This is a genomic window from Mesorhizobium sp. CO1-1-7 (assembly GCF_020164885.1).
In the GTDB taxonomy this organism is placed as follows: Bacteria; Pseudomonadota; Alphaproteobacteria; order Rhizobiales; family Rhizobiaceae; genus Mesorhizobium; species Mesorhizobium australicum.
This window is the reverse complement of sequence record NZ_JAIUHA010000014.1, coordinates 1-55,548: the sequence shown is the minus strand read 5'-3', so window position 1 is coordinate 55,548 and position 55,548 is coordinate 1. Positions and strand designations below refer to the sequence as shown.

Here is a 55,548-nt window from a genome sequence, read left to right as displayed (position 1 = left end):
GCGCATGCCTTCGGGAATGGCGATCGAATCGGTCGACAGCACCGTGACCATGATCTCGTCATTGCCGCCGATCTCGACAAAGGAGACGCCCTTGTCGATCAGCCGCGGGATCATGTCGGTGAACACCTGGTAGCGCCTGGTGACGAAGACGGTACCGTCCGCGCCATAATCGCGTTCCAGCAAGGTGTCGGGCTCGTTGCGGGTGGCTTCGCCGACCGGCCCCCTGGCCCAGACATGGACATCGAGGAAGGCCGGGTCGGAGGTCGCGGCAAGCGCTTTGGTGATCAGGTTGGCATAGCCTTGCTTGATGGTGTCGGCGAGACCGAAGGCAAGCTTGCGTTCGCTGGTGCGGATGGAACTGTCACCAGGCGCCGGCTGCACCGCGAACAGCCCGGCGCGCTTCTCGGCATAAGGGAACTGGTACCACGGCACCTGATCGAGGAAAGAGGCATACTCCGCGGCCACCTTGGCCTGGTAGATGTCGGCCGCCGTGCGCTTGGCTGACGTCGCCTCGGTGATGCGACCGACCGTGTTCTCATAGGCCCATTGCAGGATATGCTCGATCGAATGGCTGGTGCCGATGATGACCAGCATCTGGTGGTTGGCGTAGTTGAACTTGTAGGGAGAACTGGCGCGGATCACCGTGGCATAGTCTTGCCAGAAGCGGCCGACGTAGGACCAATAGGGAAAGCCGCTCGGCTGGTCCTTGGCGACGAAACCGGCATATTCGCGCGCGGCGTAGACGATCGCCCATTCCGGATAGGTGAGGAAGGTCGACTCCTCCGGCCGCTGGTAGCCGGGGATTTCGGCGCGGACCTTGTCGGCCGGTGCCTTGGGCGGCGCGCCGTCGGCAATGCCTGGCAGCGGCGTCCTGTCGAGCGCCGGCGTCGTCAGGAAGCCATAGGCGAGCCCGGCGATCGGGATCAAGATGACGATGACGATCAGCCAGAGGATCGCCTTGACGATGCGCTTTATCAACCGGAACAGGAACATTGGCCGTCAGGCCGTGGCGAAGTGGTCGTAGATGCGCTTCGACAGCCAGAAGCCGATATAGACGGCGATGCCGCCAATGACGATGTGCGGCAGGTTGGCGAAGAAGCGGGCAGGGAATTCGATGTCGTTGAGGGAGCGGAAGCCGTTGATGAAGATACCGGCATCGAGGCAGCCGGAGCCGGTGATCAGCCCGAGCACGCCGTCGAACAGATAGATCGAGCCGAACAGCTTGAAATAGAACACCGCCTGGCGATGCGAGATGAAGGCGGCAGCCAACGCCCAGACGCCGGAGAAGGCGTGCAGCAGGTCGTCGTACCATTGCAATGAGAACAGGCCGAACAGATTGCCGTCTGCATCGTTGAAGGCCGGAATGTAGCCGATGGCCACGACGCCGAAGAACAAGAACGCGTAGGCGACTGCAAGCTTCTGGATCAGCGTCATGAAGTATCCCCCTTCTACGAGCCCATTTGTAAACGCTACTCTGCCAGCCGCCTGACGCGGTTTTCTGCGCTTCCGCGTTCTACTGCACCGCAGTAGAACTGTGCTCACGGACCCAAAGGTCCGCTGTGCTTCGGTTCTCGAAAACCACGCCATCCGACTCGGCAGAGCGCGTTTTCAAACGGGCTCTGACGACGTCGAACGTTAGCTGATTTTGCCGCCGGTTGCAGCCCCAACCGGAAACACCGTAAAAATTGCGTGGGAGAGCCAAAAGACAGTCGGCGCCGGGATTTCTCCCAGCGCCTCCCTGTCAGATCAGGACACGGTCGCGGCAGCAACTTCCGTAAAGTCGTCGCGCCATGCCGGCCTTGATTTTGACGGTCCTGCCAGAAGCCACCCGAGAGCAGCATCCGTTCCAGACCACGCCGGTCTTGGCCCTTGCGGGCCTTTGCCCTGCGTGCCATCGAAGGTCTTTGCCGTCCTTCATGGCAGCATCGGTCCGCCGTCGGCGTTGGCACGCTTTCCGCGGCCCCGTAGGTCTCGGCTTCCGTCCCTTGAACAAGCAAGCCTGCTCTCGTTCCGGGCCGTACGGGCCTCAGGAAATCCGCCTTTCACTTCGCCTTTCGGCTTGATGATCGGTAGCCGCCTGAGATGGGTTCAACTTACGCCGGGTAAGGGGTTTGGGGAATGGCCGCGCCCCTGTGGATAGCGGGATTATCGGGGACCAATGCCAGAAGCCAGGGAAGTTCAAGCGCGAAGGCCTTAGACAGCCTGCCCCGCGCTTTTTGGCATCCATGGCCGAACGCGCCCTTGCTCCGCCGGCCGGTACGAGTTTGAATGCCGGCAAAGGATCGGGCATCCAGGTCCGGCGCCGGGGAGGGCGAAACTTGAAGGTCGGGGTGGTGCTCAATCCGATTGCCGGCGGCGGCCGGCTGAAACGGCATTGGCCTGACGTCGCCGCCGCGCTGAAAAAACACTTCGGCGATTTCGAACTGCGCGAGACGCAGGCCGAAGGCGACGCCGAGCGGCTGGCGCTCGATCTCGCGGCAAACGGCTTCGACCTGGTGATCGCGGCCGGCGGCGACGGCACGGCGAGCGAGGTGGCCGACGGCTTGCTGCAGGTCCGCGAGGAGGGCGGCAGGACGACCGAGCTCGGCCTGCTGCCGTGCGGCACCGGCATCGATTTCGCGCGTGGCCTCGGCCTGCCGAAGGAGATCGGCGCGACGCTGGAACGGATTGCCGGGGCGAAGGCCAGGGCGGTCGATGCCGGCCGCATCTGCTATATCGACGACCATGGCGCGCTGGCCAGCCGCCACTTCATCAACATCGCCAGCCTTGGCCTGTCGGGCGCCACTGATCGCGCCGTCAATGCCGACAAGCGCAAGGGCAGGATGTCGGCCAAGGCGCTGTTCCTGTGGCGCACCGTGGTCGAGTTCATCCGCTACCGCTTCCAGGACGTGCGGATCACCGTCGATGACGGCGACGCGGTCGAGGCGCGCATGGCGCTGGTGGCGGTGGCCAATGGCAAATTCTTCGGCGGCGGCATGATGATCGCGCCCGATGCGGAACTGACCGATGGACAGTTCGACATCGTCATCCTGCGCGCGGCGGGCAAGCTGAAGCTGATCTGGGACATCCGCCTGCTCTATGGTGGGCGGCACCGCAACCATCCAGCGATCACCATCCTGCGCGGCAGGAAAGTGGTTGTCGAACCGCTCGGCGACGTCGAGAAGAATGGCGCGCTGGTCGACATAGACGGCGAGTCACCGGGGCGCATACCCGCCACCTTCGAGATCCTGCCTGGTGCGTTGCTGGTGAGATATTGAATCAAGGCACAGCCCGGCGGTGGAGCGTCTCAACGTCGTCATCCCAGGGCGAAGCAGGAGCGAAGCTCCGTCGCGGAGACACTGGGATCCATGCCGTGATATTGGCCGAAGAGTGCGGCGGAGCCGAAATCAGCACCGTTGCAGCGCCTTGATGTTACGGGATGGATCCTCGGGTCAAGCCCGAGGATGACGAAAGGAAGGGGTGTCTCCCGCCAATCGCCGAGCCATGCAGTCCGATCGACACTCTCGCCCGAGAAACCGGTCGACATGTTGCAGCTCTGATTCAAATTGTTGCCGCTATGATTCTAGATGCTCGCCCAACATCTTGATTTTATTCGCTAGTTCATATTTCCAGCTTGGCCGGAAAGCCCGGCGCGCGCAGGTCGGTGCCGACGGTATCTTCAAGCAATTTGACGATCTGGGTCGACCAGGCATCGCCGCCATAAGCCGCCTTGCCTTGCTCGAAGATCGCGTTGACGCGCGACGCCAGATCGAGCGGCACGCCGGATTGTTCGGCCATGGTCAGCGCAAAGCCAAGGTCCTTCAGCGCAAGGTCCATGGTGAAGCCGATATCGTAGGAGCCGTTCAGCACCAACTGGCTTTCGGTCTCGTGGACGAAGCTGTTGCCTGAAGACGCGACGATGGCGTGGTAGGATTGCGCGAGGTCGAGCCCGCCTTGCTTGGCCAGCATCAGCGCCTCGCCGGCGGCGACCAGATGGATGAAGGCCAGCATGTTGGTGATAACCTTGATCACCGCCGCCGAGCCGATCGGGCCCATCAGGAACGACTTGGCGCACATCGCTTCGATGGCCGGGCGGTGACGCTCGTAGAGGGGGGCGTCGCCGCCGACCAGCGCGGTGATCTTGCCGGCCGCCGCCAGATGCACACCGCCGGTGACCGGGCATTCCAGCGTCTCGATCCCCTTGGCCGAGGCGAGGGCGGCCAGCCGCAAAATCTCGTCGCGGCCGTTGGTCGACATCTCGATCCAGGTGCCGCCCCTGGGCAGACCTTCCAGCAATCCGCCCGGGCCGGCCAGCACCGCCTCGCTGACTTTTGGCGAAGGCAGGCAGGTGATGGCATTGCCGGCCCGCGCCGCGGCTTCGGCCGGACTATTGGCGGCCGTCGCGCCGAGCGCGACAAGGCGCTCGACGGCGGCGGGGTCGCGGTCAACGACGGTGACGGCAAAGCCGTTGCGGATCAGGCTGGCGGCAAGGTTGCCGCCGAGATGGCCAAGACCGATGAATGCGTAGCTTTGGCTCACGGCATCAGCGGCGTCTGCATCATCTGCAGATGCAGGTCCTTGCCGGTGTAGGGATGGGCGTCGCAGACCGCCTCGTTGAGCTCGACGCCGAGGCCCGGCTCCTTCGACGGGATGACATTGCCGTCCTGCCATTCGATCTTCTTCTTCAACAGCGTGGCGTGGAAACCGTCCCACTGCTTCAGCGATTCCAGGATCAGGAAGTTGGGCAGCGTCACCGCGAGCTGGATGTTGGCGGCACCGACGATCGGCCCGCAATAGCAGTGCGGCGCGACCTGGATGTGATAGGCCTCGGCCATGGCCGCGATCTTCTTGGTTTCCAGAATGCCGCCGGAGCGGCCGAGGTCCGGCTGCAGGATGGTGGCGGCACGGTTCTCGATGACACGGGCGAATTCGGATTTGGTCGTCAGCCGCTCGCCGGTGGCGATCGGGATCGAAGTCGCGCGGGCGACCTGTGCCATCACTTCGGGCATGTCGGGCGGCACCGGCTCCTCGAACCACAGCGGATCATAAGGCTCGATGGCGCGCGCCATGCGCAGCGCGCCCGATGCCGTGAATTGGCCGTGCGTGCCGAACAGGATATCGGCGCGGGTGCCGACCGCCTCGCGGATCGCCTTGATCATGCGGGTCGAGACATCGATGTCGACGAGGCGCGGCTGATGGCCGTCGAAGGCGGTGTAGGGGCCGGCCGGGTCGAGCTTGACGGCATTGAACCCCTGCTCGACATATTCGAGCGCGCAAGCCGCCGCCATCTCCGGGTCGTTGTAGACATTCCTGCCATCCGGCGCGTCCTCGGAATGGACGCTGCCGGTGTGCGGATAGAGATAGGTGTAGGAGCGCAGCGTCTCGTGAACTTGGCCGCCAAGGAGCTTGTAGACCGGCTTGTTGGCTTCCTTGCCGACGATGTCCCAACAAGCCATTTCGAGTGCGGAAAAACAGCCCATGCCGGTCACGTCGGGGCGCTGGGTGAAGCCGGAGGAATAGGCGCGGCGGAAGAAGTTCTCGATGTCGTGCGGATCGTGGCCGATCAGATAGCGCTCGGCCATGTCCTCGACGAGCTTGGCCGTGACATGGGCGGAGAAGGTGGCGTTGTAGGCCTCGCCATAGCCGACCACGCCGCCATCGGTGGTGAGCTTGACGAAGATGAAATACTTGCCGCCGATGCCGGGTGGCGGGTTGCCGACAACCCAGGTCTTGACGTCGGTGATCTTCATGTGTGGTCCTCCAGAACCAGTTCGGCGCCCTTCCACCCGGTCATGACAGAGGCGGCGTTGGTGTTGCCGGTGATGTTGTCGGGAAAGATCGAGGCGTCGATGATGCGCAAGCCTTCGAGCCCGTGCACCTTGAGGCGCGGATCGACGACGGAGCGGGAGGGATCGGGTCCCATGCGGCAGGTCGAGACCGGGTGATAGACGGTTCCGGAGCGTTTCCTGAAATCGGTGATCAGGTCGGCGTCGGACCGGATCGACGGACCGGGCAGCACCTCTTCGGCGATGATCTCGGCCATGGCGGGCATCGAGGCGATCTTGCGCACGAATTTCACCGCGTCGAGCATCTCGGTGACGTCCGCATTGGTCGAATAGGCATTGGCGACGATCTTGGGATAGTCGAGCGGATTGCTGGAGCGGATCATGATCTCGCCCCGGCTCGATGGCCGGCAGTTGGACAGCCCGATGGAGAAGCCCGGCCACGGATCCGGCGTCAGGATCGGACGCTCGCCGTTCTTCGGGATGAGGGTCGAGAAGGCCTGGAAATAGAGCTGCATGTTGGGGCGGGAGAAGGCCGGATCGGTGCGGAAGAAGCCGCCGCCATGGTTCATCGACAGCGACAGCGGCCCGGAGCGGGTCAGGATGTACTGCATGCCGACCAAAAGCTTGCCCCACCAGGGACGCAGGATCTGGTTGAGCGTCGGCAGCTTGCCCTTGAAGGTGTAGTTGATGCCGACATGGTCCTGCAGATTGGCGCCGACATTCTCGTTGGCATGCACGACCGGGATGCCCAAGCCTTCAAGCAGCGCCGCCGGGCCGACCCCGGAGAGCTGCATGAGCTGCGGCGAGTTGATCGAACCCGCGGACAGGATGATTTCGCGGCCGGCGCGGGCCGTCTTGGTCTGACCGTTCTGCCGATACTCGACGCCGACGGCGCGCTTGCCTTCGAACAGGACGCGGCTTGCCAGCGCCTTGGTCTCCACGCGCACATTGGCGCGCTTCATCGCCGGGCGCAGGAAGGCACGGGCGGCCGACATGCGGCGGCCGTTCTTGGTCGAGATCTGGTAGATGCCGACGCCTTCCTGGGCAGCACCATTGAAATCGGGGTTGAGCGGCAGGCCGGCCTGCTGGCCTGCGGTGAGATAGCGCTTCGTCAGCGGGTGGACGGCATCGGTGGTGTCGCTGATGTGCAGGGGACCGCCGCTGCCGCGCCATGCGTCGGCGCCGGCTTCATTGTCCTCGAGCGCCTTGAAGGCCGGCAACAGATCGTCATAGCCCCAGCCGGGATTGCCGGCGGCGCGCCAGTCATCGAAGTCTTCGCGGGCGCCGCGGATCCAGACCATGGCGTTGATCGAGCTTGACCCGCCAAGCAGCTTGCCGCGCGGCCAGTGGTCGACATTGCCGCCGAGGCCGGGATCCGGCTCGGTCTTGTAGTTCCAGTTCACCGTGGGATCGAAGAAGGTCTTGCCGTAGCCGAGCGGCATCTGCACGTAGAAGCGCCGGTCGCTGCCGCCGGCTTCCAGCACCAGCACCGAGAAGCGGCCCGAAGCGGATAGTTTGTCGGCCAGAACCGAGCCGGCCGAGCCGGAGCCGACGATGATGAAGTCATAGGTCTGCATGATGAAAATGGCGGCTCCGTAAATCTGGCGCAGCCTAGACGCCATGGGTTCGCCGCGTCGCCGCGCCTTCCGGCATCGGTTGTGAAAAAAGCGACTGGTATACCGGCCGGCTTTCGGGGAATGCCGACAATCGCGCTTGATATGCATGGGGTCGACGGACTATGCGGATAGCATCATTTCGGCATGATTTTTTCCGAAACTTTTCGGAATCATGCCCCTGGCCACTCCGCGCAAAGGCAGGAGAACCCATGCGTGTCCTGTCGGATGCTTTCATTCCCGAACTGCCGGGCTATTACAAAGGCAAGGTCCGGGAGAATTACGACCTGGCCGACGGCAGGCGTATCATCATCGCCACCGACCGTCTCAGCGCCTTCGACATCATCCTGACCTCGATCCCGTTCAAGGGAGAGATCCTCACCCGGACGGCGCGGTACTGGTTCGAGGAAACCGCCGACATCTGCCCGAACCATGTGCTGGAATATCCCGACCCCAACGTCGTCGTCGGCACAAGGCTCGACATACTGCCGGTCGAGATCGTCGTGCGCGGCTATCTGGCGGGGACCACCAGCACCTCGATCCTGACCCGCTACCGACGCGGCGAACGGGACATGTATGGAATGCGCCTGCCAGACGGCCTGCGCGACAATGAGAGGCTGGCCGAGCCGGTCATCACGCCGACCAGCAAGGCGGCCGACGGCGGCCATGACGAGCCGCTGTCCAGGGCCGAGATCCTGGAGCAGGGCCTGCTCACGCAGGAGCAGTGGGACACGGTTTCGGATTATGCCTTGAAGCTGTTCGCCCGCGGCCAGGCGCGCGCAGCCGAACGCGGCCTGATCCTGGCCGACACGAAATACGAATTCGGGACAGACAAGGACGGGGCGGTCATTCTCGCCGACGAAATCCACACGCCCGACAGCAGCCGGTACTGGATCGCGGCGAGCTACCAACAGGCGCTGGCTGATGGCACGCGGCCGGAGAGCTTCGACAAGGATTTCATCCGCTCATGGGTGACCGCGCGCTGCGATCCCTACAAGGACCCGATCCCGAGGATTCCGGACGAGATCGTCGAACAGGCCTCTGGGGTGTATGCCCAGGCTTACGAGGCGATCACCGGCAAGGCATTCGTTCCCGACATTTCCGGGGATACGGTTCTCGACCGCATCCGCGCTAACCTTGCACGTTATTTCTGAGAGGTGCGATCTCCAGGAACCGCGTTCCTCGGCGATTGGAGGAAACCCTCCCTGACACCCGAAGCCGCTGAAAATCAGGCACAACCGGGCGAATGCCAGGCTAGCCTATGGCCTTGGGGCGAGGAAACAGCAGCCGCCGCGCGTTGACCTATTCCCGTAGCGGCGATACGGGATCGATGACCATCACTGCTTGAGGATTCTGCCCATGGTGCAGTACGCGGACGGACGGCCGATCGGAGACCTGACGCTGCGCACCCTGGCCATGCCTTCGGACGCCAATGCCGCCGGCGACATTTTCGGTGGCTGGGTGATGGCGCAGATGGATCTTGCCTGCGGCATCCGCGCCGCCGAGCGCGCCAGGGGCCGCGTGGTGACGGCGGCGGTCAAGGAGATGTCCTTCGCCAAGCCGATGAAGATCGGCGACACGCTGTGCATCTACACCCATGTCGAACGCGTCGGCCGCACCTCGATGACGCTCAAGGTCGAGGCCTGGGCGCAGCGCTACCTTTCCGACCTGATGGAAAAGGTGACGCACGCCGATTTCGTCATGGTGGCGCTCGACGGCGAGGGCAAGCCGAAGGTGGTTCCCGCCGAGAGCTGATTCGACACCGCCAAGCCCGGGCATTTGTAACATCGCCCGAGCGAAGCGATGCGTTCAGCGACATGCTGCCGTTGCCTTCCAAGCGCAATTCTGCGGGGCACCGGAGGAAGACAATGCGTCAACACCTGTTGAACGGCTGGCTTGCGGCGGCTCTCGTGGCCTTGGTCTGCCTGCTCGGCATAACCGCTTACGCCGAAGTCAAACAGGACCTTGGGCGCACTGCCTGCCTGCATGACACCACGGATGCGAAGCAGCGAACAGCGACGTGCACACTCTGCAGCCAGACGCCTTGCTTGGCGCGAAGAGCCTGACTGGCTGCCGTTGGAATGCGGTTATCGTCGAGAGGGGGGCCGGGCGCGTCGGGCCGGCATCGAGCGCCATGGACTATTTCCAAGTCGCCTTCAGTCCAGGAACCGTGACTTCGCTTGGGCAGCTAGTGCCGCTCAGTGCAGGTCCCGGATCCCTTGCCGCGCATGGGCTTCAGGCGTGCATGTCGTCGAATCTGGCGCGTGCCGACTGGACACGCTGGGTGTTCTTGCGTGCCCATTCGCCGAGCGCGCCGACCGGCACTAGCAACTCGTGACCGAGCTCGGTCAGCTCGTAATCGACGCGCGGCGGAATGGTCGGAAACACCTTGCGGGTGACGAAGCCGTCACGCTCCAGGCCGCGCAAGGTGGTGGTCAGCATCTTCTGGGAGATGCCGCCGACGGCGGCGCGCAATTCGTTGAAACGCAGCGGTCCGCCGCCCAGCTTGCCGACCACGAGCACGGTCCATTTGTCGCCGACGCGCTGCAGGATTTCCGATACGGCGCGGCAGTCCTCGGTGTTATGCGGGTGCCTCAGTAACAAAAACGTGCCTCCTTGCGCATCAAATTGTCAGTATCACATATAGCGCCGGTATCCAAACGATACCAAAAATTCCCGCAAGGAGAGCCCCTTATGTCCAAGCCCAAAATCGCCATTGTCATCGGTTCGACGCGCGCCGCCCGCTTCGCCGACGTGCCGACGCAGTGGATCGCCAAGATCGCCAAGGCACATGCCGACATTGATGTCGAAATTGTCGATCTGCGCGACTTTCCGCTGCCCTTCTTCGATGAGGTCGCGTCCTCCGCCTGGGCGCCGTCGCAGAACGAAGTCGCACAGCGCTGGCAGAAGAAGGTCGCCGGATTCGATGGCTTCATCTTCACCGCCGCCGAATACAATCACGGCCCGACGGCCGTGCTGAAGAATGCGATCGACTACGCCGCCAACGAGTGGAACAAGAAGCCGGCCGGCTTTGTCGGCTATGGCAGCGTCGGTGGCGCCCGCGCCGTCGAACAGCTTCGTCTCCACGCCGTCGAATTGCAGATGGCGCCGGTCAAGTCCGCAGTCCATATCGCCTGGGGCGATTTCCTCGCCGTGCGCCAGGGCGAGAAGAAGCTCGAAGATCTCGAGCACCTGAACCAGGCCGCCACCGCGCTGGTCAACGACGTCGCCTGGTGGGCCAAGGTGCTGAAGGCCGCCCGCGCCGCCGACGCCATCGCCGGAGAAGCCCAGGCGGCCTGATCCGCCGGATCGGATTGTCCTCCCAAGGGATATGGGGCGGCGCTTGCGTCGCCCTTTTTTCGCGTTCCTGCAAGGAGTTGCGGCTGCGCGAAAGATCTGCATGCAACGCCGCGCCGCCCCTCAGCGCCTCGCAAGCAGGTGAGGGTGCCGCAGACACAGCGCTCTTGCGAAGGCGCCCGTCCCGGGAGCCACGTGCTCGTCCTTTGCCCGAAGAGGGCGGCTCGACCGGCAAGGTCGTGCTGATGCCTTAGTTCCCGAAGCTGCTCGTCGGCAGACTGCCACCTCAAAGGGCGGTCGTCGGTCCAGGTCGGGTCGGCTCCGAATATCGAACGGCTCAAATACCCGCGATCGCGAAAAGCCAGGCCAGGATGTCGAACAACAGAAGGACCAGCGCAATCTGCAATGCCACCCGAAGCCGCTGGATAATGCGCCAGTTGCTGACCATGTCCGCCTTGATGCGAAGGGCGAGCGCGCGCTGCATGGCCGACATGTTTGCCGGCCTGTCGCCGTCGACATATTGATGGAGCAGCTCTTCTGGGTCGAAGCGGAACGTGTATTTGTGGTAGGGCCAAAGCAAGAAGACGATCAGCCCGCCGATGGCGAACAGCAGAACCACCGCGATCCAGTCCCAAAGCCCAAGCCCGTCGGAAAGCGCCCTTCCGCCAAGCAGCGAGTTGGCGAACGCAGTGGCGAAGATGAGGCTGCCGGCGCGGGCGTTCATGTTCTCGACGAGGTTCTGCTGGTGATTGAGGCCTCTCACTGCCTCCTGATAAATGAAGGCAAGGCGGGGATCGCCGTGGGCAAGGTCGCTCGCGACTGCTGTGTTGCTGTCTGCTCTACTGGCAGATTCGTTCATAAGGGTGCTCTATAACGCGCCAGTGCTGCGTCATCCTAACTCAAATCTCTTGCCACCAAAACGTTGGCCGTACAGGACAGCTCCTCGACTCTTCCACCGGCCTCCATTTATGGGCCGACTGTTTTTGACGGCACTCTGGCGGAGATCTTTGATCTCCAGGATCAGATCGCCTCAAACGTAGTCGGCGCAATCACGCCGAAGGTCGAGGAGGCTGAAATCGAAGGTGCCAAGCGTAAACCGAGATCTTTGCGCTCGCAGCCGAACTACGCGAGCGCGATGCGTGTCGCGATGGCAAGTCATGCCTTGGCGGGACAGCTTTCTGAAGCGGAGAAGATGCGCGCCTGCGCGAACTCGATCCCACATTGCGGCTTTCGGACCTCGCGGAGGTGCTGCCCCGTTTCAACGGGTGGAAGACCGCGACAACTATATCGAGGGCCTTCGGAAGGCGGACTTGCCAGAATAGCGCAAAAGCCGGTCCGTCATGCCATGGCCGAAACTCGATGCTCAGATATCCGCTTTCGCGGTCACGCGCCGCTAGACAAGCCGGCAATGGTTGGCGGGCTCGCTGCGAGCTTTCCCAGCCATTCCACAAGTCGCCATGGTTGGACCGCCATATCGGCGGGGCTGCCATCTGGCTCCGCCGGTCCGCCCTGATATATCCGGCTGCGATCCGTCACATGAGGGGCCTCGTGAAGTCATCCAGCCTGGCAGGCGCCGTTTCTCCCATGATCCCGGTGCTTGTCTGCGCGCTTGGCATCTTCCTGCTGTCGGGGATGGACGCGGCGATGAAGGTCCTGGTCCTTGCCGTCGGCGTCTACAACACGGTGCTGTGGCGCAGCATGCTCGCGACCGTGGTTGCCGGCGCCGGCTGGTCGGCGGGACCGCGCACGCTGCCCACGCCTTCCGTGCTCAGGCTGCATGCGCTGCGTGCCGCGGTCGTCGGCTTTGTCCTGCTGTCCTTCTTCTGGGGGCTTGCCCGGCTGCCGCTGGCGGAGGCGATCGGGCTCAGTTTCGTGGCGCCGCTGTTCGCCCTGCTGCTGGCGGCGTTGCTGCTCGGCGAACGCATACAGCGTCAGGCGATCTGGGCTTCGCTGGCCGGCATTGCGGGCGTCGCAATCATCGTCGGTGGACAGTTCGGGCAGACAAGCCATGCCAGGGATGCCTTGCTCGGCACGGCGGCGGTGCTGGTGTCGACGGTGTTCTATGCCTACAATCTGATCCTTGCGCGGCAGCAGGCGCTGGTGGCCAAGCCGATCGAGATCATGCTGTTCCAGAACCTTTGCGTGGCGGTCTTCCTTGGTCTCGCGTCACCCTGGCTGGCCATTACCCTGCCGCGCGAGCTCTGGCTTCCGCTCGCCGGCGTGACGGCGCTGTCGCTCGCCGGCCAATTCCTGATGAGCTGGGCCTATGCGCGGGCGGAAGCGCAGTATCTGATCCCGACGGAATACTCCGCCTTCATCTGGGCGATCGCACTTGGCTTCCTCTTCTTCGACGAGGCGGTGACCTGGACCACGCTGGCGGGAGCGGGTCTCATCGTCACCAGTTGCCTGATCGCGGCACGCTCAAATCCCAGGCTTGCCGAGCCGATCGAAGCCGCTCTCTGATGGCCTAAGCTTCCCGCCCACCATGCGCCGAGGAGGGAGGCTGATGGGCTCGGAGGGGTAGCCGTCATCTAAGTAGATCATTCATCTAAGTAGATCCTTTGCAATTTCTAGTTTATACACCATTTTACTAAATATCTTTGCTTAGGCGCCGCTCTTTTCCCGGACAATAAGTATATGTCTTCCGAAAGATCGATGTTATGGTGGGTTGTGTAATGATTCCCCGGAACGAAATCGTTCCTTTCAGCATTGATCCGACGTGGCCATCCGGAAGTCCGTAAGCGAACGGTTCGAGGCGGCCATGCCTCACGAGGAGGATGTATCCGATGAGCTTCTTCGTCAATGCCGTGGGTGTTCCTCTTCCCTATAGCGGTACGTCCAACCACTGGTTCTCGGCGCCTGGGGCCGGGCCCGACTTGTATGGCAGCGCGGGAAATGACTCGTTTTACGGAGCGGGCAATCTCAACGTCACCATGCATGGCGGCACGGGCGATGACGTCTATTACCTCTATGGGGCGGGCAACAAGGTGGCCGAGGGCGCCGGGGCAGGCATCGACACGATCAGCACGTGGATGAGCTACAAGCTCCCCGCCAATGTCGAGAACCTCATCGTCACAAACCCCAACAACTACGCTTTCGGAAACGGCTTGGACAACATCATCACCGCCAAGGCTGGGCACCAGACGCTGGACGGCGGCGCGGGAAACGATGTTCTGATCGATGGCGGCGGTGGCTACGACACGTTCGTCATCTCGAAAGGCAACGGCAGCGACCTGATCGCCAATTTCGCCGCCACCGACACCGTCCGCCTCAACGGCTATGGTTTCACGTCGTTCGATGCCGTTCACTCGAACCTGATCCAGGCGGGATCGAACGTGCTGCTGAACCTCGGATCCGGCGAGATCCTCGAGTTCAAGGACACGACAATCGACAAGCTGCAGCCCAACCAGTTCGAATTGCCGATCGACTTGTCCGGCATGAAGCTGTCCTTCAGCGACGATTTCAACGCGCTCAATCTTCATAACGCCCAGGGCGGCACGTGGGATACCAACTTCTCATGGGGAGCGCCGAACGGCAGCACATTGACCAGCAATGGCGAGCTGCAATGGTACATCGACGCCAATTACGGGCCGACGAGTTCCGTCCACCCGTTCAGCGTGAATAACGGCGTGCTCACCATCACCGCCGCGCAGGCACCGGCCGACATCAAGCCCCTGATCAACAACTACGAATACACGTCAGGTATCCTCAATACGCACAGCACCTTCTCACAAACCTACGGCTATTTCGAAATGCGCGCCGACCTGCCCGAGAACGCCGGCGCCTGGCCCGCCTTCTGGCTGCTGCCGGCAGACGGCTCGTGGCCGCCGGAACTGGATGTGGTCGAGACGCGCGGGCAGGACCCGAACTCGTTGATCATGACGGCGCATTCGAATGAAACGGGAACCCACACCAAGGTGACGTCGACGGTAAACACCATGGATACCGCCGGCTTCCACACCTATGGGCTGCTGTGGACGCCGGACAAGCTCGTCTGGACTTATGACGGTGTCCAGGTCGCGGAAGCGGCGACGCCATCCGATATGCACAAGCCCATGTACATGCTGGCCGATCTCGCGGTCGGCGGTCTTGCCGGCGCGCCTCCCGATCATCTGGCGACGCCTGCCGAGATGAAGATCGACTATATCCGCGCCTATACGCTGGACAACGCGCCGGCGAGCGCTTTGCACACCACCACCAGCACCGCCACGCATAGCATCGCCAGCAGCACGCTGCACGGCGGTTCCGAATTCGGGGGCCACGCGTAAGGGCCGGGATCATGCAGCGGCGGGAAATGCGGAAATGACTGGACCGTCCGGCCTGCGTCCGGTCTTCCTGCGCGCTATCGCCGATGTCGGCGTCTTCTCGCTGCTGATCAACATCCTGCTGTTGGTGATTCCGCTCTACCTGCTGCAGGTGTATGACCGCGTGCTGCCGTCCTCCAGCGTCGAGACGCTTGTCTATCTGTCAGCTATCGCGGTGCTCGCGCTCGCCTTCCTCGGGCTGCTGGACGCGATCCGCGCCGTCTACACGCAGCGCGTCGCGGCGACCGTCGACCGCAAGCTGGGTGCCAGCACCTTCGCCGTTTCGCTCGGCGCGAGATATGCCGGCGGCCTGTCGCCGCTGCGCGATCTCGCTTCGGTCTGCGCCTTCATCAGGTCACGCGGCGTGGCGGTGCTGTTCGACCTGCCTTTCGCCCCTGTCTTCCTCGCCTTGCTCTATCTCATCCATCCGGTGCTGTTCTGGGTGACGGTCGCCGGCGCGGTGCTTCTGCTATTCCTCGTCGTGGCCAACCAGCTTGCGATCGGCAGGAACGATGCCTTGTCCGCGGAGCGTTCGGCGTTGGCCAGCCAGGCGGAACAGGCCTTTGCCCGCAATGCCGAGACGCTGCGCGCCATGGGCATGGTGCGGAATGCCTCGCTGGTCTGGGGACGGCACGTGGCGGCGGCGCTCACTTTCCATGACCGTTCCTCGAGCGCCAACGCGATCTTCAGCGGCGCCTCGCGGGCGCTGCGCATGATGCTGCAACTGGCGATCCTCGGCGCCGGCGCATGGCTGGTGCTGCAGGGGCAGATGACGGCTGGCATGATCTTCGCCTCCTCGCTGGTGTCGTCGCGCGCGCTGCAGCCGCTCGACCAGCTGATCGGCGCCTGGCGGCAGATCGCCGACGCGCGGCGGGCGTGGACGCGGCTGGAAAAAGCGCTCGCAATGCGTCCGACGGAGCCGCGAAAACTGATCCTGCCCGATCCGGCCGGCGCGATTTCCGTGCAGGACGTCTTCTTCATGGCGCCGAACGCCCAACCCGGCACGGAACCCATCCTCAAGCGGCTCAACTTTGCGATCGGCGCGGGCGAAGCGCTGGCCGTCGTCGGCCCGAGCGGGGCCGGCAAATCGACACTGGCGCGGTTGCTCGTGGGGGCCGCCCAACCGACCGGCGGCTCAATCAGGATCGACGGCGCCGACCTCAGGACCTGGGACGAGAGCCAGCTTGGAAAGCATGTCGGCTACCTTGCGCAGGAGGTTGAGCTCTTTCCTGGATCGATCGCGCAAAACGTCGCCCGCTTCGACCCGCAAGCGGACGACGCCGCGATCGTCGAGGCGGCAAGGCGCGCCCAGGTGCACGAGCTGATCCTGGCGCAGCGCGACGGCTACCAGACCATGATCGGCCCGTCGGACAGGGCGCTGTCGGGGGGCGAGCGCCAGCGAATCGGCCTGGCGCGCGCCTTCTACGGAAATCCGCGGCTCCTGGTACTCGACGAGCCCAGCTCCCATCTCGACGGCAGCGGCGAGGCCGCGCTCGAGGCGGTGCTTTCGGCCGCGCGAGCGGCGGGCGTCACGGTCATCGTGGTCACCCATCGCCCTTCGATCGCCGCCGCTTGCGCCCGCGTGATGCTTTTGCGCGGCGGCATGGTCGAAGCCTTCGGCCCTGGCGACGAGGTGCTGCGGCGTTCGGTCATCGGCAAGGCCCCCCAGCAGAGCACGGTGGTGACCGGGTCATTCGTCCCGACAATCCGCGCGGGTGGCAGTTTCGGATCGTGAGATGACGACACAGAGCCTCGCCTGGGACAGCCAGCCGCGCACCGACATAAGACGCGTGGCCCTGACCGGCTACGTCGCCATAGCGGTGCTGGCGGGCGGCTTCGGCTATTGGGCCGTCAGCGCTCCCTTGTCGGGAGCGGTGATCACGCAAGGCACGATCTCGGCGACCGGCGGAAACATCCGCATCCAGCATCGCGAGGGCGGTATCATCAGGGAACTACCGGTCCATGAAGGCGATCGCGTGCAACAGGGCCAGGACCTGGTCGTGCTGGACCCAACCGCCGCGCAGGCCGAGCTCAACCGGCTGGTGAGGCAGTCGATCGCGCTCAGGGCAAGTGCGGCGCGGCTGGAGGCGGAACGCGATGGGTTGGACAGGATGGGCCCCATCACCGAAGCGGCGCCGGCACCTTTCCAGCACGATTTCGAGATCCTGGTTCGCGAGCAGCAAAAGGAATTCGCCGCCAGGCTGGCCCGGTTCCGGTCGGAAAAATCGATCCTGGCACAACGCGTCGCCATGCATCGGCAGTCGGTGGTGGGGTTGCAGGCCCAGCAGCAGGCCATTCAGCAGCAAGCCGACGTCGTGAAGAACGAACTCGGCATCAAGACCGGCCTGCTGGACAAGGGCCTCACCAACCGTACCGAGTACTCCCAGCTATTGCGCAGCGAGGCCGATCTCGTCGGGCAGGCCGGGGCGCTGGAGGCCAATCTGGCGACGGCCAACACCCAGATCGTCGAAGCCCAGGAGCAGATCGAGCGCCAGACCACGCAACGCGTCGAGGAGGCGCTGACGAAGCTGGACGACGTTCGCTCCAATCTGGCCGACGTCGAGGAGCAGACCAGGGCGGCGGAGGCGGTGCTGCGCCGCACGACGATCAAGGCGCCGGCGGCAGGCATCGTGGTGTCGTCGGCCTATAATTCCAAGGGAAGCGTGATCGCCCCCGGCGAAAAGATCATGGAGATCCTGCCCACGGCATCGGGCCTCGTCGTCGATGCAAGGCTGCGGCCGGAAGACCTCGATCAGGTCCGTGTCGGCCAGCGGGCGAAGCTGCGGCTGTCGGCCTTGAATGCGCGGCTCACTCCCGAGGTCTCAGCCACGGTGGCGCAAATCTCAGCGGACCGGCTCGTCGACGAGGCAACGCATGAGCCCTATTTCCGAGCCAAGCTGAGGATCGCGGCCGACCTGCCGCCCGGCGTAAAGCCCGATCAGCTTTATCCCGGAACGCCAGTCGAGGCGTTCATCAACACCGGTGATAGGACTTTCCTGGAGTATCTGGCACGGCCGATGCTCGATTCCTTCGCCCGCGCCTTCACCGAGCGGTAGAGCTCGCGGTCCGCGCAGTATATTGGCCGCCGTCGAGGGCCGCGGGCCGAACCATGCATATGCCGTCAGCGCACCATCTCACGGTGGCCGCTGGGCAGGCGGGTGGCGATCAGCTTGTCGATGCGGCGGCCGTCGAGGTCGACGACCTCAAAACGCCAGCCCTGCGCGTCGACACATTCGCCAGTCGCCGGCAGATGGTGCATGTGCGACAGCACATAGCCGGCGACGGTCTCGTAGTCGCGGTTCTCCGGCAGGTCGATGCCGAGCACCTCGGCCATCTCGTCGGCCTGCATGTAGCCGGCGAGAAGCCATGAGCCGTCGTCGCGCTGGACGGCGTTTTCTTCCTCGCCGGCCTCGAGATCCGAGCGGAAGACGCCGGTGATGGCTTCTAGGATGTCGGCGGGGGTGACGATGCCTTCGAAGTGGCCGTATTCGTCATGCACCAGCGCCATCGGCACGTCGCTCTCCTTCAGCTTCTGCAACACATCAAGCGCATCGGCCTGATCGTGCACGATCGGTGCCGCGCGCACATATTTGCGCGGGTCGAGCGCGCGGCCGCCGAGCAGAGCGGCCAGCACGTCGCGCGTCTGGATGACGCCGATCATGGCGTCCACCCCGCCGTCGCCGGCGGGCAGGCGCGAATGCTGGGTGTCCATCAGAAGCTTGCGGATCGTGGCATCGTCGGACTGCAGGTTGATCCAGTCGACATCGGTGCGCGGTGACATGACGGCGCGCACGGCGCGGTCGCCAAGCCGCATGACGCCGGCGATCATGCGCCGCTCGTCGGATTCGATGGTGCCGTGATGCTCGGCCTCGGCGACCAGCATCTTGATCTCCTCGTCAGTGACCTTTTCCTCGCTTTCGCCGCGCTGGCCGAGCAGCCAGAGCACGGCACGGCCCGAAATATCGAGCAGGAAGACCAGAGGGGCCGAGATGGTGGCCAGGATGGTCATTGCCGGCGCCGCCCGTGCCGCGACCCGCTCGGGATCGCGCAACGCGATCTGCTTGGGCACGAGTTCGCCGATAATCAGCGAGGCATAGGTGATGATGGCCACGACGATGCCGACGCCGAGCGGGTCGGCTATGTTCTCGCGGATGCCTGCCGTAGCCAGATATTGCGCCAGCCTCTGGCCGAGCGTGGCGCCGGAAAAGGCACCCGAGAGCACGCCGACCAGCGTGATGCCGATCTGCACGGAGGACAGGAATTTGCCGGGATTGGAGCCAAGCGCCAAAGCGCGTCCGGCACCTTTGACGTTGCGGTCGATCATCGCCTTCAGGCGAGCCGGCCGCGATGAGACGATGGCGAGTTCGGACATCGACAGAAGGCCGTTCACGCAGATGAGGACGACCACGGTGGCGATTTCAACGTATAGCATGAGGGCTCAATAGCATTGCCGCACGGCTTTCGAAAATAGTCGGCGGCCATTTTAGAAAGATGACAGCGGATGCGGGTGGATCAGACAGCATCCCAGAGCGGCGCGCCTTCGAGCGGATGAACCAGGCGATCGAGGCGCTCGCGATCAAGCCGGTCGTCGACAGGGTCTTCGGTTTCGACGAGGTGCTGCGGGCCTTCGAGCATCTGGAGAAGGGGCCGTTCGGCAAGATCGTCATCGCGACGACCTGACCTGCCGTCACGGCAACTGCTTCAGCACGCCGACGATCGCCTTGCCGTCGGTGAAATAAGGGTCGCCGCCGCCATTGCGGCCGCTCCGGGTGGGGCCGATGCCCGCCAGGCCGCTGGTCGAGGCCAACAGGCCGGCGGCATTGAGATCGCCGATCGTAAAGTCGCGCTCGGCATCGAGGTCGGGACCGATGTGATGGGTGATGGCGCCCGTGTCATGGCTCAGACCGACGCCGCGATCGAAGCTGGCGGCACCCAGCCAGAGCGGCCTGCCATTGTCGCCAACCATATCCGTTCGCCAAAAACGGACGTGATGGCGCCGGTCGGAACTGTCGCCGACCGGCTTTTCGAAAGCGAGTTCCTGGGCGCGGCCTTCGAACAGCAGACGGCTTATCGGTGCGTCGGGATAGGGGCGGGAAAACAGGACACTTTCGCCGATGTGGATGGCGGTTCTCAAGGTGACGGCGTCGGCGGTGTCCCAGCCGGCGACGGCGAAAGCGTGCACCAGCTCCTTCTCCGTGCCGATCAGGCCGACATTGATGGGGTCGCCGGGAATGCCTTGCGACGTGTGGGTGACCATCTCGAAATGCCGATCGCGAAAGCCGCGATCACGGAATGTCCAGAATTCCGGCGCCGCGACATAGGCGAGCGCCAGATAGCCGCCCAGCACGGCCACTACCCAGATCGCAATGCGTCGCTGGAGGCTTCGTTGGCTCATAAAGGCGGCTCGATCCGAGCGGTATCTGTTGCCTGACGGTTCCCTGGAAATCAATGGCCAGAGATGAGCAGACGGTTTATCGTCAGCCATCATTTTTTCGTGGGGGCGGGAATGAAACGGAAGCCGACGGGCCCGAGAACGATGGCGTTGACCGCGGATCTTGTCGCCCGGGTCGAGCGCGTCGAACTGGATCCCGGGCCTGAGCCTGGAACGGCCGAGCACACCAACGCGGAGTTCGATGAGTTGGTCGCTCGACTGCTCGCCGAATATCGGCCCGAAATGCTATGGGTCTTCGCCTATGGTTCGTTGATCTGGAATCCCGAATTCGTTCCTGTCGAGCAACGCCCGGCGACGGCGCCTGGATGGCACCGTTCGTTCTGCCTGAAGCTGACGCGTTGGCGGGGGACGCGCGAATTGCCTGCCCTGATGCTGGCGCTGGACCGCGGCGGCAGCTGCAACGGGATCGTCTACCGGCTGCCCGATGAAGATCATTTCGGGCAGCTCGGCCAGCTGATGCGCCGGGAAATCGATGCCAACCCACCAACCAACGTGCCCTGCTGGATCAAGGTCAAGACCAAGGAGGGTCCGCTGCGCGCTCTGGCTTTCGTCGCCGCGCCGGGTGGCAAGGCCTATGCCGGACGGTTGCCGTTGGAGCAGGTTGCGGACACGCTGGCGCGAGCCGCCGGACACTGGGGGTCGTCGGCGCAGTATCTGTTCCGGACCGTCAGCAAGCTGGAAGAAAGCGGTATTCGCGACAAGAATCTCTGGCGCATCCAGGATCTCGTGGCTCGGCAAATTATCGCGTCCACCGGTGACGCATGATCTTTTCCTACCGGCAGGCGCGGTAACCGTTCCTGCGGTTCTTGATGTCGAAATGGAAATGGTTGCGGTGGTCGTAATTGTAGCCGGGGCCGAGCACGGTGGTGAAATACTGGCAGCCGTCGGCGCGCACATTGTTGAGGAAGCCGCGGGTGCGGAAGGCGAACAGGCCGGGTTTGCGCACGTCGATGTCGTCGCCATTGTTGAGTTCGATGCTCATGACATCGAGCGCGTTGCCCTTGCCGTGCTCCGACAGCACGCCTTCGCCGGCAATGTTGCGGCAGGAGTAGCTTGAGCCCTGGTGGATGGTCCTGACGCCGGAGAAATAGCGCCAGCGGGCGGAGGGAACGAGTTCGTTCTTGGTCCAGGCGGCGAAGGTGGCGGCCATGTCGCAGGTCAGGGTCGCGGCGGGTTTCATCTCGATGCTGCCGATAGCCGTGACCTTAACCGGATAGTCGATGCCGCACTGGCCTTCATGGATCGGCGCCAGGTCGGTGTAAGCGACATCGAGGCGCTTCAGCTGCTGGCGGCAATCGGTTTCGCTGGCTGGAATCTGCTCCACCGGCGACATCGGCTCGTCCATGCGCGGATAGGCGGCCTGCGTCATGTAGGGATTGGACGGAACAAGCTTCTGCATGCCCTGATATTGCGGCACGGCCGCGGTCTGCGAGCCGACATCGACGGCAGGCTGCAGCGACAGCACGCTGCCGGTGTTGCAGGCGGAAACCGCGGCCAATGCAAGACCGGCGGCCATAAGCGCCGCAGGTTTCAATTGGTGCGCGGCGGCGAGGAAAACGGCGCGAAATTTGCCGGCCATTGGCGGAATCCTACTTCTGGATATCCGGCATTTTAACGATCAAGGGTAAAGGAAAACTCAGCGTCCGCGTTCATGCCTGCGGCGGAATTGCGGCGGCGATCCTGCGTCAACCGCGTTTATTGGCAGAACGTGCCGCCATGCCGCCGGGGCTCAAGGTCGAGATGGAAGTGCAACGCGTGGTCGGCGTCGGCGCCTGGGCCGAGCACGGTCTTGAACGGGCCGCAGGCGGCCTTGCGTACAGCGTCGAGGAATTTGCCGTCTTTTTCCGGCGGCGCCGGCCCGACCTCGATCGTCCTGCCATCGGACAGCGTAAAGCTGGCAATGTCGAGCGCGTTGCCGAAAGCATGTTCCGACAGTTTGCGTGTGCCATTGCGCGGCCGGCAGACGAAGGCCGACGCCTGGCCGATCGATTTCAGGTCAGCGCCGAATTCGGCTTTAGCCGCCGGCTGGATGACGTCGGCGGCAAAACGCGCCGCCGCCTCGGCCATCGGGCAGTTGAGCTCGGTGCCCGGAGCAATCGCGATCGATTTGCCAAGCGACTTCAGCACGATGGGGTAGGGGATCGAGCAGCCGATTTCGGGGTTGCTTTCGACCTTGTGCTCCTCGAATTCGACCCCGAGTGTCTTCAGGCGCTCGCGGCAGGCGACTTCCTCAGCCGGCATCTTGTCGGCGGGAAGATCGGCCGAGCGTGGATCGGGCAGCATCTTCTCCTCGTCACCTGCTTCCGCCGGCTTTGGCGTTGGCTGCGGGGCGACGGCCGGCGGTTGAGGTTCGGGCGTCGTAGTGGCGGGCTTTGGCGTCGGCGTCGGCGCCACGGCAGGCGGCTCCGGCTCGCTTTCGGTTTCGGCTGGTGGTTCCGGTGGTTTCGGGCTTTTCTGATGGGACTCTTCGTCGCTGGGTAGATCGGGGTCCTTGGGCGGGTTGGGCGCCGCGCCGCTCTTTGGATTTTCAGCGTTCTGATCTTGCGACTTTGGGGTGTCCACTTTCTGAGTGTCCACCGGGCGTGGCTCGGGCACCGGAACATCGGGGGACGGCCGAGCATCCTGCGTTGCCGGCGGTGCCGGATTGGGCGCGAGATGCTGCCTGGTTCGCGCTCTCGACTGCCGCTTGCCGCGCGGTTTCAGCGGCTGATCGGCCCGCTGTGTCAGCGGCTGCTCCACGCGCGGGCTCAGCGGCCTATGGTGTTTGTTACGATGTTTGGCGTCGGCCGGCATGACCAGCAGAGCCGTGACGGCCAAGGCCAATGCAATCCTGTACCCTCGGGAAAAGCTCAGCTTTGCCATCATCCACAAAACGGCGCCAGTCGGCCGAAGTTGCCTGGACAGGCGCTTAGACCCGATCACAATCGGTTACCTCCGCGTTACGCGCCGATCGCTTCCAGCCCCTCTTCCAGCCAGTCGGCGAGCAGCGGCATGCCGAGCAAGTATTTCGCCGTGCGCTTGTTGGCGCGCTCGCGCGCCGCGGTTACGGCATCGGTCCATTCCGAGGGGTCGTAGTCGCCGCGGCCGACCCAGGCCAGCGCGATCAGCTCGGCGGCCTCGTCGATATTGAGGTCGTTGATCAGCTCGCGCAGCTCTTCCTCGGTGAGGTTCTCCGAGCTTTCCTCGGCAAGGCCGTCATGGTGGTGGTTGTCATGGGTGTCGCCGTCGAACTCGACCTCGTGTTCGGCGCCGTCGGCATAGTCCTCGTTGACGCCCGCGCTCAGCGCCTTGGCCTTGAGAATGAACAGCCGTACGGTATCGGGGCCGATCGTGAGATCCCAGTCCTTTTCGAGCCGTCGCTGCACGGGCCCTCTCCGTCAGTCGTTTGCCGGATGATACCGGATTTGCGGCATCCGTCACCTCATGTTCTCCAGGCGATCTTTTTCCGGGATGAAACGCGGACCGCTCGGCGTTAGTGTTGCATTGTCACACCCTCAGGAGGTTTCCATGCATAAAAGAGTGCTGATCCAGGCGGCGAGCGCGCTTATCGCTCTGCAGTTCCTTGCCGTTCCGGCGTTCGCCGCCGGCAGCAGTGGTGGTAGCGACCAGACTGTCACCCAGTGCAAGAAAGGCGAGGTCTGGGACAAGAAGAAGCAGAAATGCGTACCGCCGAAGGAAGGCATGCTGGACGACGACAGCATCTACGATGCAGGCCATGCGCTGGCGATGGCCGGCCGCTATGACGAGGCGATCTCGGTTCTCGTTCTTGCCGCCAACAAGCAGGATCCGCGCATCCTCAACTATCTCGGCTATTCGCACCGCCATTCCGGCCGCGTCACCGTCGGCCTCGGCTATTACGAGGAAGCGCTGCGCATCGATCCCGATTACACGCTGGTGCGCGAATATCTCGGCGAGGCGCATCTGCAGATCGGCGATCTGGCCGGCGCCCAGCAGCAGCTAATGGAAATCGAAAAGCGCACCGGCAAGGGTTCGCGCGAATACGGCATGCTGTCCGAGCAGATCGACCATTTCATGAGGAGCTGATCGGGCCCTCCTGATGTCTCAAAGCGGCTGCGAGCGATCGCGGCCGTTTTTGTTCGGCTCCGTCCCACGGCCGCCCCTGCTACAAAAGAAGGGATGATTTTTACAAAACCGATTTTTGGGCGTGAAAAGCCCGCAAAGATTGCTATATTCAAGGAAATTGCGGTGAAACGGTTCCGTTAGCCCGAGGCTGCCGGACCGTTTTCTTTTTGTACCCCAACGACAAGGCTTCCCCCGAAATGCGGGGGCGGCAGCAGGAAAGGTCAGGCACTATGAACAAGGTCCCGATGACAGGCGAGGGGTTCGCGTCATTGAAGGAAGAACTGCGTTGGCGCCAGCAGGAAGAGCGGCCTCGCATCATCGAGGCGATCTCCGAGGCGCGCTCGCATGGCGACCTGTCCGAAAATGCCGAATACCATGCCGCCAAAGAGGCGCAGAGCCTCAATGAAGGCCGCATCAACGAGCTCGAGGATTATATCGCGCGCGCCGAAGTGATCGACGTGACCAAGCTTAGCGGCGAAAAGGTCAAGTTCGGCGCCACCGTGGTGCTGGTCGACGAGGACACCGAGGAGAAGAAGACCTACCAGATCGTCGGCGACCAGGAAGCCGACGTGAAATCCGGCCGCATCTCGATCTCCTCGCCCATCGCGCGCGCGCTCATCGGCAAGGAAGTCGGCGACGCCATCGAGGTGAATGCGCCGGGCGGCGCCAGGGGTTACGAGATCGTCCAGGTGCAGTTCATCTGAGGGCGTCGGCTGGGCGCAGCTCCGCGCTGACAGGTGCTATTCGCGCGAGGTTGGCGCCGCCCCTGCCGGCAGGCAGATGAGGGGCAGCGCCAACCCTGCCAATCGTTCGATCGAAAATTCAGTCTTTCCCGGTAGTTGTCCGCCTAAGCTCTAAAAGTCGTTCAGCCTCCGCCATCACGTCCGAGGGCGTCACGCGTCTGCCACCAGGCGCCAGCAACGTCGACGCATACGGCCCGCGCGGTCCGGTCAAACCCGGCTCCGTCGCCAGGAACACGGCGACCGTCGGCAGGCCGAAGGCGCTGGCGAGATGGGTCAGCCCGGTATCGGCGCCGATGACCAGCGTCGAGCGGCCGAGGATGGCGGCGATGGCGTCCAGCGGCGACTTTGGCATCACGACCGTGGCTGGCACGGCCTTGGCGATCGCTTCGGCCACCACCTTCTCCCGTTCGTTCGACCAGGTTGTGACCGGAATCATGCCGCGCTCGACCAGCAGGCGGGCGGTTCCGATCCAGTCCTCGACCGGCCATTTCTTGTCCTCGCGGCTGGTGCCGTGCAGCAGGAACGCGGTCCTGCCGTCGACGCCGGCGATCATGCCCGCTGGCGCCACGATGCCGGAGTCGAGCGTCAAAAGGTCCGGCCGATAGCCGAGCGCCAGCCCGAACAGCCGCCGTGTCCGCTCGATGGCGTGCAGGTCGCGCGGCACCGCATAGGTGATATCATAGAACAGCGTCGCCGAGGGCTCGCGCACGCTCGACCGGTCGAAGCCGGCGATCGGCGCGCGCGCCTGGCGTGCCACCAGGGCCGACTTCAGCAGGCCTTGCGCATCGATGACGAGGTCGTAGCGGCATTTGCGCAAGGTTCGGCGCAAGGCCGCCGCCTCGCGCCAGGTGTTCGCGTCGAAGAGGTTCTTTCGCCAGCGCCTTATCGCCACAGTGTGGATGGTGCCGATAGCCGGATGCAGCGCGAGGATGCCGGCAAACGCCTCTTCCACGCACCAGTCGAAAGCGATATCGGGCCGTGCGCGGCAGGCATCCTGAAGTGCCGGAAAAGTGTGGATGACATCGCCCATCGACGAAGTCTTGACGATCAGTACCTTCATGCCGCGGCCGGCACTTCCAGCAGGCGGTCCGCTGCCGCAGCGACCTGCGCGACTTCCAATGTCTTCAGACAGTTGAGATGACCGAGCGGACAGATTTTCCGGTGGCAGGGCGAGCAGGACAGGCCGAGCCAGACCAGTTCGCGACGCTCCGCCAGCGGCGGCGTGTTTTCAGGCGAGGTCGAGCCATAGACGGCAACGATGGATGTACCGACGGCGGCCGCGACATGCATCAGCCCGCTGTCGTTGGAGACCGCGAGCCTTGCCGCCGCGATCAGGTCGATGGCGTCCTCCAGCCGCGTCTGGCCAGCGAGGTCGACGACGCCGGGGGCAAGGGCTGCGATCTCCGCCGTCACGTCGCGGTCGTTCTTCGAACCAAACAGCGCGACCTCCAGGCCCTTGGCCAAGAATTCGCGGGCAAGGCCGGCATAGCTCTCGCTTGGCCAGCGCTTGGCCGGGCCGAACTCGGCCCCGGGCATGAGGGCCACGAATTTCCGCGGCGCCAGGCCGAAACGATCGAGCAGGGCGGCCTGGTTTTTCGCGTCCACGGTCAGCCGGGGCGCGCGGAAACTGCCGCCCTGGGCGAGGCCGAAATAGGCCTGTGCGGTGCGTCGTTTCACGGCATCGGGCAACGGCACGATGTCGGTCAAGAGGCCGTAGCGCATTTCACGCAGATGGCCGAAACGGCGCGGAATGCGGGCAAAGAACGGGATCAGCGCCGACTTCCAGCTGCCCGGCAGGACATAGGCCATGTCGTAGCGGCCGCGCAGCAGACGGCCGAAACGGCGGCGATGGCTGAATTCGAGTGCGCCAGGCTTCAGCGGAAAGTCGATCTGCTGTCGGATTTCGGGCATGCGCTTGACCAGAGGTGCCGCCCAGGCGGGCGCCAGCACATCGATCGCGGCATCGGGATGGAGTTCCTTCAGCGCCGAGAACAGGCACTGCGCCATCACCATATCGCCCACCCAGCGTGGGCCGATCACGAGGATCGTTGGGCTTTCAGCCATTCGACATAGTCTCTGACGCCGGTTTCTACAGTGCGGAATTGCCCGTTATAGCCGGCCGCGCGCAAGCGGGACATATCAGCCTGGGTAAAACTCTGATAGCTGCCCTTAAGGTGGTCGGGGAAGGGGATGAACTCAATCTCGCCCTTGCCCAGCGTGTCGATGACCGTTTCGGCGATCGCACGGAACGGCTGCGCGCGGCCGGTGCCGCAGTTGAAGATGCCGCTGGCGCCGCGCTTCCACAGCCACAAATTGACGTCGGCGACATCGCCGACATGGATGAAGTCGCGGCTCTGTTCGCCCGGCCCGAAGCCATCGTAAGCGCCGAACAGCTTCAGGTTTTCGCCGCGCTCGACCTGATTGAACAGATGGAAGGCGACCGAGGCCATGGCCCCCTTATGCGCCTCGCGCGGGCCATAGACATTGAAGTAGCGCAAGCCGGTAACCTGCGAATGATCGCTGTCGAAGACCGTGCGCCTGACATAATCGTCGAAGAGTTTCTTGGAATACGCATAGACGTTGAGCGGCCGCTCCAGCGCCGGCTCCTCGCGAAATTCGGCGCCGCCGCCATAGACCGAAGCGGAGGAGGCGTAGAGGAAGGGCACGCGCAGCGCCTGGCAGGCATGCAGCAGCCGTTTCGAATAGGCGTAATTCACCTCCATCATGAACTTGCCGTTCCACTCGGTGGTGGTCGAGCAGGCCCCCTGATGGAAGACGGCCTCGACACGGCCAAGCGAGCCGGCCTCCATGCGCGACAGGAAATCGTCCTTGTCGAGATAGTCGGCGATGCCGAGGTCGGCCAGGTTGGCGATCTTGTGGCCGTCGGTGAGGTCGTCGACGACCAGGATGTCGTCATGGCCTTCCGCATTGAGCGCGGCGACGATGTTGGAGCCGATCATGCCGGCGCCGCCCGTGACGATGATCATGAAGGCCTCTGGTTGCGTGCGATTCCGGTCCTTATAAGGGAGCCTGGCCGGGCTGTCGACAAAGCAGGCGGCCGCTCGGGGCTCGCCCGCTCAGACTTGTCTGTTTTGTCCATTTTGTCTATTATGGGCAAAACGGAGTTTCCAATGAAACACTATCCATCCACTGATCTGAAACAGAATCTCGGCGATGTGCTCGCGGCTGCCAGCCAGCAGCCGGTCTCCATCACTCGTCACAACAAGCCGAGATACGTCCTGATGAGCATCGAGGCGTACGAAGCGCGCTTCGGCAACGATAGCCGTCGCGTCTACGCGGCCGAGGATGCACCGCTGCAACATGTCGAGATGCTGGAGGAGTACGCCGCGGAATTGGACCGTGATTAAACCAGTGGCCGCGGACGTCTGGCGATATCCATATCTGTGGCATCGCCAACATGGAGACGGCGAGACCGAAGGCCGCAAGGCGAGGCCTGTTGCCTTCGTCGCCGTTCTTCCCGGAAAGCCGGAGGCACGAACCTTTTCATCCTTGCAATCACTTCCACCCAGCCGGGCCGTGATCGCGTCGCAGTTGGCGTTCCGGAAATTGAACGCGCCGCGCCGGCCTTGACCCAATCCCGCTTTGGGTCATAGTCGACGAGTACACGATATTCTGGAATCGTCGGCTTATTTCGAACCGGGTGCGCGTATCGGCGCATTCAGTCCGTCATTCCACAAAAAAGTCATGTCGGCTTTCATGGCAACTGTTCGCGCAGGCCGATCCAAAGCCATCCCACGGGCTGACTGAAAGGCCTGCAATCGGACAGGGCAGGATCATGAGGGACAAGAAATGCCGCCGACCGAACTGCTGATCGCGTTTTTCGCCACCACGGCGATCTTCGCCTACATTCCGGGCCCCGCCATGCTTTATGCCGCCGCGCAGACGATGGCGCGGGGGCGCTGGTCGGGGCTGACGGCGGCACTCGGCATTCATCTCGGCGGCTATGTCCATGTCTTTGCCGCCGCAGCCGGCTTGTCAGTGCTGTTCCACGCCGTGCCGCCGCTCTACATGGCCGTCAAGCTGGTCGGCGCGCTGTACCTGATCTGGTTGGGTATCTCGCTGTTTCGCAAGCGCGTGGAGGGCGACGTGGCGCTGCCGGCGATCACCCGCAAATCGGCCCGCCGGGCGTTGTTCGAGAGCATCACCGTCGAGGTACTCAATCCCAAGACCGCGATCTTCTTCATGGCGTTCCTGCCGCAGTTCATCAATGCCTCGGCGGGGTTGCCGGTCTGGGTGCAATTCGTGGTGCTGGGCACCATCGTCAACCTGATGTTCTCGTCGGCCGATGTCGTGTGCGTGTTCCTGGCCGGCCTCGTGATCGGCCGGCTGCGGCGTTCGAGCCGTGCGCAGCGGCTGATGCAGAAGGCCGGCGGCGCGGTGCTGGTCGGGCTGGGCGTCCACGTCGCCTTGCAGAAGGCCTGACCTGTCCGGGTTTGCCTCCGCCCCGGCGTTGCGTTGGTGCCCAATTGCGGTATATCGGCAGGCATGACCGGCCGGCCTCGCAAATCTGGTGTTTCGACCTATCTGAGATCGGCGTTACCCGCGCGTGGCAGATGACATGATCAAGCACAATCCGCCTTCACCCGAACCCCTGCACCGCGCCATTGCGCGCTTCGGCGACGTCGCCGTGCTGGTGGTCGGCGATATCATCCTCGACCGCTTCGTCAATGGCGTCATCGAGCGGATCTCGCCGGAAGCGCCGATTCCGGTGCTGCATGGGCGTGGCGAAAGCTCAGCGATGGGCGGCGCCGGCAACGTCGTGGCCAACATCGTCTCGCTTGGCGCGCGCGCCATTCCGGTCTCGGTGATCGGCACCGATCCCGCCGGTGACAGTCTGGTGCGGATGCTGGGCGAGCTTGGCGCCGAGACAGTGGGCCTTTCACAGCAGCGCGGCCGCATGACCTCGTCAAAGAGCCGCTTCAGCGCGCTCAACCAGCAGGTGCTGCGTTTCGACGAGGAAGAGATCAAGCCGCTCGGCGAAGCGGAACGGGCGGAGCTGATCCGCCGTTTCCGGAACGCATTGCAGCAGGCCGACATCGTTATCCTGTCCGACTACGGCAAGGGCATATTGCTGGACGGCGTCGCCGCCGAATTGATCGCCATCTGCCGCGAGGCGGGCAAGCCGGTGCTGGTCGACCCGAAGGGCCGCGACTACGCGCGCTACGCCGGGGCGACCGCCGTCACCCCCAACCGCAAGGAGCTTGGCGAGGCCGTCGGCCATGCGGTGTTCGCCGATGACGAGATCGTTGCGGCGGCACGGGAACTGATTGCGGCGCATGGCTTCGACTTCGTCGTCGCCACGCGCAGCGAGAAGGGCATGAGCGTGGTCGGTCCCGACGAGGCGAGCCACATCGCCACCCAGGCACGTGAGGTGTTCGATGTCTCGGGCGCTGGCGATACGGTGATCGCGAGCTTCGCGCTGGCGCTTGCCGCCGGTGCCGATCCTGTCGCCGCTGCCTCCATCGCCAACGCCGCCGGCGGCGTCGTGGTCGGAAAACGCGGCACCGCCCGGCTGAGCGTCGAGGAACTCACCGGCGCGCTGTTCCGCTCGCACGGACCGACCGCGCACAAGGACGCTATCCTGGACGCCACTTCGGCCGCGCGCATGGTGGCGGGATGGAAAGCGGAGGGCCTGAGCGTCGGCTTCACCAATGGCTGCTTCGACATCCTGCATGCCGGCCATGTCAGCCTGCTGCACGCGGCGCGCAGCCAGTGCGACCGGCTGGTGCTCGGCCTCAACAGCGATGCCTCGGTGCGGCGGCTGAAAGGGCCGGGCCGCCCGGTCAACGACCAGCATGACCGCGCCTGCGTGCTTGCCGCGCTCGCTTCGGTCGATGCCGTCATTGTCTTCGATGAGGATACGCCGCTGGCTCTGGTCGAGGCGCTTCTGCCCGACATACTGGTCAAGGGCGCGGACTACACGGTCGACACCGTGGTCGGCGCCGATGTGGTGCAAAAGGCGGGCGGGCGCGTCGTTCTGGTCGATCTCGTCGCCGGCAAGAGCACCACTGGCACCATCGGCAAACTGCGCGCCGGCGGCGCCACCAACTGAGGGAATTCATGTCCGAATTGAACGACTATCTGGTCCGCTCGGCGGCCGCCATCACTGCCACGGTCGAGCGAGATCTGACCGGCGAGATGGACCGTGCGGTGAATGCTGTCGTGGCGGCGCTTTCCCAGGGAAAGGCCCTGCTGGTCTGCGGCAATGGCGGCTCGGCCAGCGACGCCATCCATATCGCCACCGAACTGGTCGGTCGCTTCCTGAAGGAACGCAAGGCCTACAATGTGATCGCGCTGCCGGCCAACGCCGGGATGCTGACCGCCTGGGGCAATGATTACGGCTTCGACACGGTGTTTTCGCGCCAGGTCGAAGCGCATGGCGCCGCGGGCGGCGTGCTTTTGGCGATCTCGACCAGCGGCAATTCGCCGAGCATTCTCGCCGCGGCCGAACAGGCGCGCATGATGGACATGACGGTGATCAGCCTGACCGGCGATACCGGCGGCAAGCTCAAGCCGCTCACCGACATCCTGCTCAACGTCCCCTCGACCTCGACGCCGATCATCCAGCAGGGGCATCTGTGCCTCTATCACTATCTGTGCGAGGCGGTCGAAGCGCGCCTGTCGAATGGCTGACGAGACAGCGCCGTTTCCGCTGGCCGAGCCGGGCTTGTGGGTGGAGCAGGTCGGCGGGCGGGTTTTTCCCGCACGCTCGCCGGCGCTGTTCCTGGACCGTGACGGCACCATCAATGTCGACACCGACTATCCCAGCGACCCGGACGAGATAGAACTCAGGCCGCAGATGCTGCCGGCGATCGCCGCCGCCAACCGGATCGGCATTCCGGTGGTCGTGGTCACCAATCAGTCCGGCATCGCGCGCGGCTATTTCGACTGGGGCGTCTTTGCCGCGGTAAACGACCGCGTGCTCCATTTGCTGGACAGGCAGGGCGCGTTCGTCGACATGGTGCTGGCCTGCGCCTATCACGAGGCGGGCGTCGGGCCGCTCGCCATAACGGACCATCCGATGCGCAAGCCCAATCCGGGCATGCTGATCGAGGCGGGCAGGCGCCTTGATCTTGACCTCCAGCGCTCCCTGATGGTCGGCGACAAGCTGGCCGACATGCAGGCGGCCCAACGCGCAGGGCTGGCACAGGGCTGGCTGGTCGACGGTGAGGCGGCGCTTCAGCCTGGCTTCGCCATCAGGTGCTTGCATGACGACCACGATCTCGGCGGCCTGCTCGCCGCTATCGACGCGCTCGGATCGTAGGGCCTAAGCCTGGTCGTTTTGCTGCGAGGCTTCGTAGAGCTTGGCTTCGGTGGCGAAGGAATAGATCATCACCGACATCGAGTAGACGAAGCCATGCCGGCCGCACAGGAAGTAGCGCTTGGCCAGGTAGAATTTGAGGAAGTTGCCGAACGGCGACAGCACCAGCCGCACCAGGCCGGGCTTCTTGCCTCTCTCGACCAGCGTCACCGCCTTGAGGCTGGAATAGGTGTTGGCCCGGGCAAGATCCTCCTCGACCGATATTTCACGGCGATGCAGCAAGAGACCCTCTTCGATCGTGTCGGTCTCGCCCGGCACGTGAACGGATTCATGCACCCGCGCCGTTAGATCCATGCTGGCGCCTTCCCTGCGGAAAAGCCTGAGCAGCCTGTTGTGCAGCACCCAGCGATGGGCATAACCGTAGCCCTTCAGCCAGTCGCGGCGGCGCATGTACCATCCGCTGGCCTTGCCGCCGGCCGCCTGGGTGATGGCCACGATCGACTGCCGCAATCGGTCGTCGACGCGCTCGTCCGGGTCGATCGAAAGGCACCAAGGCTGGTTGGCGTGGTCGAGCGCGAATTGCCGCTGGCGGGGGAAGCCCGGCCAGTCATTGTGCAGCAGCGTTATCGGATAGCCCCTGGCGATATAGCTTTCAACGCATTCGACGGTGCCGTCCGTCGAGCCGGAATCGACGATGATGATCTCGGCACAGAAATCGATGCTTTCCAGGCACGGGCCGATCATATCGGCCTCGTTCACGCAGATGATCAGCGCCGAGACCGGGCTTGCAAAACGGGTCATGGTCCCCTTCCCATGGCGGATTCTTCCCGGAATATACGCTGCTGGCGCCATCTGTTCTCAAGCAATTCCGGGCGGAAAACCGTTACACATGCTGGAATGCTCGGGAAACCAATGAAGCGTCAGTCGAGCGGCGAATCCGGCAGAGCCGTCCAGCCTTGTACATCAGCGTCTTTCGAATACCAACGCGGCACCTGTATGGCGAATGTCGGGAATTCGGCCATCGCGCAGGCGTTCGCCCGGCTCAGGATCGCTCGAACGACACCAGGCCCTCATCCTTGACGCGGCGGATGGTGAGCGCGGTGCGGACCGTGTCGACGTTCGGCGTCGAGGTCAGTTCCTCGATGACGAAGGTCTGGAAGGCGCCGAGGTCGCTCGCCACGCAATGCAGCAGAAAGTCGGATTCGCCCGATACCATCCAGGCATCGCGCACGACCGGCCAACCGCGCGTACGCTCGGCGAAGATGCGCAGTTCGGCATCGGCCTGGTGATGCAGCCCGACCAGGCAGAAGGCAACGACATCGAGGCCCAGCGCCGGGGCGTTGAGCAGCGCGCGGTAGCCGCGAATGATGCCGGCTTCTTCCAGCCGCTTGACCCGGCGCAGGCAGGGCGGTGCCGAAATGCCGACGCGGTTCGAGAGCTCGACATTGGTCATGCGCCCGTCCGACTGAAGCTCGCGCAGGATCTTCCAGTCGATGGCGTCAAGATCGGCCTTGAGGGGCATCAGGGTTCTCGATGATCAGTGTGGCGCAAGAATCTTTCGCTATTTTGTAATTAAACGACTTTTGCGTCGAAGCCAGCCCTCGTCGACGCGATTGTGGACAGGTAACGAAAGCGGCCATCGCGCGAATATCCATAGGGGCCGAAGCTTTCCGGGGACGACGGTCCGTTCGTCTTGCTGGCGTGGTTTGCAGCCCTTACATTAAGAGCAATATTCCACGTCTTTTTCCAAGGCACACTCGCTGTCCGCCCCCGCAGAGGCTCCAAATGACCACCAAGCACGCGCCCGTTCTCATCATCGGTTCCGGTCCGGCCGGCTATACGGCGGCGGTCTATGCCGCGCGGGCCATGCTGAAGCCGATGCTGGTCGCCGGTCTGCAGCAGGGCGGCCAATTGATGATCACCACGGATGTCGAGAACTACCCCGGCTTCGCCGATCCGATCCAGGGACCGTGGCTTATGGAGCAGATGCTCAAGCAGGCCGAGCATGTCGGCACCGACATCATCAACGACATCATCACCGAGGTTGACCTCAACGTGCGGCCGTTCCGCGCCAAGGGCGATTCCGGCACGACCTACACGGCCGATGCGCTGATCATCGCCACCGGCGCGCAAGCCAAGTGGCTGGGCATTCCGACCGAGCAGGACTTCATGGGCTTCGGCGTTTCCGCCTGCGCCACCTGCGACGGCTTCTTCTATCGCGGCAAGGATGTCGCGGTGGTCGGCGGCGGCAATTCGGCGGTGGAGGAGGCGCTCTATCTGTCCAACCTCGCCAAGAGCGTTACCGTCATCCACAGGCGCTCGGATTTCCGTGCCGAACGCATCCTGCGCGAACGGTTGTTGAAAAAGGACAATGTCCGCGTCATCTGGGACACGATCGTCGATGAGATCACCGGCCGCCCCGGCAAGGCACCGCTGCCGCCTTCAGTCGAAGGGCTGAAGCTCAGGCATGCCGTCACCGGCGCCGAGAGCCACCTCAAGATCGACGGCGTCTTCGTGGCTATCGGCCATGCGCCCGCGGTCGAGCTGTTCGCGGGCAAGCTGAAGCAGAAGCCGAACGGCTATCTGTGGACAGCGCCGGATTCGACGCGCACCGACGTGCCCGGCGTGTTCGCCGCTGGCGACGTGACCGACGATATCTATCGGCAGGCCGTGACAGCGGCGGGGCTGGGCTGCATGGCCGCGCTCGAAGCGGAAAAGTATCTGGCCGGCATCGAGGTACATCGCGAAGCAGCGGAATAAGAGCCGCCGCAGACTGTATAAAACGGCTTAGAAACGCCGTGTAAAAGCCTGATTTTTCATTCAGACGCCAACCGGAACGAGGGGAAATCATGGCGTTGGACTGGGACAAGCTACGCGTGTTTCACGCTGCGGCGGAAGCGGGATCGTTCACGCATGCGGCCGAGACGCTGCATCTGTCGCAATCGGCGATCTCGAGGCAGGTCAGCGCGCTCGAACATGATGTCGGCGTGCCGCTGTTCAACCGCCATGCGCGCGGCCTGGTGCTGACCGAACAGGGCGAGATGCTGTTCCGCACGGCGCATGACGTGCTGATGAAGCTCGAGACCATCAAGTCGCGGCTGACCGAGACCAAGGACCGGCCGTCCGGCGTGCTCAGGGTAACGACGACCGTTGGCCTCGGCGCCGGCTGGCTGACCGAGCGGGTGCAGGAGTTCATCGAACTCTATCCCGAAATCAGCCTACAGCTGATCCTCGCCAACGAGGAACTCGACCTCACCATGCGCCAGGCGGATTGCGCCATCCGGCTGCGCCAGCCGCAACAGCCGGACCTGATCCAGCGCCGCCTGTTCACCGTGCATTTCCACCTTTACGCAGCCCCATCCTATGTCGCCAAGCACGGCAAGCCGGGCTCGGTCGCGGAGCTGAGAACCCATCGCATCGTCACCTTCGGCCTGCCCGTGCCGTCGCATCTGTCGGAGTTGAACTGGCTGGAGACGGTCGGCGATTTCGAGAGCGGCCAGCGCGTGCCGTCGCTGCAGATCAACGACATCCTGTCGATCAAGCGCGCCGTGCAGGGCGGCGCCGGCATCGCCATGCTGCCGGATTATGTGATCAGCAAGGATTCCGGCCTGGTGCAGCTGCTGCCGGAGACCGAGGTGCCGTCCTTCGACACCTATTTCGCCTACCCCGACGCGATGAAAAACCAGGCCAAGCTGCACGTGTTTCGCGACTTCATCATCGCCAAGGCCAGAAGCTGGTCGTTCTAGCTTATCCTTTCCAAGGCGTAATCCGCGGCAGCCAGCCCGGTACGTTGCGGCGGTAGGCCTCGTATTCGGCGCCATAGCGGCCGGCGAGCGTCGGCTCCTCGTAGAGCTTGACGAAGGTGACCATGGCAGCCGCCGCGATTGCCGCGTAGGCAGCGATCGACCAGCTCGAGAACAGCAGCGCCTGGCCCAGAATGATCGACAGCACGGCGACGTACATGGGATTGCGGACATGGCGGTAGACGCCGCCGATCACCAGCCTTTCGGTCGGTGCGACGGGGGCGGGCGTGCCCAGCCCCTCCAGCGCGAAGCGGGCGAAGGCATGCAGCAGCACCGCGGCCGCGGCAATGACGAGCATGCCGCCGGTGAGCGCAAACGAGGGCAGGGGCGACCATGGCAGGCCCCAGCGATCGCTAAGCAGCCAGGGAACCAGCCCGGCGACAACGCCGGGAGCCGCGATCAGGAAAATGCCGCTGCCGGCGATCGCCGAAAACCTGCGCAATGGTCGATCCTCGCTTGACTGCCTTGGAAATGAACCGCCGCTGCCTCATTCCACATCATCAGTGTTTTTCGGCATTCGGGAGCAAAATCGGTCGGGATCGGCGTTTTCGAGACGACAATGACCCGAAATCGCGCCTCATTTTCACGATTCTGCTGGTCCTATTGGCTTTCGGAATGGGTTGGACCACAGCCTGTGCCTTTTTGCATGTGTGTGTTGCAAAATAGATGCTTGTTTCTTGGGCATGAAGAGCACATATATAGATCATCTCCTGGACGCGTTCTCCTCCCATTAGCGTCCTCGAGTGTTCCCCTCTGGAGGTTAGCCTTAACAGGCACTTCCAATCAAACTCAGCCGGATCTTCGTTGATCCGGCTTTTTTGTTGCCTGCATGCCACTGGGATGGCTGAAAAATTCACCGGAATTGCCGCGTAACAGTGTCATGTAACCTCTGGTAACATGACAAGGACACCCTCCATCTGCTAAGTGGATGATAGGACGCGGTGTGGTTCGGACGGGAGATGGGGGCATCACTCGTACGGCCCGGGCTCAGGCGGCTACCGCGTCCGAACCTTTTGCGCCGAAGCGCGACGACCTCGACATGCGGCGGACCTGCCGTTTTTCCTCCCGAGAAAACGGTCCGCAAACAAAACGGCGTCCGGCCCCCCGGGCGTCGTTTTTGGTTTTCGCCCCCTCGATCGTTCGAGGGGGCTCCACATGATTCGGAATCTGGCACCGGGCGAAATCAGGCAGCCTTGCCGTTGGCGTTCATCGCTTCGTCGGCGAGACGACCAGTCAGCTCGGCCATGTGATCGAAAACGGCGCGGTAGCTGGCAACGCCTGACGTGGCCGAGCGCAGCTCGATAATCAGATCGCCGATCTCGGCCTGCGGCATGGTCGCCTCGACGACGTCCCATCCCGGCCAGTCGGGCCGCGCGTCATAGCCGAGGATCTGGCCGCGCCGCTGCGGGATCAGCGCGATGATCTTCGATGTCGCGTCCGACGGCGTGACGATCTCTACCTTCATCACCGGTTCCAGAAGCACCGGCGAGCAGGCGGCCATGCCTTCCTTCATGGCGAGCTTGGCCGCCATCTGGAAGGCCATGTCGGAGGAATCGACCGCATGGTACGAGCCGTCCGACAGGTTGACCGCGACATCGACCACGGGGAAGCCGAGCGGGCCGGATTTCAGGTAGTCACGTATGCCTGTCTCGACCGACTGGATGTAGGTCTTGGGCACGACGCCGCCGGTGATGGTGTCGGTGAACTGGAAGCCGGAGCCGCGCGGCAGCGGCTTGATCTCGATGACGACATCGCCGAACTGGCCATGGCCGCCCGACTGTTTCTTGTGGCGGCCGCGCTGCTGCACCGGCTTTCGGATCGTCTCGCGATAGGGCACCGCCGGCGCATGGCCTTCCACCGGTATCTGGTTCTTGCCCTCCAGCCGCTCGCGCACGACGCGCAGATGCATCTCGCCATGCCCTGACAGCACGGTCTCGGCCGAATCCTGGTTGTGGCGCAGGCTGAGCGAGGGATCCTCCTCTGCCAGGCGCTGGATGGCGGCCGACATCTTGACCTCGTCCTTGCGCTCCCTGGGGCGCAGCGCGAAGGCGAAGACCGGCTGCGGCGGCTCGACATCGAAGAGCTGTTTGGCACCGCCCTTGGCCGAGGTGAGCGTCTGGCCGGTCTTGACCGCGTCTAGTTTGCCGAGCGCCACGGTGTCGCCGGTCCTGGCGGCGGTCAGCTTGACCTGATCCTTGCCCAGCATCCGGTAGATTCCGGAAACCTTGGCGGTGTCGCCGCCGGGCAGCCACAGTTCCGAGCCGTCGGCGACCTGGCCGGACAGGATGCGAGACACCGACAGCTTGCCGCCATGCGGCGTGTGGATGGTCTTCATCACCTGGACCACCGTCGCATTGCCGTCCGGGGCGCCGAGCCGCTTGCGGGTCGCCTCGATGTCGGGCGCGTCATGGCGGATCGTCTTCAAGAGGCGCAGCACGCCATTGCCTTTCTCGGCGGTGCCGATCAGCACCGGCGTCACCGCGCCTTCGCGCAGATCGGCGGCGAGATCGTCGAAGATCGCGTCCTTCGGCGGCTCTATCTCTTCCAGCAGCTGCTCCATCAACTCATCGTCGTGATCGGCCAGCGTCTCCAGCATGGAGAAGCGCGCCTCCAGTTCGCGCGCCTTGTCGTCGCCCGGTATCTCGGCCACCTCGCTTTCGGCATATTCGCGGTAGATGTAGGCGCGCTCCAGCGCCAGATCGATCGAGCCGATCACGACGCCGTCCTTGCGCAGCGGGATCTGGCGCAGAAGCAGCGGCGCCGCGCTTGTCGGCTGCAGCATCTTCAGCGTATCGCGCACGCCCGCGATCGCCTTGTCGACCTTGTTGAGGAACAGGATGCGCGGCACGCCGAGATCGTCGAGCTTGCGCATGATGAGCTGCAAGGCGGGGATTTTCTTTTCGTCGGCCTCGGCCACGACCACCGCGACGTCGCAGGCGGCCAGCACCGGTTCGGCCTCGAAGGAGAATTCGATCGATCCGGGGCAGTCGATGAAGGTGAACTGCTCGCCCATGAACTCGGTGGTGGCGATCGACGCCTCGACGCTCATGGCGTGGGCGCGGGCCTCGGGCGAATGATCTGAAACAGTATTGCCTGAGGAAACCGGGTTCTGGCGGGGAATGGCGCCGGTACGGGCCAATATGGCTTCGAGAAGTGTCGTCTTACCGCTTGCGAAGGGACCGACTATGGCAATGCATTTCGGTCCCGTGCGTCGTCCTCCGGCGCGAGTACCCATGACTGACCTCCACTCAGGCGTTTCCTGGGGACCGACTGGCATTCATGGTTCAGGCCAGGGTCAATCGGTCCTGAGCGGCGGCCGGCCTGTTCGACCGTCGCGGGCGGTCTGTTTCGACCTGCCCGCGATTATCGTCCCACTTGTTTGCCGGCAGGGCAAGAAAAATAGGGAGCAGGCACGGCCGGCCCTCTCAGGCGCTGAGCGCGAGCGGTTCGGCCGAGCGCCCGTCAAGCAGCGCGAGCTTGCCGCGAGGCACCGGCCTGCCGAAGAAATAACCCTGGAAGCGATTGCACCCGGCCGCCTTGGCGAGAGCGAATTCTTCTGCCGTCTCCACGCCTTCCGCCACGATGGTGACCTCCTGGATGCGCGCGATCTGCGCCAGCGCCGAGACGAATATCTGTGCCACCTGATCGTGAGCGAGGGCGCGGATGTAGGAGCGATCGATCTTGATGATGTCGACGGGCAAGGTCTTCAGATAGTTGAAGCCGCAATGGCCGGTGCCGAAATCGTCGAGGGCGATGTGAAAGCCGAGGCCACGCAATGCCTCGAGGCGCCGCAGGATCTCGGGCGTGGCGGCGGTCGCCACCGTCTCGGTGATCTCGATGATGAACTGTGATGCCGACCGGCCAGTGTCCTTCAGCACGCGGTCGCACATGGTCACGATCTCGTCACGCTTGAGCTGCTCGCCGGAGACGTTGATGGAAATGCGGCGGCCGGCGAACTGGCCGATGTCGGCACAAGCCCGCTTGAACACCCATTCGCCGAGCATGTCGATCAACGTCGATCGCTCGGCGATCGCAATGAACTCGGCCGGCGCGATCAGCCCGCGAACCGGGTGGCGCCAGCGGATCAGCCCCTCGAACGCCTCGGTGGAACCGTCCGGGCCGACGATCGGCTGATAATGCAGTTCGAGTTCGCCCAGATAGACCGCGGCGCGCAATTCCCGTTCGACCAGCCGCCGGTAGCGCTTGTCGGACAGCATCTCCTCGTCGAAGACGGTGACGCGGCCACGGCCCGCCGCCTTGCTTTCATAAAGCGCCAGATCGGCAACCAGCATCAATTCCGTCGTGTTCGAGGCATGGGCCGGCGCCAGGGCGACGCCGATCGAAATGGAGAGCGGAATGGTCTTGCCTTCATGCGATTTGCCGGCGCGCATGGCATCCAGCAATCGTCTGACATCCTTGTTGATGGCCGCCAGGTCGCCATGGGGAATGATAACACCGAATTCGTCGCCGCCGAGGCGTCCTACCATGGCGCCGGCAAAGATGCGCTCCGCGGTCTTGACCAGATGCGCCAAGGTGAGGTCGCCGAACTGGTGTCCGAACGTGTCGTTCAACTGCTTGAAATGGTCGAGGTCGATCAAGAGCAAGGCTGCCTCGCGCCTGTCGCGCCTGGTGCCCAGGCCTTCGCGCAGCGCTTCGAGGAAATAGCGTCTCGTCGTGGCGCCGGTCATCGCATCCCTGGTGAGGAAATGATGTTTCTCGGCTTCCGCAGCGGCGGCCGACTGGAGACGATGGACGACGCTGCTGCGCATGTACATCAATGCCAGCAAGGCCAGGCTCGTGGCCAGGATCGAGATGGCGAAGGCACCGCCGGCTGACAGGTCTTGCGAGACGTCGAAAGCGCCAAGCACCGCCGCGCCGGTGCTGATCACGAGCAGCGACTGGATACCGCGATAGATCCGGCCGCTATGGTCCTTGATCGTCGCCAGTATGCTCATCCGCCAGCCCCCGCAATGCAGGCCAACGGCTAGTGCGCAGCCGTTAAGAAGACATTGAATTCCCGGGCATTTCGCTTGGCGGTCCCGTGCCGGCAAGTGTCATGGTTAAGAAATCAGGCCTTCGTCCAAGCGAGGTGACAAGGGCGGTTGCATCAGAGCCGATCCAGACCGAGAATGCGGCTCACTTCGCGGGCCGGCATCTCACCGGCAACCACCAGTTCCAGGGAACAGACGATGAAGATCATTGCTTGCGGCAGCGTGCCGACCGTTATAGCGCCGGAAAAATATTTCACCGGCCGGGTTCTGCAGACGCCAATCATCGAGAAGGAGCCGCCAGCGCGGCTCAGGGCCACGCTGGTCAGTTTCGAGCCCGGCGCGCGCACCCACTGGCACACGCATCCGCTTGGCCAGACGCTTTATGTCACCGCAGGCGCCGGCCTGGTCCAGACATGGGACGGGCCGATCCAGGAAATCAGGGCCGGTGACGTCATCTCCTTCGCGCCCGGCGAGAAGCATTGGCATGGCGCGGCGCCGAAATCGGCAATGACGCACATCGCCATGCAGGAGGCGCTCGACGGCGTCCATGCCGACTGGCTGGAAACGGTGAGCGCTGAGCAATATGGCGGCTGATTGCTGTATCCACAAAACCCGGCGGTAACGCCTGACAGCGGTGACGCCGGGTTTGTTTCGGATCTACCAGATCAGGTCAGCGATGCCGTGAAGCGCTGGATGCGCGTGCAGGCTTCCTCCAGCAGCGTCTCCGAGGTGGCGTAGGAGATGCGGAAGTTGGGGCCAAGGCCGAAGGCCGAGCCGAACACCACCGCGACGCCCTCGGCCTCGAGCAGTTCCGAGCAGAAGGCCTCGTCGGTGTCGATCATCTTGCCGGCCTTGGTCTTCTTCCCGATCAGCTGGGCGCAGGACGGATAGACATAGAAGGCGCCTTCCGGCGACGGGCAGGTGATGCCGCGCGCCTGGTTGAGCATCGAGACGACGAGGTCCCGCCTGCCTTGAAAGATCGCCTTGTTCTTGGCGATGAAATCCTGCGGGCCATTCAACGCCTCGACCGAAGCCCATTGCGCGATGGTGCAGGCGCCGGAGGTCTGCTGGCCCTGAATCATGTCCATCGCCTTGATCAACTGGACGGGACCGGCGGCGTAGCCGATGCGCCAGCCGGTCATGGCATAGGCTTTCGAGACGCCGTTCATGGTCAGCGTGCGCTCGTAGAGCTTGGGCTCGACCTCGGCGATAGTCTTGAAGACGAAGTCGCCATAGGTCAGGTGTTCGTACATGTCGTCGGTCAGCGTCCAGACCTGCGGGTGCTTCAACAGCACGTCGGCGAGCGCCCGCAGTTCGGCCTCGCTATAGGCCGCGCCCGACGGGTTCGACGGCGAGTTCATCAGCAGCCATTTGGTCTTCGGTGTGATTGCCTTTTCCAGCACCGCCGGCGTCAGCTTGAAGCCATTGTCGATCGAGGTGTCGGCAAATACCGACGTGCCGCCGCAGATCGCCACCATTTCGGGATAGCTGACCCAGTAGGGGCGGGGGATGATGACCTCGTCGCCGGGGTTTAGCGTCGCCATGAAGGCGTTGAACAGGATCTGCTTGCCGCCGGTGCCGACGATGGTCTGCTCGGGCTTGTAGTCGAGATTGTTCTCGCGCTTGAATTTTTTCGCGATCGCCTCGCGCAGCGGCACGATGCCCGAAACCGGCGGGTATTTGGTCTCGCCACGGCGAATGGCCTCGATCGCCGCATTCTTGATGTTGTCGGGCGTGTCGAAATCGGGCTCGCCGGCGCCAAGGCCAATGATGTCCCGGCCGGCATTTTTCAGCTCGCGCGCTTTCTGCGTCACCGCGATGGTGGCGGAAGGCTTAACGCGGGAAAGGGTGTCGGCAAGAAAGGCCATGACCTTTTGTCTCTCCAAAGGATCGGCGCGGCCAGGAGCGGCCGCGGCGCTTCTCATGTCGCAACATTCCCGTCAGCGCAAGCCTTGTCGGCTGGGCCAGGTGGGGCAGCGCGGTCAATGAGGCGTGATCGGCAAAAGAAAGTTCATTAACGGGCGGTAGAGGCTTGCATGGCAGGATCGCGGTTCAATTCCGCCAGGTCGCGGAGCGAGGAACCTTTGTCGCGCAGCATCGGACTTGCCCATATCACCCGTCATGATGACGGCACCTCGAGTGGTGTCTGGGGCATTTATACGCTGCAAAGCGCTTTTCAGCCGATCTTTGCCTTCAACGAGGGCAAGCTTTCGGTTGCCGCCTTCGAAGGGCTGATCCGCCCGTTTCGCGACGGCGAGCCGCAATCGCCGATGAGCTTTTTTTCCACCTGTCCGGCGGCCGACCGTCTGCATGTCGAGGCGCTGACCAGGACGCTGCATCTGCTCAATGCCGGCGCCTGCCTGCCGCAAGAGGCGTCGATCTTCATCAATTTCGACCCGTCGGTGTTCACCGAGCGCGCTGTCGCCGACAATGCCTTGCGTGACATGCGGCTGGTGCTGCAGCAAGCCGGCATCGATCCGGGCCGCGTCGTTTGCGAGGTGACGGAGCAGAGATCGGCATCGCAGGAAACCCTGCACGGCTTCGTCGCCGCGCTCAGGGCCAACGGCTTCCGGATTGCCGTCGACGACTATGGCGCCGACGATTCCGACATCACCCGCGTCAAGGAATTGCGCCCCGACATCGTCAAGTTCGATGCGCACTGGATCACGCAACTGATGGAATCGGGCGCCGGTTTCGCGCTGCTGACATCCATGGTGAGGAGCTTCGAGGACCAGGGCATCCGCACCGTGTTCGAAGGTATCGAGGAAGGCTGGCAACTGGAGCTGGCGGAACGATCGGGCGCCTCGATGGTCCAGGGCTATGTGCTGGCCCGCCCAGAACTGGCGCCGACGAGTTTCCGCGCTTTCGGCCAGGGCAGTCCCGAGCCGGTTCCTCCCCCGAGCCATGCGCCCGCTCCCCCCGCCGTCGCGCCGCGCACCGGGCGGCCCGCAAAAGCCTTCGGGCGCAAGGTGGCGCCATGAGCGTCGAGCGGCGGCGCACCGTCGGCGATGCGATCTTCGTCGACGAGATCGGCATCGAATGTGGCATCCATGGCGACTTCCGCCTGCGCAGCGCCTACCAGCCGATCTACGCCCCGCGCGGCGGCAGCTTGCATCCCGTGGCCGTCGAGGGCCTGATCGAACCGCACCGCGCCGGCCGGCCGGTGTCGCCGCGGGTGTTCTTCGACAGCGTCGCGGCTCCGGAGCGGCTGTACGTCGAAACAATGTGCCGGGTGCTGCATCTGAGGAATTTCCACAATATCGGGGTCGACGGGCTCGACCTGTTCTTCAATTACAATCCCCTGGTCAACGACCATGCTGGACGGGCGCTGGCCGAGATCCGGCTGATGAGCCGGCACCTCGATGAACTCGGCCTGGCACCGGCCATGCTGGTGTGTGAAATCACCGAGCAGGCGGCGGACGATGCGCTGCTGGCCAGGCTGGTGCGTGAAATGCGGCGCGACGGCATCCGCATCGCCATTGACGATTTCGGCACCGGCCATTCGACCGTGGAGCGGGTGAGCCTGCTTCAGCCCGACATCGTCAAGATCGATGGCGGCTGGTTCGCGGAATTCTGCCGCCACGCCGCCGCGGAACGCTTCTTCCGCCCGCTGGTGTCCAGCCTCCACGATCGCGGTGCCAAGGTGCTGGTCGAGGGCATCGAGCAGCCCACCCATTTGCGTGTCGCGCTCGAAGGCGGGGTCGATTTGCTGCAGGGCTTTCTGCTTGGGCGTCCGGCGCTGGCCGGCACCATCTTCAACGAAGAGCCGCTTGCCGTCGATGCGCTGCTGGGCTTCGACAACAAGGTCGTGCCATTGCATAAGCGGCGCTGATGGTCGCGCCAAAACAAATCATTGGTTGAGGATGGCGCCGCTGCGATAATCGGCTCGCAGAAGCAGCGCTCCGGGGAACCATGATGATACTTTACAGCATGATCGATAGCGGCAATTGCTACAAGCCGCGTTTGCTGATGGCCAAGCTCGGCCTGGCCTTCACCACTGTCGAGGTGAGTTCGCATACCGGCGATACGCGCAAGGCCGATTTCGTCGCCAAGAACCCGAACGCCATGGTGCCACTGCTGGAACTGGACGACGGCCGGCGGCTGGCAGAATCCAACGCCATCCTGCTCTATCTCGCCGAAGGCACACGCTTGCTGCCCGCGGACAAATATGAGCGCGGGCTCGCTTATCAGTGGCTGTTCTTCGAACAATACAGCCACGAGCCCTATATCGCCGTGCGCAAGGCGCTGCTGACCTTTCCGGAACGCGCAGCGGATGCCACGCCGGAGCGGCTGGCTGTGACGCTGGAGCGCGGCAACAAGGCGCTTGGCGTCATGAACACATATCTCGAAAACAACGCCTTCTTCGCCGGCCGCACATTCAGCATCGCCGACATCGCGCTCTATGCTTATACCCACACGGCGGAGCAGGGCGGGTTCCAACTCGACGCCTATCCGGCGGTGGTCGCCTGGCTCGGCCGCGTGGAGGCGGACCCGGGGCATGTGCCGATCGAATGGGTGGGGTAGGGCGGCCGGTAGTTGGCGAAAGCGGTGCCGCAGCGTCCTTCTCCCCGTATAGAGACGGGGAAAAGGACAGCAGCTTCGCCAAACCCCAGACAAATAAAAAGGCGGGATAAATCCCGCCTTCCCATTTCGGTAGCCTGATTGGGAGCGTCCGGTCCGGGCTGGCAGCTATCTGCTGTTCCAGCTTGTCGGGTCTTTCCGCTCCGGCGCGCTTCTCGCGCGACCGTCAGTACATCCGTGACTTGCCGCGCGCCCCGAACTCTCGTCCGGCGCGCGCCATTTTCAAAATCAGGCTGCCTTGCTCAGAGAACCAGCGGACGACTTGCCAGTGCGGCGGTCCTGCTCGATCTCGAAGTTGATCTTCTGGCCTTCGACCAGGGTCGACAGTCCAGCGCGCTCGACAGCCGAGATGTGGACGAAAACGTCCGCGCCGCCGCTGTCAGGCTGGATGAAGCCGAAACCCTTGGTGGCGTTGAACCACTTGACCGTTCCAGTTGCCATAAAAATAGTCCTTCACATTTGCTTTGGTATGACCGGACCGAAGTCCAGCCGGTGTGCATCGAGATTTTGGAGATAGACGTCAGCAAACGCGAAGATCGCGAGGCCCGGATCGATCGGCCGAAATATCAATGGGGCTGATATAGGCTGCTTTCGCACAAAAAACAAGACTGCGTGAAAACGTCGTGATCCGGGGCCGCCCAACGGCCGCCTCAATCTGGTGAAACCGTGGCGCAAGATCGTGCCGTCCCGGGCGGCGGATCGAGGGGAAAGGACCATGAAAACCATCCTGCTTGCCGCCTGCCTCACGCTGGTGGCCGCCCAGGCGCAGGCGATCTCGCGCTACGACCCGACACGTCTGAGCTGCGGCAAGGTCCAGTCGACGATCGCGCGCCAAGGTGCGGTTATCCTTCGCTATCAGTCGAAGCGGGTGCCGGGGCTGCCGCTCTATGACCGCTATGTGCAGAGCCAGCAATTCTGCACCATGGGCGAGGTGCGGACACGCGCCTATGTGCCGAGCGCCGACACCAAGTCCTGCCCGGTGTACAACTGCAAGCGGCCGGACAATGAGCATTTCAGGCATCGATTCATCCGGCGCCATTAGCACCCGGGAGCGGCTTACTGTTCTCAGAAGCCGAAGGACACCTGAGCCGGCGGCGGCGGGCCGACGCGCACGCCTTCCATGGCCAGCATCTTTTCCTTGGTGGTCGAGCCGCCGGGTGCGGAGAAGCCGCCGATCTTGCCGCCGGCAGCGACGATGCGGTGGCACGGGATGACCAGCGGCACTGGATTGGCGCCAAGGGCCGCCCCGGTTTCGCGCGGCAGGCCGGCATGGCCGGCGCGCTTGGCGAGTTCGCCATAGGTGGTGGTTTCGCCGTAGCTGAGTTTCCGTGCCGCGTCGTAGACGGCGAGGCGGAAATCGTCGATGCCGTCGAGGTCGACGGGAAAGCCGGTGAAATCGACGTCCTCGCCCGCGGCGTAAGCCTTGATCGAGGCGATCAGTTCGACCACCCATGACGGCTGGGCCGTGGAGGCGGAAATGCCGGCATGGCGCATCAGCCGCCGCTCCACCGCTTCGCGGCTGCGTTCGGGCAGGCAAAGCCGGATCAGGCCCTTTTCGCTCCAGGCAATGCCCATGAAACCGATCACTGTTTCTAACACTGCGTGGCCGGCCGTGATCGAAGATGTCGTTTCCATGCTGCGCTCCTTTCCACAAAGCGGCGAAATCCGGGATTCCTGCCGGTACATATCAGGAACAATATGGCATCGCTGCCTGCATCCCGCCACCCGAAAACCACCAGATGGCCCCGATTGCTACCCAGGAATCGCTGGTGTAAGGAAAATCTTAACACCCGACAAACCGGACACCGAACGCGGCTTGCCAGCAAAACAAACCCTTATCGCCATCGGCATGATCGTGGCGGCTGCCGGCATCAGCGGCTGCACCTCGACCTCGCAAATGAAGGCCGCGCCGTCGCTGACCGAAACCGCGACCGCTGCCGGTAGCGATGCCGGCTTCACCATCCCGTTGCCGGAAACGGTTTCGGTGCTGCCGCAATCCTCCGGAATCAGCCCCGTCCAGACCGCCGAGTCGACTCCAAGCGCGGGTACACCGGCCCTCGATGCCGCCGCGCAGCCGGCCGCGGCCTTTGCCGGGGCGACCCCAACCGCGCCTGCCGTGCCCGCCGTGATGGCCGCCAATGCCTGGCAGGCGCCGGCCCCGGCGAAAGCCGGCCGACCGATCCAGTCGGCGGAGACCTATACGACCGCCGGGCTCATCGTGCCGGCGGTTGCCAAGGGCGGCCAGAAACTGCCTGGCGTGCAGCAGGTGGCCTATGTCGTGCCGCAGAACCCGGCTGCCCTGGTGCAGTTCCCGTCGGAGTCGGTCGAGCCGGAGCAGCATGCGACCGGCATGCGCGGCGACGTCGACCGGCTGATCGTCAAATACGCCGCCTTCTACCAGGTGCCGGTCGATCTGGTGCGCCATGTCGTCAACCGCGAAAGCACCTACAATCCCAAGGCCTACAATAACGGCCATTGGGGGCTGATGCAGATCAAGCACGCGACGGCGCGCGGCATGGGCTATGATGGGCCGGCCAAGGGCCTGTTCGACGCCGAGACCAACCTCAAATACGCGGTCAAATATCTGCGCGGCGCCTGGCTGGTGTCCAACGGCAACGCCAAGAAGGCCGACTGGCTCTACCAGACCGGCTATTATTTCGACGCCAAGCGCAAGGGCCTGCTCGAGGCGACCGGCCTCGGCGTCGACCGCAAGCGCGGGCGCCTTCAGCCCGACGCCTGAGCGCGATGCCCGAACCGCGCCCGCCGGCTCCGAACGACATCCGGCTGCGCAAGATCCTCGACGAGACACTTGTTCCACCGCATTGGCCGGACGGCTTCGTCATGCGCTCGTTCGAGCGCGGCGACGCGCTGCCCCTGCATGCGTTGCTGGGCGAAGTGTTCGACGACGGCACGGACGGCCCCTTCGACGAATGGTGGCCACGCATATCCGAAGATCCCCAATTCGACCCGGCGCTGTGTTTCCTCATTATCGACGCCAAGGGCAGGCTGGCGGCGGCTGCACTGTGCTGGAGCTCGGCGTTCGTCAAGGATCTGGCCGTTCATCCCGAGGCGCGCGGCAAGGGTGTCGGCGAAGCGCTGATGTGGCACGCCTTCGCCATTTTTCGCGACCGGGGCGCCGCCCATGTCGACCTCAAGACCAATACGCTCGAGAACCCCGCCGCCGTGCGGCTTTACGAGCGGCTGGGCATGAGGCCCGTCGCCTGGGAAGGCTGACTGGCGGCGATGGCTGTTCGGGAACCCAAGGCGCTGCTCCGCATTCAATGAACGGTGGGGTCCTGACCGGCTGCCGGTGCCGTGCGCCGCCGGCTGCCAAGGGAGATCCACCGCGATGAAGCTTTTCCATGCATGGCTGGCGTTGAGCGTCGCTGTCGTGCTCGCGGCGGGTCCGGCGCGCGCGCTCGAGCTGTCGATCGTGTCGGGCGACACCGGCAACGGCCTCAAGGTGCTGCGCGAGATCCTCGACCGCTATGAGAAGGAGAGCGGCGACACGGTCACCATCGTCGCCATGCCGTCGTCCGGGACCGACCAGTTCGGCCAGTACAGGCTGTGGCTCGCCGCCGGCAACAGCGACGTCGACGTCTACCAGACCGATGTCATCTGGGCGCCGCAGCTCGCCAGCCAGTTCGTCGACCTGACCCAGGCGACCAGGGATGTCGTGGCCAAGCACTTCCCGTCGATCATCCAGTCGCAGACCGTCGACGGCAGGCTGGTGGCGCTGCCGATCTTCACCGATGCGCCGGCGCTCTACTACCGCAAGGACCTGCTCGACAAATACGGCGCCAAGGTGCCGGCCACCTGGAAGGAGCTGGGCGACACCGCCAGGCTGGTGATGGACAAGGAGCGGGCGTCGGGCAACAGGGATATCTGGGGTTTCGTCTTCCAGGGCAACGCCTATGAGGGGCTGACCTGCGACGCGTTCGAATGGGTGGTGTCGAATGGCGGCGGCCATATCGTCGAGCCGGATGGCGCGATTTCAATCAACAACCCCCAGGCGGCGGCCGCGCTCGACATGGCGAAGGCCTGGATCGGCACCATCGCGCCGCCGGGCGTGCTCGCCTACCAGGAAGAGGAGGCGCGCGGCGTGTGGCAGACCGGCAATGCGGTCTTCATGCGCAACTGGCCCTATGCCTATGCGCTGGGCAACAGCCAGGGGTCGCCGATCAAGGGCAAGTTCGATGTCGCACCGCTGCCGGCGGGCACGGGCGAGGGCGCCCGGCCGGCGGCGACGCTCGGCGGCTGGAATCTCGCGGTCTCGAAATATTCCAAGCACCCGGATGCCGCGATCGAGCTGGTCAAGTTCATCGCCTCGCCGGCAATGCAGAAATACCGCACGCTCAAGACCGCCAACCTGCCGACCATCCAGGCGCTCTATGACGATGCCGACATCGCCCGGCAACAGCCGATCATTCCACACTGGAAAGAGGTCTTCCTCAATGCCGGGCCTCGGCCCTCGGCGGTGACCAGGAACAAGTACAACGAGGCGTCGAGCCAGTTCTGGAACGCCGTCCACAAGACCTTGTCCGGCGAAGGCAGCGCCGCCGACAATCTGGCCGACCTCGAAGCGACGCTGACCCGGCTGAAAGGCAAGGGCTGGTGAGCGTGCATCCGGCCGATGCGCGCTCTGGTTCGAGCCTGACGCGCCAGCGTGCGCGCTCGGCATGGCTGTTCCTGGCGCCGATGCTTGTGGTGCTCGCCGCCGCTGCCGGCTGGCCGCTGGCGCGCACGGTCTATTTCAGCTTCACCGATGCCTCGCTGTCAGACCTCGATGCCCGGCAATGGGTCGGCCTGGCCAATTACGTCTCGGTCCTGCGCATGCCGAGCGGGCGGGTCATCTATGACGGGCTGCTTCTCGACCCGGTCTGGTGGGGCGCCGTGTGGAACACGGTGCGGTTCGCGGTGGTTTCGGTGACCTGCGAGACGATCCTCGGCATGGTCGTCGCCCTGGTGCTCAACGCCGAATTCGCCGGCCGCGGCATCGTCAGGGCGGCGATCCTCATCCCCTGGGCGATCCCGACCATCGTCTCGGCGAAGATGTGGCAGTGGATGCTGAACGACCAGTTCGGCATCATCAATGTCGTGCTCGTCAATCTCGGTCTGATCGACCACAAGATCGCCTGGACCGCCAGGGCCGACACGGCGATGGCGGCGGTGCTGATCGTCGACATCTGGAAGACGACGCCGTTCATGGCGCTGCTGATCCTTGCCGCGCTGCAGATGCTGCCGCGCGAGATCATCGAGGTCGCCAGGCTGGACGGCGCCAATCCCTGGCAGATCTTCTGGCGGGTGACCTTGCCGCTGATCCGCCCGGCGGTGATGGTGGCGGTGATCTTCCGGGCGCTCGATGCGCTGCGCATCTTCGACCTGATCTATGTGCTGACGCCCAACAATGCGCACACCAAGTCGATGTCGGTATTCGCCCGCGAGAGCCTGTTCGAGTTCGACAAGTTCGCCTATGGCTCGGCCGCGTCGACCCTGCTTTTCCTCATCCTCGCTCTGCTCACTATGCTCACCATCCGCATCGGCCGGCTAAGCCTGGATGGAGGCCGCTGAGATGTGGCTGCTGAAGCGCATAGGTTTTTATCTGCTGGTCGGAGCAATCGTGCTGATCGCGGTGTTCCCGTTCTATTACGCCATCGTCACCAGCCTCAAATCGGGGACCGAGCTGTTCCAGGCCGACCTGTGGCCGAAGGCGCCCAGCCTCGGCAATTACCGCAACGTGCTGTCCGAAGGCGCCTTCCTGCGCAACCTGCTGAACTCGCTGGTGGTTTCGGGCGCGGTGGTGGCGCTATCGCTGTTCCTCGGCGTCACCGCGGCCTACGCGCTGGCGCGTATCCGTTTTCGCGGCCGCTCGGCATTGCTGTTCGCCATCCTGTCGGTCTCGATGTTTCCGCAGGTGGCGGTGCTGGCCGGGCTGTTCGAGCTGGTGCGGCTGTTCGGCCTCTACAATTCGCTCCTCGCGCTGATCTTCTCCTACATGATCTTCACGCTGCCGTTCACCGTCTGGGTGCTCACCGCTTTCGTGCGCGACCTGCCGGTGGAGGTCGAGGAGGCGGCGATCCTCGATGGCGCGACGCCGTGGATCATCATCACGCGCATCTTCCTACCGCTGATGTGGCCGGCGCTGGCGACCACCGGGCTGCTGGCCTTCATCGGTGCCTGGAACGAGTTCCTGTTTGCGCTGACCTTCACCTCCAACGACGCGCGGCGGACCGTGCCGGTGGCGATCGCGCTGCTCTCGGGCAATTCGCAGTTCGAAATCCCGTGGGGCAACATCATGGCCGCCTCGGTGATCGTCACCGTGCCGCTGGTGGTGCTGGTGCTGATCTTCCAGCGCAAGATCGTCTCCGGCCTCACCGCCGGCGGGGTCAAGGGGTGAGGAGCGGTCGGCGGAGCCGATCAATCGACAACGATTTGTCGATTGAAGCGACGAACGCCCGAAGCCATAGCGGAGGGCAGGGCATCCTCAGATATCGGGCGCGTTGCCGATCTTCTGCTTGATCTCCAGCGCCCAGGCGCGGCCCTCGTCGCCACCCCATAAGAGCCAGGCGATGGTGCCGGCCGAAGGGTTTTCCTCATTGCCGTAATTCTTGCCGCGCTTGTCGACCTCGTGGCGGGCGAAGTAGCTGACCATGCGGCGGATGGTGGAAGGCGCCAGCTTCTCGCGGTTCTTCAGCTCCGTCGCCCGCGCCACGCCGATCTCGGTGCCGCCACGGCCGAACTGCTTGCGCAGCCGCAGGCCCTTGGCGGCATTGTCGGCCACCACTTGCGGGCAGCGCAGGTCGATCTCGTCGGCTTCGTGCATTCTTCTCTCCACTCGCAGCTGTAGCCGATAACGGGGATGTGGCAAGGCCGGGCCTGTCCCGATGCGAAATGTCGGGACTGGTTCCGGCCAAACGTCCTTGGGTCGCAGAGCAACCGCGCCGGGACGCCGGCGCGCGGAACCAAGGAGCCGATCATGATCACCTTTCCCAACGAATCCGCCAGATACCGCACCGCACGCGAAAAGCTGCTGAAGAAGGAAATCGAGCTGCGCCGCGCCATGGAAGCCGTGGCCGAGGCGCGCCGCGCGTTGCCGCCGGGCGGGCTGGTGCCGCAGGATTATGTATTCGACGGCCTCGATGAAGCCGGCAAGCCCGCCAGGATAAAACTGTCGGAGCTGTTCGCGCCCGGCAAGAACACGCTGATCCTCTACAACATGATGTTCCCGCGCCATCCGCGGGAGATGCGCGACGTCGCGACCAGCGGCGGCACGGCGAAGCTCGCCCGGCCCGACCAGCCATGCCCGTCCTGCACCGCCCTGCTCGACCAGTTCGACGGCGCGGTCGGCCATCTCGAAGCGGCCGGCTTCAATTTCGTCGTGGTGGCCAAGACGGCGCTGGAAAACCTCGTCACGCTCGGCCGCGATCGCGGTTGGCGCAACATGCGGCTGGTCTCGTCGGCCAACAACAGCTTCAAGCGCGACTACAATGCCGAGGATGCGGACGGTGCGCAGATCCCGCTGCTGTCGGTGTTCCACCGCGATGCTGACGGCATCAGGCATTTCTGGTCGTCGGAACTCGGCTTCGCGCCGACCGAGCCCGGCCAGGACCCGCGCGCCATCGGCACCTGCGAGATCCTGTGGAACCTGATGGATTTCACGCCGGAGGGCCGGCCGAATTTCGGCGAGCAGCTGCAATATGGCGAGGCGTGCTGCCACTGAGGACGCTCAGTCCGCACGCTTCAGTTCGGAGTGGCTCTTCAGCACATGGTCGCCGTCGGCCTGTTCGATGAGGTAGGCGGGCTCGTCGGGCGATGCCTTGCGTTTGACCAGTGTCCTTGATCCGCGCTTCACGTGGCTGCTGAAACTCTCGCTCAAGTCGCCCGGAACATCGGAAGATCCGCTGCATTGATAGGAGACGGTTTGCGACCCGCTTCACGGATTAGACGTGCGCCCCGCAGTTAAAGACGTATGGGACTTGGTGCGAGAAAGCGTGGTTGGCTTTGTCAACGACAATGCCCTTAGCCATGGCGCGGCGATGGCGTTTTATGCCGCCACGTCGCTGGCCCCGGTTCTGATAATCGTCGTCGCGATAGCTGGCATCGCTTTTGGTCATGACGCGGCACAGTTGGCCTTGTCTGCTCAGATATCGGGGCTGATGGGCCGGGAAAGCGCGGCGCTGCTTCAGACGGCGCTCGAAGGGGCATCCAGCAAATCATCGGGGACCCTGGCGGCCCTCATCGGCGTGGCCACGCTGCTCGTCACCGCCTCCGCGGTGTTTGGCGAGATGCAGCAGGCCCTGAATGCAATATGGAAGGTTGAAGCGAAAGGGGGTTCGCTGTCGCGTCTGTTGCGCGCGCGTGCGGCAAGTCTGGGCCTGGTCGCCGCCCTTGGCTTCATGTTGCTGGTATCCCTGGCGGCGAGCGCGGCGATCTCGGCTCTGGGCAGTGTGATCAGCGCTTATCTGCCGTTCGGCCAATTTGTTCTGAGCGCCATCAACACCCTGATTTCCTTTTCCCTGATCTCCGTGATGTTTGCCGCGATCTACAAAGTGCTGCCGGACCGTGCCTTGCAGTGGCGGGATGTCGGGATCGGTGCCGTGGTGACCGCCGCTCTGTTCACGTTGGGAAAGTCGCTTATCGGTTGGTATATCGGCACGAGTGCGATCGCATCGTCCTATGGTGCGGCCGGAGGGCTGCTCGTCATACTGCTCTGGGTCTATTATTCATCGGAAATCTTTCTGCTCGGTGCGGAGTTGACGCGCGCCTATTCCGTTCGACGGGGGAGCAGGTCCGACCTGGACGGTTTGGTTCAAAATGCTCCGGCTCCGGAAAGCCTTGTTCCAATGCACCGAAGCCCCGGCTCTTCGGGCTTCGTCCCCTTGTTGGCGGTGGCGTGCGTGAGCGCGACGATGACAGCCTTTCTGCTGGGGCCTCGTCGTCCGTAGATCCTGCCGCGGTCGCAAGGCTGCTTTCCCTTCTACGGCGCGACGAGAAGGGATACGGCTGGCAACCTCGCCGCATCTGCGGCGTTGGAATCCTCGAGGGAACCATTCCGATCGGAGACGCCAGATGAAAATGCTCCTGACCATGGCCGCCGTCGCGCTGACCGCCGTCGCGCCCGCCGCCCTTGCCCAGACGAACGGCACCAATTCGAACGCCGTCGCGCCCATGTTGCCCGACAGCAAGGTCGACACCCCGACCTTTTTCGGCACAGTGCCCAGTGCCAATGAATTCGAGATCCAGTCGAGCCGGCTCGCCGAACAGAAATCCGCCTCGGCGGACGTCAAGGCCTTCGCCGGCCAGATGATCAAGGACCACACCAAGGCCGGCGAGGACTTCAAGCAGGCGCTGAGCAAGGGGCAGACCACCGCCTCGATCAAGCCCGCCGGACCCGCGCTGCAGCCCAAGGACCAGCAGATGCTGGACCAGCTGAAAGCCGCCAGCGGCAAGGCGTTCGATGAGAAATACGTCATGATGCAGACTGAGGCCCACAAGCAGGCGGTCGCCCTGTTCAGCACCTATGCGAAATCGGGCGACGACCCCGCGCTGAAGGAATTCGCGAAGAAGACGCTGCCCGTGTTGAAGATGCACGAGAAGCACGTGAAGGAGCTCGGCGCGGTGCATTAGGGGGGCG

Annotated in this window: 56 protein-coding genes and 2 pseudogenes (1 of these 58 only partly in view); 33 read left to right on the top strand and 25 right to left on the bottom strand. The window is 63.9% G+C overall.

Going from position 1 to position 55,548, the window contains the following annotated elements; genetic code table 11:
* Both LB516_RS26645 and LB516_RS26640 read right to left on the bottom strand, forming a co-directional pair.
* Positions 1-993, bottom strand: the 5' portion of a protein-coding gene (locus LB516_RS26645; RefSeq protein WP_224720662.1) for a hypothetical protein. 138 nt of this gene lie to the left of the window's left edge; the window shows 993 of its 1,131 coding nt (coding positions 1-993); it begins with the start codon at positions 991-993; the stop codon falls past the left edge of the window.
* A gap of 6 nt (positions 994-999) precedes the next feature.
* Positions 1,000-1,434 carry a hypothetical protein gene (locus LB516_RS26640; protein WP_224585785.1) on the bottom strand — a complete coding sequence of 145 codons (435 nt, stop codon included), beginning with the start codon at positions 1,432-1,434 and terminating at the stop codon, positions 1,000-1,002.
* A gap of 884 nt (positions 1,435-2,318) precedes the next feature.
* Between LB516_RS26640 and LB516_RS26635 the strand changes: the two genes are divergently transcribed.
* On the top strand, positions 2,319-3,257 hold the full coding sequence (locus LB516_RS26635) for a diacylglycerol/lipid kinase family protein (protein ID WP_140823233.1): 939 nt from the start codon (positions 2,319-2,321) through the stop codon (positions 3,255-3,257).
* Positions 3,258-3,600: 343 nt separating this feature from the next.
* On the opposite strand, the gene LB516_RS26630 is transcribed toward LB516_RS26635, so the two are convergent.
* From LB516_RS26630 to LB516_RS26620, 3 genes are read right to left on the bottom strand one after another with little or no spacing between them, the layout of a single operon-like run.
* Positions 3,601-4,518: an NAD(P)-dependent oxidoreductase gene (locus tag LB516_RS26630; RefSeq protein WP_224720661.1), complete on the bottom strand. Its 918-nt coding sequence runs from the start codon at positions 4,516-4,518 to the stop codon at positions 3,601-3,603.
* Positions 4,515-5,729, bottom strand: a complete 1,215-nt coding sequence (locus LB516_RS26625) for a mandelate racemase/muconate lactonizing enzyme family protein (protein WP_015316135.1) — start codon at positions 5,727-5,729, stop codon at positions 4,515-4,517. Before LB516_RS26625 ends, LB516_RS26630 begins: the two co-directional genes overlap by 4 nt.
* Entirely contained in the window at positions 5,726-7,342 is a 1,617-nt protein-coding gene (locus LB516_RS26620; RefSeq protein ID WP_224720692.1) for a GMC family oxidoreductase, read from the bottom strand. The genes LB516_RS26625 and LB516_RS26620 overlap by 4 nt, the downstream gene beginning before the upstream one ends.
* Positions 7,343-7,590: 248 nt before the next feature.
* Between LB516_RS26620 and LB516_RS26615 the strand changes: the two genes are divergently transcribed.
* Together LB516_RS26615 and LB516_RS26610 are read left to right on the top strand one after the other, a co-directional pair.
* Entirely contained in the window at positions 7,591-8,532 is a 942-nt protein-coding gene (locus tag LB516_RS26615; protein ID WP_140713676.1) for a phosphoribosylaminoimidazolesuccinocarboxamide synthase, read from the top strand.
* 205 nt (positions 8,533-8,737) lie between these two features.
* On the top strand, positions 8,738-9,133 hold the full coding sequence (locus LB516_RS26610) for an acyl-CoA thioesterase (protein ID WP_140664901.1): 396 nt from the start codon (positions 8,738-8,740) through the stop codon (positions 9,131-9,133).
* A gap of 480 nt (positions 9,134-9,613) precedes the next feature.
* On the opposite strand, the gene LB516_RS26605 is transcribed toward LB516_RS26610, so the two are convergent.
* On the bottom strand, positions 9,614-9,982 hold the full coding sequence (locus tag LB516_RS26605; RefSeq protein ID WP_023770230.1) for a winged helix-turn-helix transcriptional regulator: 369 nt from the start codon (positions 9,980-9,982) through the stop codon (positions 9,614-9,616).
* A 90-nt stretch (positions 9,983-10,072) separates the two neighbouring features.
* Here LB516_RS26605 and LB516_RS26600 point away from each other — a divergent pair, with 90 nt between their 5' ends.
* A complete protein-coding gene (locus LB516_RS26600; RefSeq protein WP_140617723.1) occupies positions 10,073-10,678 on the top strand; it encodes an NADPH-dependent FMN reductase in 606 nt (201 codons plus the stop codon).
* A gap of 334 nt (positions 10,679-11,012) precedes the next feature.
* Here LB516_RS26600 and LB516_RS26595 read toward each other — a convergent pair whose 3' ends face one another.
* Positions 11,013-11,438, bottom strand: coding sequence for a hypothetical protein (locus tag LB516_RS26595; protein WP_224720660.1), 426 nt, complete (start codon positions 11,436-11,438; stop codon positions 11,013-11,015).
* 170 nt (positions 11,439-11,608) lie between these two features.
* Here LB516_RS26595 and LB516_RS26590 point away from each other — a divergent pair.
* The 5 genes and pseudogenes from LB516_RS26590 to LB516_RS26570 form a co-directional block, all read left to right on the top strand.
* A pseudogene (locus LB516_RS26590) lies at positions 11,609-11,774 on the top strand (CadC-family transcriptional regulator); the annotation flags it as partial.
* A gap of 437 nt (positions 11,775-12,211) precedes the next feature.
* Positions 12,212-13,138, top strand: coding sequence for a DMT family transporter (locus LB516_RS26585; RefSeq protein WP_140617724.1), 927 nt, complete (start codon positions 12,212-12,214; stop codon positions 13,136-13,138).
* 323 nt (positions 13,139-13,461) lie between these two features.
* Positions 13,462-14,943: a family 16 glycosylhydrolase gene (locus LB516_RS26580; RefSeq protein WP_224720659.1), complete on the top strand. Its 1,482-nt coding sequence runs from the start codon at positions 13,462-13,464 to the stop codon at positions 14,941-14,943.
* Positions 14,944-14,977: 34 nt separating this feature from the next.
* Positions 14,978-16,714 carry a type I secretion system permease/ATPase gene (locus tag LB516_RS26575; protein ID WP_140823240.1) on the top strand — a complete coding sequence of 579 codons (1,737 nt, stop codon included), beginning with the start codon at positions 14,978-14,980 and terminating at the stop codon, positions 16,712-16,714.
* A gap of 1 nt (position 16,715) precedes the next feature.
* The gene (locus LB516_RS26570) at positions 16,716-18,035 is read left to right on the top strand and encodes an HlyD family type I secretion periplasmic adaptor subunit (RefSeq protein WP_224720658.1); all 1,320 of its coding nucleotides are present in this window, start codon (positions 16,716-16,718) and stop codon (positions 18,033-18,035) included.
* A 65-nt stretch (positions 18,036-18,100) separates the two neighbouring features.
* Here LB516_RS26570 and LB516_RS26565 read toward each other — a convergent pair whose 3' ends face one another.
* The gene (locus LB516_RS26565) at positions 18,101-19,411 is read right to left on the bottom strand and encodes a hemolysin family protein (protein ID WP_015316146.1); all 1,311 of its coding nucleotides are present in this window, start codon (positions 19,409-19,411) and stop codon (positions 18,101-18,103) included.
* A gap of 59 nt (positions 19,412-19,470) precedes the next feature.
* Between LB516_RS26565 and LB516_RS26560 the strand changes: the two genes are divergently transcribed.
* Positions 19,471-19,659 (top strand): zinc-binding dehydrogenase, encoded by a 189-nt coding sequence (locus LB516_RS26560; RefSeq protein WP_224585798.1) that lies wholly within the window; start codon positions 19,471-19,473, stop codon positions 19,657-19,659.
* Positions 19,660-19,666: 7 nt separating this feature from the next.
* Here LB516_RS26560 and LB516_RS26555 read toward each other — a convergent pair whose 3' ends face one another.
* Positions 19,667-20,374 (bottom strand): LssY C-terminal domain-containing protein, encoded by a 708-nt coding sequence (locus tag LB516_RS26555; protein ID WP_224720657.1) that lies wholly within the window; start codon positions 20,372-20,374, stop codon positions 19,667-19,669.
* A 111-nt stretch (positions 20,375-20,485) separates the two neighbouring features.
* Between LB516_RS26555 and LB516_RS26550 the strand changes: the two genes are divergently transcribed.
* Positions 20,486-21,196 carry a gamma-glutamylcyclotransferase gene (locus tag LB516_RS26550; RefSeq protein WP_015316147.1) on the top strand — a complete coding sequence of 237 codons (711 nt, stop codon included), beginning with the start codon at positions 20,486-20,488 and terminating at the stop codon, positions 21,194-21,196.
* A 7-nt stretch (positions 21,197-21,203) separates the two neighbouring features.
* Here the strand turns inward: LB516_RS26550 and LB516_RS26545 are convergent, their stop codons facing one another.
* The 3 genes from LB516_RS26545 to LB516_RS26535 form a co-directional block, all read right to left on the bottom strand.
* Positions 21,204-22,010: an extensin family protein gene (locus LB516_RS26545; RefSeq protein ID WP_015316148.1), complete on the bottom strand. Its 807-nt coding sequence runs from the start codon at positions 22,008-22,010 to the stop codon at positions 21,204-21,206.
* Positions 22,011-22,126: 116 nt separating this feature from the next.
* Positions 22,127-23,353 (bottom strand): extensin family protein, encoded by a 1,227-nt coding sequence (locus LB516_RS26540; RefSeq protein ID WP_411969437.1) that lies wholly within the window; start codon positions 23,351-23,353, stop codon positions 22,127-22,129.
* A gap of 17 nt (positions 23,354-23,370) precedes the next feature.
* Positions 23,371-23,796, bottom strand: coding sequence for a DUF3775 domain-containing protein (locus LB516_RS26535; protein WP_224644044.1), 426 nt, complete (start codon positions 23,794-23,796; stop codon positions 23,371-23,373).
* A 142-nt stretch (positions 23,797-23,938) separates the two neighbouring features.
* Between LB516_RS26535 and LB516_RS26530 the strand changes: the two genes are divergently transcribed.
* Positions 23,939-24,475 (top strand): tetratricopeptide repeat protein, encoded by a 537-nt coding sequence (locus LB516_RS26530; protein WP_140617735.1) that lies wholly within the window; start codon positions 23,939-23,941, stop codon positions 24,473-24,475.
* A gap of 269 nt (positions 24,476-24,744) precedes the next feature.
* On the top strand, positions 24,745-25,218 hold the full coding sequence (gene greA, locus LB516_RS26525; protein ID WP_015316152.1) for a transcription elongation factor GreA: 474 nt from the start codon (positions 24,745-24,747) through the stop codon (positions 25,216-25,218).
* 118 nt (positions 25,219-25,336) lie between these two features.
* On the opposite strand, the gene waaC is transcribed toward greA, so the two are convergent.
* Genes waaC through rfaD form a run of 3 tightly spaced genes read right to left on the bottom strand, consistent with a single transcriptional unit; the run spans position 25,337 to position 28,244 of the window.
* Positions 25,337-26,317, bottom strand: coding sequence for a lipopolysaccharide heptosyltransferase I (gene waaC / locus LB516_RS26520; protein WP_015316153.1), 981 nt, complete (start codon positions 26,315-26,317; stop codon positions 25,337-25,339).
* Complete coding sequence (gene waaF / locus LB516_RS26515) at positions 26,314-27,321, bottom strand: lipopolysaccharide heptosyltransferase II (RefSeq protein WP_015316154.1); 1,008 nt, start codon at positions 27,319-27,321, stop codon at positions 26,314-26,316. Before waaF ends, waaC begins: the two co-directional genes overlap by 4 nt.
* The gene (gene rfaD / locus LB516_RS26510) at positions 27,294-28,244 is read right to left on the bottom strand and encodes an ADP-glyceromanno-heptose 6-epimerase (RefSeq protein ID WP_224720656.1); all 951 of its coding nucleotides are present in this window, start codon (positions 28,242-28,244) and stop codon (positions 27,294-27,296) included. The genes waaF and rfaD overlap by 28 nt, the downstream gene beginning before the upstream one ends.
* Before the next feature lie 144 nt (positions 28,245-28,388).
* Between rfaD and LB516_RS26505 the strand changes: the two genes are divergently transcribed.
* From LB516_RS26505 to gmhB, 5 genes are all read left to right on the top strand, one after another.
* Complete coding sequence (locus LB516_RS26505; RefSeq protein WP_015316156.1) at positions 28,389-28,625, top strand: type II toxin-antitoxin system Phd/YefM family antitoxin; 237 nt, start codon at positions 28,389-28,391, stop codon at positions 28,623-28,625.
* Between the two features lie 442 nt (positions 28,626-29,067).
* Entirely contained in the window at positions 29,068-29,700 is a 633-nt protein-coding gene (locus LB516_RS26495) for a LysE family translocator (protein WP_224720655.1), read from the top strand.
* A 136-nt stretch (positions 29,701-29,836) separates the two neighbouring features.
* The gene (rfaE1, locus tag LB516_RS26490; RefSeq protein ID WP_224720654.1) at positions 29,837-31,330 is read left to right on the top strand and encodes a D-glycero-beta-D-manno-heptose-7-phosphate kinase; all 1,494 of its coding nucleotides are present in this window, start codon (positions 29,837-29,839) and stop codon (positions 31,328-31,330) included.
* Positions 31,331-31,338: 8 nt separating this feature from the next.
* On the top strand, positions 31,339-31,911 hold the full coding sequence (locus tag LB516_RS26485; RefSeq protein ID WP_224720653.1) for an SIS domain-containing protein: 573 nt from the start codon (positions 31,339-31,341) through the stop codon (positions 31,909-31,911).
* Positions 31,904-32,542: a D-glycero-beta-D-manno-heptose 1,7-bisphosphate 7-phosphatase gene (gene gmhB, locus LB516_RS26480; RefSeq protein ID WP_224592726.1), complete on the top strand. Its 639-nt coding sequence runs from the start codon at positions 31,904-31,906 to the stop codon at positions 32,540-32,542. Before LB516_RS26485 ends, gmhB begins: the two co-directional genes overlap by 8 nt.
* A gap of 3 nt (positions 32,543-32,545) precedes the next feature.
* Here the strand turns inward: gmhB and LB516_RS26475 are convergent, their stop codons facing one another.
* Entirely contained in the window at positions 32,546-33,340 is a 795-nt protein-coding gene (locus LB516_RS26475; RefSeq protein WP_015316162.1) for a glycosyltransferase family 2 protein, read from the bottom strand.
* Between the two features lie 241 nt (positions 33,341-33,581).
* Positions 33,582-34,061, bottom strand: a complete 480-nt coding sequence (locus LB516_RS26470; RefSeq protein ID WP_015316163.1) for an Lrp/AsnC family transcriptional regulator — start codon at positions 34,059-34,061, stop codon at positions 33,582-33,584.
* Between the two features lie 263 nt (positions 34,062-34,324).
* On the opposite strand from LB516_RS26470, the gene trxB reads away from it, so the two are divergent.
* Both trxB and LB516_RS26460 read left to right on the top strand, forming a co-directional pair.
* Entirely contained in the window at positions 34,325-35,299 is a 975-nt protein-coding gene (trxB, locus tag LB516_RS26465) for a thioredoxin-disulfide reductase (protein WP_127873462.1), read from the top strand.
* Between the two features lie 89 nt (positions 35,300-35,388).
* Positions 35,389-36,285 carry a LysR family transcriptional regulator gene (locus LB516_RS26460; protein ID WP_015316165.1) on the top strand — a complete coding sequence of 299 codons (897 nt, stop codon included), beginning with the start codon at positions 35,389-35,391 and terminating at the stop codon, positions 36,283-36,285.
* 1 nt (position 36,286) lies between these two features.
* Here the strand turns inward: LB516_RS26460 and LB516_RS26455 are convergent, their stop codons facing one another.
* The 3 genes from LB516_RS26455 to LB516_RS26445 form a co-directional block, all read right to left on the bottom strand.
* Complete coding sequence (locus tag LB516_RS26455) at positions 36,287-36,784, bottom strand: methyltransferase family protein (protein WP_015316166.1); 498 nt, start codon at positions 36,782-36,784, stop codon at positions 36,287-36,289.
* A 741-nt stretch (positions 36,785-37,525) separates the two neighbouring features.
* On the bottom strand, positions 37,526-39,577 hold the full coding sequence (locus LB516_RS26450; RefSeq protein WP_015316167.1) for an elongation factor G: 2,052 nt from the start codon (positions 39,575-39,577) through the stop codon (positions 37,526-37,528).
* Between the two features lie 190 nt (positions 39,578-39,767).
* Positions 39,768-41,297 (bottom strand): putative bifunctional diguanylate cyclase/phosphodiesterase, encoded by a 1,530-nt coding sequence (locus LB516_RS26445; protein WP_015316168.1) that lies wholly within the window; start codon positions 41,295-41,297, stop codon positions 39,768-39,770.
* A 234-nt stretch (positions 41,298-41,531) separates the two neighbouring features.
* On the opposite strand from LB516_RS26445, the gene LB516_RS26440 reads away from it, so the two are divergent.
* On the top strand, positions 41,532-41,927 hold the full coding sequence (locus LB516_RS26440; RefSeq protein ID WP_015316169.1) for a cupin domain-containing protein: 396 nt from the start codon (positions 41,532-41,534) through the stop codon (positions 41,925-41,927).
* 71 nt (positions 41,928-41,998) lie between these two features.
* Here LB516_RS26440 and LB516_RS26435 read toward each other — a convergent pair whose 3' ends face one another.
* Positions 41,999-43,201, bottom strand: a complete 1,203-nt coding sequence (locus tag LB516_RS26435; protein ID WP_015316170.1) for a pyridoxal phosphate-dependent aminotransferase — start codon at positions 43,199-43,201, stop codon at positions 41,999-42,001.
* Between the two features lie 216 nt (positions 43,202-43,417).
* Between LB516_RS26435 and LB516_RS26430 the strand changes: the two genes are divergently transcribed.
* From LB516_RS26430 to LB516_RS26420, 3 genes are all read left to right on the top strand, one after another.
* Positions 43,418-44,314: an EAL domain-containing protein gene (locus tag LB516_RS26430; RefSeq protein WP_224720652.1), complete on the top strand. Its 897-nt coding sequence runs from the start codon at positions 43,418-43,420 to the stop codon at positions 44,312-44,314.
* Positions 44,311-45,165 carry an EAL domain-containing protein gene (locus LB516_RS26425; RefSeq protein WP_015316172.1) on the top strand — a complete coding sequence of 285 codons (855 nt, stop codon included), beginning with the start codon at positions 44,311-44,313 and terminating at the stop codon, positions 45,163-45,165. The genes LB516_RS26430 and LB516_RS26425 overlap by 4 nt, the downstream gene beginning before the upstream one ends.
* Positions 45,166-45,248: 83 nt before the next feature.
* Complete coding sequence (locus tag LB516_RS26420) at positions 45,249-45,857, top strand: glutathione S-transferase family protein (protein ID WP_015316173.1); 609 nt, start codon at positions 45,249-45,251, stop codon at positions 45,855-45,857.
* Positions 45,858-46,142: 285 nt separating this feature from the next.
* Here LB516_RS26420 and LB516_RS26415 read toward each other — a convergent pair whose 3' ends face one another.
* Positions 46,143-46,355 carry a cold-shock protein gene (locus LB516_RS26415; protein ID WP_015316174.1) on the bottom strand — a complete coding sequence of 71 codons (213 nt, stop codon included), beginning with the start codon at positions 46,353-46,355 and terminating at the stop codon, positions 46,143-46,145.
* A 274-nt stretch (positions 46,356-46,629) separates the two neighbouring features.
* Here LB516_RS26415 and LB516_RS26410 point away from each other — a divergent pair, with 274 nt between their 5' ends.
* Entirely contained in the window at positions 46,630-46,956 is a 327-nt protein-coding gene (locus tag LB516_RS26410) for a hypothetical protein (RefSeq protein WP_015316175.1), read from the top strand.
* A gap of 23 nt (positions 46,957-46,979) precedes the next feature.
* On the opposite strand, the gene LB516_RS26405 is transcribed toward LB516_RS26410, so the two are convergent.
* On the bottom strand, positions 46,980-47,549 hold the full coding sequence (locus LB516_RS26405; protein WP_015316176.1) for a methylated-DNA--[protein]-cysteine S-methyltransferase: 570 nt from the start codon (positions 47,547-47,549) through the stop codon (positions 46,980-46,982).
* A gap of 181 nt (positions 47,550-47,730) precedes the next feature.
* Between LB516_RS26405 and LB516_RS26400 the strand changes: the two genes are divergently transcribed.
* From LB516_RS26400 to LB516_RS26380, 5 genes are all read left to right on the top strand, one after another.
* Positions 47,731-48,654 carry a lytic transglycosylase domain-containing protein gene (locus LB516_RS26400; RefSeq protein WP_015316177.1) on the top strand — a complete coding sequence of 308 codons (924 nt, stop codon included), beginning with the start codon at positions 47,731-47,733 and terminating at the stop codon, positions 48,652-48,654.
* Between the two features lie 5 nt (positions 48,655-48,659).
* Positions 48,660-49,148, top strand: a complete 489-nt coding sequence (locus tag LB516_RS26395; protein ID WP_015316178.1) for a GNAT family N-acetyltransferase — start codon at positions 48,660-48,662, stop codon at positions 49,146-49,148.
* Positions 49,149-49,263: 115 nt separating this feature from the next.
* Positions 49,264-50,532, top strand: a complete 1,269-nt coding sequence (locus LB516_RS26390) for an ABC transporter substrate-binding protein (protein ID WP_015316179.1) — start codon at positions 49,264-49,266, stop codon at positions 50,530-50,532.
* Positions 50,533-50,612: 80 nt separating this feature from the next.
* Entirely contained in the window at positions 50,613-51,485 is an 873-nt protein-coding gene (locus LB516_RS26385) for a carbohydrate ABC transporter permease (protein WP_224720690.1), read from the top strand.
* A gap of 1 nt (position 51,486) precedes the next feature.
* A complete protein-coding gene (locus tag LB516_RS26380; RefSeq protein WP_224720651.1) occupies positions 51,487-52,311 on the top strand; it encodes a carbohydrate ABC transporter permease in 825 nt (274 codons plus the stop codon).
* 87 nt (positions 52,312-52,398) lie between these two features.
* Here the strand turns inward: LB516_RS26380 and LB516_RS26375 are convergent, their stop codons facing one another.
* Positions 52,399-52,737: a hypothetical protein gene (locus LB516_RS26375; RefSeq protein WP_015316182.1), complete on the bottom strand. Its 339-nt coding sequence runs from the start codon at positions 52,735-52,737 to the stop codon at positions 52,399-52,401.
* Positions 52,738-52,890: 153 nt separating this feature from the next.
* Between LB516_RS26375 and LB516_RS26370 the strand changes: the two genes are divergently transcribed.
* Positions 52,891-53,634, top strand: coding sequence for a DUF899 family protein (locus LB516_RS26370; RefSeq protein WP_224622965.1), 744 nt, complete (start codon positions 52,891-52,893; stop codon positions 53,632-53,634).
* A gap of 6 nt (positions 53,635-53,640) precedes the next feature.
* Here the strand turns inward: LB516_RS26370 and LB516_RS26365 are convergent.
* Positions 53,641-53,826: pseudogene (locus LB516_RS26365) on the bottom strand (HVA1 family protein); the annotation flags it as partial.
* Positions 53,827-53,905: 79 nt separating this feature from the next.
* On the opposite strand from LB516_RS26365, the gene LB516_RS26360 reads away from it, so the two are divergent.
* Positions 53,906-54,859 (top strand): YihY/virulence factor BrkB family protein, encoded by a 954-nt coding sequence (locus LB516_RS26360; RefSeq protein WP_411969436.1) that lies wholly within the window; start codon positions 53,906-53,908, stop codon positions 54,857-54,859.
* Positions 54,860-54,983: 124 nt separating this feature from the next.
* Positions 54,984-55,541, top strand: a complete 558-nt coding sequence (locus LB516_RS26355; RefSeq protein ID WP_224720649.1) for a DUF4142 domain-containing protein — start codon at positions 54,984-54,986, stop codon at positions 55,539-55,541.
* Positions 55,542-55,548 lie beyond the last annotated feature (7 nt).

Bases quoted from the DNA above. Each gene is read 5' to 3' on its own strand.
- greA (WP_015316152.1), top strand. From the start codon at position 24,745: ATGAACAAGGTCCCGATGACAGGCGAGGGGTTCGCGTCATTGAAGGAA.
- LB516_RS26615 (WP_140713676.1), top strand. From the start codon at position 7,591: ATGCGTGTCCTGTCGGATGCTTTCATTCCCGAACTGCCGGGCTATTAC.
- LB516_RS26435 (WP_015316170.1), bottom strand. From the start codon at position 43,201: ATGGCCTTTCTTGCCGACACCCTTTCCCGCGTTAAGCCTTCCGCCACC.
- LB516_RS26410 (WP_015316175.1), top strand. From the start codon at position 46,630: ATGAAAACCATCCTGCTTGCCGCCTGCCTCACGCTGGTGGCCGCCCAG.
- trxB (WP_127873462.1), top strand. From the start codon at position 34,325: ATGACCACCAAGCACGCGCCCGTTCTCATCATCGGTTCCGGTCCGGCC.
- LB516_RS26475 (WP_015316162.1), bottom strand. From the start codon at position 33,340: ATGACCCGTTTTGCAAGCCCGGTCTCGGCGCTGATCATCTGCGTGAAC.
- LB516_RS26505 (WP_015316156.1), top strand. From the start codon at position 28,389: ATGAAACACTATCCATCCACTGATCTGAAACAGAATCTCGGCGATGTG.
- LB516_RS26585 (WP_140617724.1), top strand. From the start codon at position 12,212: ATGAGGGGCCTCGTGAAGTCATCCAGCCTGGCAGGCGCCGTTTCTCCC.
- LB516_RS26575 (WP_140823240.1), top strand. From the start codon at position 14,978: ATGACTGGACCGTCCGGCCTGCGTCCGGTCTTCCTGCGCGCTATCGCC.
- LB516_RS26495 (WP_224720655.1), top strand. From the start codon at position 29,068: ATGCCGCCGACCGAACTGCTGATCGCGTTTTTCGCCACCACGGCGATC.
- waaF (WP_015316154.1), bottom strand. From the start codon at position 27,321: ATGGCTGAAAGCCCAACGATCCTCGTGATCGGCCCACGCTGGGTGGGC.
- LB516_RS26385 (WP_224720690.1), top strand. From the start codon at position 50,613: ATGCTTGTGGTGCTCGCCGCCGCTGCCGGCTGGCCGCTGGCGCGCACG.
- LB516_RS26440 (WP_015316169.1), top strand. From the start codon at position 41,532: ATGAAGATCATTGCTTGCGGCAGCGTGCCGACCGTTATAGCGCCGGAA.
- LB516_RS26470 (WP_015316163.1), bottom strand. From the start codon at position 34,061: ATGCCCCTCAAGGCCGATCTTGACGCCATCGACTGGAAGATCCTGCGC.
- rfaD (WP_224720656.1), bottom strand. From the start codon at position 28,244: ATGATCATCGTCACGGGCGGCGCCGGCATGATCGGCTCCAACATCGTC.
- LB516_RS26390 (WP_015316179.1), top strand. From the start codon at position 49,264: ATGAAGCTTTTCCATGCATGGCTGGCGTTGAGCGTCGCTGTCGTGCTC.
- LB516_RS26370 (WP_224622965.1), top strand. From the start codon at position 52,891: ATGATCACCTTTCCCAACGAATCCGCCAGATACCGCACCGCACGCGAA.
- LB516_RS26620 (WP_224720692.1), bottom strand. From the start codon at position 7,342: ATGCAGACCTATGACTTCATCATCGTCGGCTCCGGCTCGGCCGGCTCG.
- gmhB (WP_224592726.1), top strand. From the start codon at position 31,904: ATGGCTGACGAGACAGCGCCGTTTCCGCTGGCCGAGCCGGGCTTGTGG.
- LB516_RS26420 (WP_015316173.1), top strand. From the start codon at position 45,249: ATGATACTTTACAGCATGATCGATAGCGGCAATTGCTACAAGCCGCGT.
- LB516_RS26565 (WP_015316146.1), bottom strand. From the start codon at position 19,411: ATGCTATACGTTGAAATCGCCACCGTGGTCGTCCTCATCTGCGTGAAC.
- LB516_RS26450 (WP_015316167.1), bottom strand. From the start codon at position 39,577: ATGGGTACTCGCGCCGGAGGACGACGCACGGGACCGAAATGCATTGCC.
- LB516_RS26405 (WP_015316176.1), bottom strand. From the start codon at position 47,549: ATGGAAACGACATCTTCGATCACGGCCGGCCACGCAGTGTTAGAAACA.
- LB516_RS26625 (WP_015316135.1), bottom strand. From the start codon at position 5,729: ATGAAGATCACCGACGTCAAGACCTGGGTTGTCGGCAACCCGCCACCC.
- LB516_RS26445 (WP_015316168.1), bottom strand. From the start codon at position 41,297: ATGAGCATACTGGCGACGATCAAGGACCATAGCGGCCGGATCTATCGC.
- LB516_RS26600 (WP_140617723.1), top strand. From the start codon at position 10,073: ATGTCCAAGCCCAAAATCGCCATTGTCATCGGTTCGACGCGCGCCGCC.
- LB516_RS26530 (WP_140617735.1), top strand. From the start codon at position 23,939: ATGCATAAAAGAGTGCTGATCCAGGCGGCGAGCGCGCTTATCGCTCTG.
- LB516_RS26355 (WP_224720649.1), top strand. From the start codon at position 54,984: ATGAAAATGCTCCTGACCATGGCCGCCGTCGCGCTGACCGCCGTCGCG.
- LB516_RS26380 (WP_224720651.1), top strand. From the start codon at position 51,487: ATGTGGCTGCTGAAGCGCATAGGTTTTTATCTGCTGGTCGGAGCAATC.
- LB516_RS26640 (WP_224585785.1), bottom strand. From the start codon at position 1,434: ATGACGCTGATCCAGAAGCTTGCAGTCGCCTACGCGTTCTTGTTCTTC.
- rfaE1 (WP_224720654.1), top strand. From the start codon at position 29,837: ATGATCAAGCACAATCCGCCTTCACCCGAACCCCTGCACCGCGCCATT.
- LB516_RS26560 (WP_224585798.1), top strand. From the start codon at position 19,471: ATGACAGCGGATGCGGGTGGATCAGACAGCATCCCAGAGCGGCGCGCC.
- waaC (WP_015316153.1), bottom strand. From the start codon at position 26,317: ATGAAGGTACTGATCGTCAAGACTTCGTCGATGGGCGATGTCATCCAC.
- LB516_RS26375 (WP_015316182.1), bottom strand. From the start codon at position 52,737: ATGCACGAAGCCGACGAGATCGACCTGCGCTGCCCGCAAGTGGTGGCC.
- LB516_RS26570 (WP_224720658.1), top strand. From the start codon at position 16,716: ATGACGACACAGAGCCTCGCCTGGGACAGCCAGCCGCGCACCGACATA.
- LB516_RS26555 (WP_224720657.1), bottom strand. From the start codon at position 20,374: ATGAGCCAACGAAGCCTCCAGCGACGCATTGCGATCTGGGTAGTGGCC.
- LB516_RS26610 (WP_140664901.1), top strand. From the start codon at position 8,738: ATGGTGCAGTACGCGGACGGACGGCCGATCGGAGACCTGACGCTGCGC.
- LB516_RS26485 (WP_224720653.1), top strand. From the start codon at position 31,339: ATGTCCGAATTGAACGACTATCTGGTCCGCTCGGCGGCCGCCATCACT.
- LB516_RS26545 (WP_015316148.1), bottom strand. From the start codon at position 22,010: ATGGCCGGCAAATTTCGCGCCGTTTTCCTCGCCGCCGCGCACCAATTG.
- LB516_RS26550 (WP_015316147.1), top strand. From the start codon at position 20,486: ATGAAACGGAAGCCGACGGGCCCGAGAACGATGGCGTTGACCGCGGAT.
- LB516_RS26395 (WP_015316178.1), top strand. From the start codon at position 48,660: ATGCCCGAACCGCGCCCGCCGGCTCCGAACGACATCCGGCTGCGCAAG.
- LB516_RS26460 (WP_015316165.1), top strand. From the start codon at position 35,389: ATGGCGTTGGACTGGGACAAGCTACGCGTGTTTCACGCTGCGGCGGAA.
- LB516_RS26580 (WP_224720659.1), top strand. From the start codon at position 13,462: ATGAGCTTCTTCGTCAATGCCGTGGGTGTTCCTCTTCCCTATAGCGGT.
- LB516_RS26415 (WP_015316174.1), bottom strand. From the start codon at position 46,355: ATGGCAACTGGAACGGTCAAGTGGTTCAACGCCACCAAGGGTTTCGGC.
- LB516_RS26425 (WP_015316172.1), top strand. From the start codon at position 44,311: ATGAGCGTCGAGCGGCGGCGCACCGTCGGCGATGCGATCTTCGTCGAC.